General features: G+C 53.7%; 58 protein-coding genes (2 of these 58 only partly in view). 38 read left to right on the forward strand and 20 right to left on the reverse strand.

What is annotated here, in order from left to right:
* The 12 genes from holA to PMI17_RS16615 form a co-directional block, all read left to right on the forward strand.
* Positions 1 to 126: the 3' portion of a DNA polymerase III subunit delta gene (gene holA / locus PMI17_RS16560; protein ID WP_007890694.1), read on the forward strand. 906 nt of this gene lie to the left of the window's left edge; 126 of the gene's 1,032 nt are visible here — the last part of the coding sequence; its start codon lies beyond the left edge, outside the window; its stop codon occupies positions 124 to 126.
* Positions 119 to 763 carry a nicotinate-nucleotide adenylyltransferase gene (nadD, locus tag PMI17_RS16565; protein ID WP_007890695.1) on the forward strand — a complete coding sequence of 215 codons (645 nt, stop codon included), beginning with the start codon at positions 119 to 121 and terminating at the stop codon, positions 761 to 763. The genes holA and nadD overlap by 8 nt, the downstream gene beginning before the upstream one ends.
* Positions 764 to 854: 91 nt before the next feature.
* Positions 855 to 1,172, forward strand: coding sequence for a ribosome silencing factor (rsfS, locus tag PMI17_RS16570; RefSeq protein WP_007890696.1), 318 nt, complete (start codon positions 855 to 857; stop codon positions 1,170 to 1,172).
* A 3-nt stretch (positions 1,173 to 1,175) separates the two neighbouring features.
* Positions 1,176 to 1,646 carry a 23S rRNA (pseudouridine(1915)-N(3))-methyltransferase RlmH gene (gene rlmH / locus PMI17_RS16575; RefSeq protein ID WP_007890697.1) on the forward strand — a complete coding sequence of 157 codons (471 nt, stop codon included), beginning with the start codon at positions 1,176 to 1,178 and terminating at the stop codon, positions 1,644 to 1,646.
* A gap of 34 nt (positions 1,647 to 1,680) precedes the next feature.
* Positions 1,681 to 3,585, forward strand: a complete 1,905-nt coding sequence (gene mrdA, locus PMI17_RS16580; RefSeq protein WP_007890698.1) for a peptidoglycan DD-transpeptidase MrdA — start codon at positions 1,681 to 1,683, stop codon at positions 3,583 to 3,585.
* Positions 3,586 to 3,593: 8 nt separating this feature from the next.
* The gene (gene mrdB / locus PMI17_RS16585) at positions 3,594 to 4,706 is read left to right on the forward strand and encodes a peptidoglycan glycosyltransferase MrdB (protein WP_036621577.1); all 1,113 of its coding nucleotides are present in this window, start codon (positions 3,594 to 3,596) and stop codon (positions 4,704 to 4,706) included.
* A 10-nt stretch (positions 4,707 to 4,716) separates the two neighbouring features.
* Entirely contained in the window at positions 4,717 to 5,811 is a 1,095-nt protein-coding gene (gene rlpA / locus PMI17_RS16590) for an endolytic peptidoglycan transglycosylase RlpA (protein WP_007890700.1), read from the forward strand.
* A 117-nt stretch (positions 5,812 to 5,928) separates the two neighbouring features.
* A complete protein-coding gene (gene dacA / locus PMI17_RS16595; RefSeq protein WP_007890701.1) occupies positions 5,929 to 7,140 on the forward strand; it encodes a D-alanyl-D-alanine carboxypeptidase DacA in 1,212 nt (403 codons plus the stop codon).
* Between the two features lie 96 nt (positions 7,141 to 7,236).
* Entirely contained in the window at positions 7,237 to 7,500 is a 264-nt protein-coding gene (gene ybeD, locus PMI17_RS16600) for a DUF493 family protein YbeD (protein ID WP_007890702.1), read from the forward strand.
* A 69-nt stretch (positions 7,501 to 7,569) separates the two neighbouring features.
* Positions 7,570 to 8,220, forward strand: a complete 651-nt coding sequence (gene lipB, locus PMI17_RS16605) for a lipoyl(octanoyl) transferase LipB (protein ID WP_007890703.1) — start codon at positions 7,570 to 7,572, stop codon at positions 8,218 to 8,220.
* 176 nt (positions 8,221 to 8,396) lie between these two features.
* Entirely contained in the window at positions 8,397 to 9,362 is a 966-nt protein-coding gene (lipA, locus tag PMI17_RS16610; protein ID WP_007890704.1) for a lipoyl synthase, read from the forward strand.
* 147 nt (positions 9,363 to 9,509) lie between these two features.
* The gene (locus PMI17_RS16615) at positions 9,510 to 10,538 is read left to right on the forward strand and encodes a hypothetical protein (RefSeq protein WP_007890705.1); all 1,029 of its coding nucleotides are present in this window, start codon (positions 9,510 to 9,512) and stop codon (positions 10,536 to 10,538) included.
* Between the two features lie 85 nt (positions 10,539 to 10,623).
* Here the strand turns inward: PMI17_RS16615 and tatE are convergent, their stop codons facing one another.
* The 6 genes from tatE to PMI17_RS16645 form a co-directional block, all read right to left on the reverse strand.
* The gene (tatE, locus tag PMI17_RS16620) at positions 10,624 to 10,827 is read right to left on the reverse strand and encodes a twin-arginine translocase subunit TatE (RefSeq protein WP_007890706.1); all 204 of its coding nucleotides are present in this window, start codon (positions 10,825 to 10,827) and stop codon (positions 10,624 to 10,626) included.
* Positions 10,828 to 10,925: 98 nt separating this feature from the next.
* Positions 10,926 to 11,696: an amino acid ABC transporter ATP-binding protein gene (locus PMI17_RS16625; RefSeq protein ID WP_007890707.1), complete on the reverse strand. Its 771-nt coding sequence runs from the start codon at positions 11,694 to 11,696 to the stop codon at positions 10,926 to 10,928.
* Positions 11,693 to 12,652, reverse strand: coding sequence for an amino acid ABC transporter permease (locus PMI17_RS16630; RefSeq protein WP_007890708.1), 960 nt, complete (start codon positions 12,650 to 12,652; stop codon positions 11,693 to 11,695). The genes PMI17_RS16625 and PMI17_RS16630 overlap by 4 nt, the downstream gene beginning before the upstream one ends.
* Positions 12,649 to 13,536, reverse strand: coding sequence for an ABC transporter substrate-binding protein (locus tag PMI17_RS16635; protein ID WP_007890709.1), 888 nt, complete (start codon positions 13,534 to 13,536; stop codon positions 12,649 to 12,651). Before PMI17_RS16635 ends, PMI17_RS16630 begins: the two co-directional genes overlap by 4 nt.
* 19 nt (positions 13,537 to 13,555) lie before the next feature.
* On the reverse strand, positions 13,556 to 14,350 hold the full coding sequence (locus tag PMI17_RS16640; protein ID WP_007890710.1) for a deaminated glutathione amidase: 795 nt from the start codon (positions 14,348 to 14,350) through the stop codon (positions 13,556 to 13,558).
* 3 nt (positions 14,351 to 14,353) lie between these two features.
* Positions 14,354 to 15,313 carry an ABC transporter substrate-binding protein gene (locus PMI17_RS16645; RefSeq protein ID WP_007890711.1) on the reverse strand — a complete coding sequence of 320 codons (960 nt, stop codon included), beginning with the start codon at positions 15,311 to 15,313 and terminating at the stop codon, positions 14,354 to 14,356.
* 137 nt (positions 15,314 to 15,450) lie between these two features.
* On the opposite strand from PMI17_RS16645, the gene PMI17_RS16650 reads away from it, so the two are divergent.
* Positions 15,451 to 16,806: a PLP-dependent aminotransferase family protein gene (locus tag PMI17_RS16650; protein ID WP_007890712.1), complete on the forward strand. Its 1,356-nt coding sequence runs from the start codon at positions 15,451 to 15,453 to the stop codon at positions 16,804 to 16,806.
* On the opposite strand, the gene PMI17_RS16655 is transcribed toward PMI17_RS16650, so the two are convergent.
* The 3 genes from PMI17_RS16655 to pagP form a co-directional block, all read right to left on the reverse strand.
* A complete protein-coding gene (locus tag PMI17_RS16655) occupies positions 16,790 to 17,215 on the reverse strand; it encodes a GNAT family N-acetyltransferase (protein WP_007890713.1) in 426 nt (141 codons plus the stop codon). The two genes, PMI17_RS16650 and PMI17_RS16655, sit on opposite strands and share 17 nt — an antisense overlap.
* A gap of 358 nt (positions 17,216 to 17,573) precedes the next feature.
* A complete protein-coding gene (gene cspE, locus PMI17_RS16660; RefSeq protein ID WP_007890714.1) occupies positions 17,574 to 17,783 on the reverse strand; it encodes a transcription antiterminator/RNA stability regulator CspE in 210 nt (69 codons plus the stop codon).
* A gap of 150 nt (positions 17,784 to 17,933) precedes the next feature.
* Positions 17,934 to 18,521, reverse strand: coding sequence for a lipid IV(A) palmitoyltransferase PagP (gene pagP, locus PMI17_RS16665; RefSeq protein WP_007890715.1), 588 nt, complete (start codon positions 18,519 to 18,521; stop codon positions 17,934 to 17,936).
* A gap of 943 nt (positions 18,522 to 19,464) precedes the next feature.
* Between pagP and PMI17_RS16675 the strand changes: the two genes are divergently transcribed.
* Positions 19,465 to 19,710, forward strand: coding sequence for a hypothetical protein (locus tag PMI17_RS16675; protein ID WP_007890717.1), 246 nt, complete (start codon positions 19,465 to 19,467; stop codon positions 19,708 to 19,710).
* Between the two features lie 107 nt (positions 19,711 to 19,817).
* Positions 19,818 to 20,900, forward strand: a complete 1,083-nt coding sequence (locus PMI17_RS16680; protein ID WP_007890718.1) for a malate/lactate/ureidoglycolate dehydrogenase — start codon at positions 19,818 to 19,820, stop codon at positions 20,898 to 20,900.
* Between the two features lie 39 nt (positions 20,901 to 20,939).
* On the opposite strand, the gene gntT is transcribed toward PMI17_RS16680, so the two are convergent.
* Positions 20,940 to 22,256: a gluconate transporter gene (gene gntT / locus PMI17_RS16685; protein WP_007890719.1), complete on the reverse strand. Its 1,317-nt coding sequence runs from the start codon at positions 22,254 to 22,256 to the stop codon at positions 20,940 to 20,942.
* Between the two features lie 125 nt (positions 22,257 to 22,381).
* Between gntT and PMI17_RS16690 the strand changes: the two genes are divergently transcribed.
* The gene (locus PMI17_RS16690) at positions 22,382 to 23,692 is read left to right on the forward strand and encodes an iron-containing alcohol dehydrogenase (protein WP_007890720.1); all 1,311 of its coding nucleotides are present in this window, start codon (positions 22,382 to 22,384) and stop codon (positions 23,690 to 23,692) included.
* Between the two features lie 42 nt (positions 23,693 to 23,734).
* Here PMI17_RS16690 and PMI17_RS16695 read toward each other — a convergent pair whose 3' ends face one another.
* The gene (locus tag PMI17_RS16695) at positions 23,735 to 24,568 is read right to left on the reverse strand and encodes a Cof-type HAD-IIB family hydrolase (protein ID WP_007890721.1); all 834 of its coding nucleotides are present in this window, start codon (positions 24,566 to 24,568) and stop codon (positions 23,735 to 23,737) included.
* A 109-nt stretch (positions 24,569 to 24,677) separates the two neighbouring features.
* Positions 24,678 to 25,169, reverse strand: a complete 492-nt coding sequence (locus PMI17_RS16700; RefSeq protein WP_007890722.1) for an RcnB family protein — start codon at positions 25,167 to 25,169, stop codon at positions 24,678 to 24,680.
* A gap of 766 nt (positions 25,170 to 25,935) precedes the next feature.
* On the opposite strand from PMI17_RS16700, the gene PMI17_RS16705 reads away from it, so the two are divergent.
* The gene (locus PMI17_RS16705) at positions 25,936 to 26,448 is read left to right on the forward strand and encodes a DUF523 domain-containing protein (RefSeq protein WP_007890723.1); all 513 of its coding nucleotides are present in this window, start codon (positions 25,936 to 25,938) and stop codon (positions 26,446 to 26,448) included.
* Here the strand turns inward: PMI17_RS16705 and PMI17_RS24930 are convergent.
* Entirely contained in the window at positions 26,400 to 26,639 is a 240-nt protein-coding gene (locus PMI17_RS24930; RefSeq protein WP_007890724.1) for a DUF1272 domain-containing protein, read from the reverse strand. The genes PMI17_RS16705 and PMI17_RS24930 overlap by 49 nt on opposite strands.
* A gap of 281 nt (positions 26,640 to 26,920) precedes the next feature.
* On the opposite strand from PMI17_RS24930, the gene PMI17_RS16710 reads away from it, so the two are divergent.
* Together PMI17_RS16710 and PMI17_RS16715 are read left to right on the forward strand one after the other, a co-directional pair.
* Complete coding sequence (locus PMI17_RS16710) at positions 26,921 to 28,045, forward strand: AI-2E family transporter (RefSeq protein WP_007890725.1); 1,125 nt, start codon at positions 26,921 to 26,923, stop codon at positions 28,043 to 28,045.
* A 111-nt stretch (positions 28,046 to 28,156) separates the two neighbouring features.
* Positions 28,157 to 28,837, forward strand: a complete 681-nt coding sequence (locus PMI17_RS16715; RefSeq protein WP_007890726.1) for an HAD family hydrolase — start codon at positions 28,157 to 28,159, stop codon at positions 28,835 to 28,837.
* An 18-nt stretch (positions 28,838 to 28,855) separates the two neighbouring features.
* Here PMI17_RS16715 and PMI17_RS16720 read toward each other — a convergent pair whose 3' ends face one another.
* The 7 genes from PMI17_RS16720 to PMI17_RS16750 all read right to left on the reverse strand — a co-directional run bounded on the left by PMI17_RS16720 (position 28,856) and on the right by PMI17_RS16750 (position 34,751).
* The gene (locus PMI17_RS16720; protein WP_007890727.1) at positions 28,856 to 30,085 is read right to left on the reverse strand and encodes a VWA domain-containing protein; all 1,230 of its coding nucleotides are present in this window, start codon (positions 30,083 to 30,085) and stop codon (positions 28,856 to 28,858) included.
* Between the two features lie 83 nt (positions 30,086 to 30,168).
* On the reverse strand, positions 30,169 to 30,744 hold the full coding sequence (locus PMI17_RS16725; protein WP_007890728.1) for a TerD family protein: 576 nt from the start codon (positions 30,742 to 30,744) through the stop codon (positions 30,169 to 30,171).
* 69 nt (positions 30,745 to 30,813) lie between these two features.
* Complete coding sequence (locus PMI17_RS16730) at positions 30,814 to 31,392, reverse strand: TerD family protein (protein WP_007890729.1); 579 nt, start codon at positions 31,390 to 31,392, stop codon at positions 30,814 to 30,816.
* A gap of 50 nt (positions 31,393 to 31,442) precedes the next feature.
* Positions 31,443 to 32,480: a TerC/Alx family metal homeostasis membrane protein gene (locus tag PMI17_RS16735; protein ID WP_007890730.1), complete on the reverse strand. Its 1,038-nt coding sequence runs from the start codon at positions 32,478 to 32,480 to the stop codon at positions 31,443 to 31,445.
* A gap of 23 nt (positions 32,481 to 32,503) precedes the next feature.
* On the reverse strand, positions 32,504 to 32,959 hold the full coding sequence (locus PMI17_RS16740; protein ID WP_007890731.1) for a tellurite resistance TerB family protein: 456 nt from the start codon (positions 32,957 to 32,959) through the stop codon (positions 32,504 to 32,506).
* A 20-nt stretch (positions 32,960 to 32,979) separates the two neighbouring features.
* On the reverse strand, positions 32,980 to 34,167 hold the full coding sequence (locus tag PMI17_RS16745; RefSeq protein ID WP_007890732.1) for a TerD family protein: 1,188 nt from the start codon (positions 34,165 to 34,167) through the stop codon (positions 32,980 to 32,982).
* Positions 34,167 to 34,751 carry a TerD family protein gene (locus tag PMI17_RS16750; RefSeq protein WP_007890733.1) on the reverse strand — a complete coding sequence of 195 codons (585 nt, stop codon included), beginning with the start codon at positions 34,749 to 34,751 and terminating at the stop codon, positions 34,167 to 34,169. The genes PMI17_RS16745 and PMI17_RS16750 overlap by 1 nt, the downstream gene beginning before the upstream one ends.
* A gap of 320 nt (positions 34,752 to 35,071) precedes the next feature.
* On the opposite strand from PMI17_RS16750, the gene PMI17_RS16755 reads away from it, so the two are divergent.
* The 19 genes from PMI17_RS16755 to PMI17_RS16845 all read left to right on the forward strand — a co-directional run.
* Positions 35,072 to 36,130 (forward strand): ATP-grasp domain-containing protein, encoded by a 1,059-nt coding sequence (locus PMI17_RS16755; protein ID WP_007890734.1) that lies wholly within the window; start codon positions 35,072 to 35,074, stop codon positions 36,128 to 36,130.
* Positions 36,131 to 36,140: 10 nt separating this feature from the next.
* The gene (locus tag PMI17_RS16760) at positions 36,141 to 37,268 is read left to right on the forward strand and encodes a phosphoribosyltransferase domain-containing protein (RefSeq protein WP_007890735.1); all 1,128 of its coding nucleotides are present in this window, start codon (positions 36,141 to 36,143) and stop codon (positions 37,266 to 37,268) included.
* Complete coding sequence (locus PMI17_RS16765; RefSeq protein ID WP_007890736.1) at positions 37,261 to 38,034, forward strand: hypothetical protein; 774 nt, start codon at positions 37,261 to 37,263, stop codon at positions 38,032 to 38,034. Before PMI17_RS16760 ends, PMI17_RS16765 begins: the two co-directional genes overlap by 8 nt.
* Before the next feature lies 1 nt (position 38,035).
* On the forward strand, positions 38,036 to 39,115 hold the full coding sequence (locus tag PMI17_RS16770) for a cysteine protease StiP family protein (RefSeq protein WP_007890737.1): 1,080 nt from the start codon (positions 38,036 to 38,038) through the stop codon (positions 39,113 to 39,115).
* On the forward strand, positions 39,115 to 40,068 hold the full coding sequence (locus PMI17_RS16775) for an HpcH/HpaI aldolase/citrate lyase family protein (RefSeq protein ID WP_007890738.1): 954 nt from the start codon (positions 39,115 to 39,117) through the stop codon (positions 40,066 to 40,068). The genes PMI17_RS16770 and PMI17_RS16775 overlap by 1 nt, the downstream gene beginning before the upstream one ends.
* 87 nt (positions 40,069 to 40,155) lie before the next feature.
* Positions 40,156 to 40,623, forward strand: a complete 468-nt coding sequence (locus PMI17_RS16780; RefSeq protein ID WP_007890739.1) for a hypothetical protein — start codon at positions 40,156 to 40,158, stop codon at positions 40,621 to 40,623.
* Positions 40,624 to 41,188: 565 nt separating this feature from the next.
* Positions 41,189 to 41,854: a type VI secretion system protein TssL, short form gene (tssL, locus tag PMI17_RS16785; RefSeq protein WP_238541554.1), complete on the forward strand. Its 666-nt coding sequence runs from the start codon at positions 41,189 to 41,191 to the stop codon at positions 41,852 to 41,854.
* 38 nt (positions 41,855 to 41,892) lie between these two features.
* Positions 41,893 to 44,277: a type VI secretion system Vgr family protein gene (locus PMI17_RS16790; RefSeq protein ID WP_007890741.1), complete on the forward strand. Its 2,385-nt coding sequence runs from the start codon at positions 41,893 to 41,895 to the stop codon at positions 44,275 to 44,277.
* Positions 44,278 to 44,279: 2 nt separating this feature from the next.
* Complete coding sequence (locus tag PMI17_RS16795; RefSeq protein WP_007890742.1) at positions 44,280 to 45,032, forward strand: DUF4123 domain-containing protein; 753 nt, start codon at positions 44,280 to 44,282, stop codon at positions 45,030 to 45,032.
* Positions 45,029 to 45,544: a DUF3304 domain-containing protein gene (locus PMI17_RS16800; RefSeq protein WP_007890743.1), complete on the forward strand. Its 516-nt coding sequence runs from the start codon at positions 45,029 to 45,031 to the stop codon at positions 45,542 to 45,544. The genes PMI17_RS16795 and PMI17_RS16800 overlap by 4 nt, the downstream gene beginning before the upstream one ends.
* On the forward strand, positions 45,532 to 47,940 hold the full coding sequence (locus PMI17_RS16805; RefSeq protein ID WP_007890744.1) for a DUF2235 domain-containing protein: 2,409 nt from the start codon (positions 45,532 to 45,534) through the stop codon (positions 47,938 to 47,940). The genes PMI17_RS16800 and PMI17_RS16805 overlap by 13 nt, the downstream gene beginning before the upstream one ends.
* Positions 47,937 to 48,200 (forward strand): PAAR domain-containing protein, encoded by a 264-nt coding sequence (locus PMI17_RS16810; protein WP_007890745.1) that lies wholly within the window; start codon positions 47,937 to 47,939, stop codon positions 48,198 to 48,200. The genes PMI17_RS16805 and PMI17_RS16810 overlap by 4 nt, the downstream gene beginning before the upstream one ends.
* A complete protein-coding gene (locus PMI17_RS16815; RefSeq protein WP_007890746.1) occupies positions 48,197 to 49,333 on the forward strand; it encodes a hypothetical protein in 1,137 nt (378 codons plus the stop codon). The genes PMI17_RS16810 and PMI17_RS16815 overlap by 4 nt, the downstream gene beginning before the upstream one ends.
* Positions 49,314 to 52,649 (forward strand): ImcF-related family protein, encoded by a 3,336-nt coding sequence (locus tag PMI17_RS16820; RefSeq protein ID WP_007890747.1) that lies wholly within the window; start codon positions 49,314 to 49,316, stop codon positions 52,647 to 52,649. Before PMI17_RS16815 ends, PMI17_RS16820 begins: the two co-directional genes overlap by 20 nt.
* Entirely contained in the window at positions 52,646 to 53,167 is a 522-nt protein-coding gene (tssJ, locus tag PMI17_RS16825; RefSeq protein WP_007890748.1) for a type VI secretion system lipoprotein TssJ, read from the forward strand. Before PMI17_RS16820 ends, tssJ begins: the two co-directional genes overlap by 4 nt.
* Positions 53,168 to 53,198: 31 nt before the next feature.
* Positions 53,199 to 53,801, forward strand: a complete 603-nt coding sequence (locus PMI17_RS16830; protein WP_007890749.1) for a CDP-alcohol phosphatidyltransferase family protein — start codon at positions 53,199 to 53,201, stop codon at positions 53,799 to 53,801.
* Positions 53,794 to 54,723 (forward strand): phosphatidate cytidylyltransferase, encoded by a 930-nt coding sequence (locus PMI17_RS16835; RefSeq protein ID WP_007890750.1) that lies wholly within the window; start codon positions 53,794 to 53,796, stop codon positions 54,721 to 54,723. Before PMI17_RS16830 ends, PMI17_RS16835 begins: the two co-directional genes overlap by 8 nt.
* A 9-nt stretch (positions 54,724 to 54,732) precedes the next feature.
* Positions 54,733 to 55,359, forward strand: coding sequence for a lysophospholipid acyltransferase family protein (locus tag PMI17_RS16840; RefSeq protein ID WP_007890751.1), 627 nt, complete (start codon positions 54,733 to 54,735; stop codon positions 55,357 to 55,359).
* A 2-nt stretch (positions 55,360 to 55,361) separates the two neighbouring features.
* On the forward strand, positions 55,362 to 56,956 hold the 5' portion of the coding sequence (locus tag PMI17_RS16845; RefSeq protein ID WP_007890752.1) for a bifunctional alpha/beta hydrolase/class I SAM-dependent methyltransferase. It continues 169 nt past the right edge of the window; only the first 1,595 of its 1,764 coding nucleotides appear in the window; the start codon lies at positions 55,362 to 55,364; the stop codon falls past the right edge of the window.

Genomic DNA, 56,956 nt, shown 5'->3' on the forward strand with positions numbered 1-56,956 from the left:
CAGCTGCTGGCAGAGCTGGAGCTCAGCATGAAGCAGGATTACGGGCAAAATCTATGGCCACAGCTGGAAACGCTGTCGCTGCTGCTGTGCCACCGCGATTTCCCCTTGAGCTTTACCGATGTCTAAACTCTATGCCCTGTTTGGCGGCACCTTCGATCCGATTCATTATGGTCATCTGCGCCCGGTAGAAGCTCTGGCACAGCAGGTCGGTTTGAAGAAGGTGACGCTTTTACCGAACAATGTGCCGCCGCATCGTCCGCAGCCTGAGGCCAGTGCGCAGCAGCGTGTTGAGATGTTGCGCTGTGCTATCGCTGACCGCCCCTTGTTTGATATCGATACACGCGAGCTGGAGCGTGAAACGCCCTCATGGACCGTCGCCACGCTGGAAGCACTGCGTGCCGAGCGCGGCGCAAAACAGCCCCTGGGGTTTATCATTGGTCAGGATTCTCTGCTAACGTTAGGCAAATGGCATCGCTGGCAGGAGTTGCTGTCGCTGTGTCATTTACTGGTTTGCCAACGTCCGGGTTACGCCACGCAAATGGACACGCCACAAATGCAGCAGTGGCTTGATGATCATCTTGCCGATGATGCGCAGCAGCTGCATCACTCACCCGCAGGAAAGATTTGGCTGGCTGATACGCCGCTCCTCAACATCTCAGCGACTGAGATTCGTCAACGTCGCCATGCGGGCGCTTCCTGCGCGGATTTACTGCCTGAGGCGGTCATCGGCTATATCAATAGCGTTGGCTTATATCGCAGCTAAAGGTGGCATGCTATACTGCGCCGCTTCATTTTCGGCTACCTTTCTCGAATCGCTAGCCCGTCCGTAATCACCTGTTTTTAAGGGGAACCTTTTGCAAGGTAAAGCACTCCAAGAGTTCGTTATTGATAAGATTGATGATCTCAAAGGCCAGAACATTATTGCTATCGATGTTCAGGGCAAATCCAGCATCACCGATTGCATGATTATTTGCACCGGTACTTCAACGCGTCACGTCGCCTCAATCGCCGATCACGTGGTACAGGAATCACGCGCTGCGGGTCTTAAGCCGCTCGGTGTTGACAGTAAAACTGCCTCTGATTGGGTGGTGGTTGACCTCGGTGACGTGATTGTACACGTGATGGAAGCAGAGAGCCGCCAGCTGTACGAGCTGGAAAAACTCTGGAGCTAAGCCTTGAAACTGCAGCTTGTGGCCGTCGGCACCAAAATGCCCGACTGGGTTCAGACCGGTTTCATGGAATATCTGCGCCGCTTCCCGAAGGATATGCCGTTTGAACTGACCGAAGTGACTGCCGGTAAGCGCGGTAAGAACGCTGACATCAAACGCATTCTGGAAAAAGAAGGTGAAGCGATGCTGGCCGCGGTGGGCAAAGGCAATCGCATTGTTACGCTGGATATTCCAGGACAGCCGTGGGAAACCCCACAGCTGGCGCAGCAGCTGGAACGCTGGAAGCAGGATGGCCGCGATGTCAGCCTGTTGATCGGTGGTCCGGAAGGACTGGCGCCGGCATGTAAAGCGGCTGCCGAGCAAAGCTGGTCACTGTCAGCATTAACGTTGCCACATCCGCTGGTGCGTGTGCTGGTAGCGGAAAGCCTGTATCGTGCCTGGAGCATCACCACGAATCATCCTTATCATCGTGAATAAACGCCTGACAACCCCCAGACAATAGATGTAGCGGATGAAATTACAGAGCAACGCCTTTCGCGATTACACTGCCGAACAGAAACTCTTTGTCCGCCGAGCGTTGGTGGCGTTTTTTGGCATTCTGCTGCTCTCCAGCGTACTGGTGGTCAATATGTACCACCTGCAAATCCTGCGTTTTGATGATTACAGCACCCGATCGAATGAAAACCGTATCAAGCTGGTGCCTGTGGCACCGAGCCGCGGCATTATCTTCGATCGCAACGGCGTGCCGCTGGCGCTGAACCGCACCATCTATCAGGCTGAGCTAATGCCGGAAAAGGTCGAAGATCTTAAGCAGACATTACAGAACCTGCGCCCGGTGTTAGATCTGACCGACGACGATATCGATGCCTTCGAAAAAGAGCGCAAACGTTCGCGACGCTTCACCTCTATTCCGGTAAAAATTGGTTTGAATGAGGTACAGGTGGCGCGTTTCGCGGTCAATCAGTACCGTTTTCCCGGCGTGGAAGTGAAAGGCTATCAGCGCCGCTACTATCCTTACGGGCAAACGCTAACGCACGTCGTTGGCTACGTATCGAAAATTAACGATCGCGACGTCACGCGCCTCGATCAGGAAGGAAAATGGCCAAACTACGCTGCAACGCATGATATCGGCAAGTTGGGCATTGAAAACTATTACGAAGATGTACTGCACGGCAAAACCGGTTATGAAGAGGTTGAGGTTAATAACCGCGGCCGTGTGATACGTCAGTTGCATGAGCAGTCACCGCAGGCCGGCCGAGATATCTACCTGACGGTTGATCTCAAACTGCAGCAGTATATCGAAACCTTACTGACCGGCAGCCGCGCGGCGGTCGTGGTCAGCGATCCGCGTACCGGTGAAATTCTCGCCCTGGTTTCCACTCCCAGCTACGACCCGAACCTGTTCGTCGACGGGATCACCAGCAAAGATTACAAAGCGCTGTTAAGCGACGAAAACCGTCCCCTGTATAACCGCGCGCTGCAAGCCTCCTATCCGCCCGCTTCCACCGTTAAACCTTACGTTGCGGTATCTGCTTTAAGCGCTGGCGTAATCAACCGCAATACCAGCCTATTCGATCCCGGCTGGTGGCAACTGCCAGGTTCAGAAAAGCGCTACCGTGACTGGAAAAAATGGGGCCACGGCCGCCTGAACGTCACGAAATCACTGGAAGAATCAGCGGATACGTTCTTTTACCAAGTCGCTTACGACATGGGCATCGATCGTCTGTCAGAATGGATGACCAAGTTCGGCTATGGGCACCGCACCGGTATCGACCTGCCGCAAGAGAGCGCGGGCAACATGCCAACGCGTGAATGGAAACTGAAGCGCTTTAAGAAACCGTGGTATCAGGGTGACACCATTCCCGTAGGGATTGGCCAGGGTTACTGGACCGCGACGCCGATACAAATGAACAAAGCGATGATGATTCTGATTAACGATGGCGTGATTAAAGTGCCGCATCTGCTGCGCGCGACCCGTGAAGGTCAGACCATGGTGCCTTATCGCCAGGTACCTGATGCGCCGATTGGCGACATTCATTCCGGCTACTGGGAAATTGCCAAAGATGGCATGTATGGCGTGGCCAACCGCGCCAACGGTACCGCGCATAAAAGCTTTGCCGATGCGCCCTACAAAATCGCGGCGAAATCGGGTACTGCGCAGGTCTTCGGCCTTAAAGAGAATGAGACCTATAACGCGCACAAGATTGCTGAGCGTCTGCGCGACCATAAATTAATGACCGCTTACGCCCCGTACGATAAGCCGCGCGTAGCAGTCACCATGATTCTGGAAAATGGCGGTGCGGGTCCGGCTGTGGGCACCGTGATGCGCCAGATTCTCGACCACATTATGTTAGGCGACAATAATACCGTGCTGCCAGAAGCGGCGCCGACGCCGCCCGGCTACGAAGGTGAATAAAGATGTCCATGAACGATAATCCGCAGAAAAGATCGATCTGGACGCGCATCCATATCGATCCGCTATTTATGCTGATCATTCTCAGCCTGCTAACGTACAGCGCTATCGTTATCTGGAGCGCCAGCGGACAGGATCCGGGCATGACCGAACGTAAATTCGGCCAGATTGCCATGGGCATTGTCATTATGCTGGTGCTGGCGCAGGTGCCGCCGCGCGTTTATGAAAGTTGGGCGCCCTACCTCTACATTGTCTGCGTGATATTGCTGATTGCGGTGGATGCCTTTGGCCATATCAGTAAAGGGGCGCAGCGCTGGCTCGACCTCGGCTTCGTGCGTTTTCAGCCCTCGGAAATCGCTAAGATTGCCGTGCCGCTGATGGTGGCGCGCTTTATCAACCGCGATGTTTGTCCGCCGACGCTAAAAAACACCGGTATCGCGTTAGTGCTGATTTTCATGCCCACGCTGTTAGTGGCGGCGCAGCCTGACCTGGGTACTTCTATTTTGATCGCCGCTTCAGGCCTGTTTGTGCTGTTCTTATCCGGCATGAGCTGGAAACTGATTGGCATTGCGGTGCTGCTGGTGGCGGCCTTTATCCCGATTCTGTGGTTCTTCCTGATGCACGATTATCAGCGCGACCGCGTCATGATGCTGCTGGACCCGGAAAGCGATCCGCTCGGTGCCGGATATCACATCATTCAATCAAAAATTGCCATCGGCTCAGGGGGCTTGCGCGGTAAGGGTTGGCTGCACGGCACCCAATCGCAGCTGGAGTTTTTGCCTGAACGTCACACCGACTTTATCTTTGCCGTACTGGCGGAAGAGCTCGGCCTGGTTGGCGTGTTGTTATTGCTGGTACTCTATTTGCTGCTGATCATGCGCGGCTTGATCATCGCCGCGCGCGCGCAAACCACCTTTGGCCGCGTGATGGCCGGCGGTTTGATGCTGATTTTATTCGTTTATGTTTTCGTTAACATTGGCATGGTAAGTGGTATCTTACCGGTGGTTGGCGTACCGCTGCCGCTGGTCAGTTACGGCGGATCGGCATTGATTGTGTTAATGGCTGGATTTGGCATCGTGATGTCGATCCATACTCATCGAAAAATGTTATCTAAAAGCGTTTAAGAGGCTGCACATGCGTAAGGACTGGCTTGGGGTTGCACTGGCATCATTGGTACTGGCTGCCTGTTCCACACCGGAACCGCAAAATAATACTGCGCCCCCGCAACCGGCCTACAACGGCCCGGTAGTGGAAATTCCTGGCGTGGAACCGCGTTATGAACCGATCAATCCCTCTACCAGCCAGGATTACAGCGTCAACGGTAAAAATTACCGCGTGATTAAAGATCCGTCGAACTACAGCGAAGTCGGCTTGGCTACCTGGTATGGCGATGAAGCGCAAGGTAACCGTACCGCTATCGGAGAAACCTACGATCCGGAAGCCATGACGGCTGCGCACCCTACTTTGCCGCTGCCAAGCTATGTGCGCGTCACTAACCTCGCTAATGGCCGCCAAATTGTGGTGCGCGTCAACGATCGCGGTCCTTACACGCCGGGCCGCATTATTGATCTGTCGCGCGCAGCGGGCGACCGCCTGAATATCTCCAACAATACCCGCGTACGAGTGGATTACATTAAAGTCGCGCCGGATGGTTCCGTTTCGGGTCCTGGCTCCATCGGTACTACCGTCGCTAAGCAGAGCTACGCCTTGCCCGCGCGTCCAGACCTCGGCGGTGGCATGGTGATGATGGGCGGTAGCGCCAATACTACGCCAGCGCCTGCCCCGCAAGATGTGCGCGCCGTTGATAACAGCACGCTGCAGAATAATGGCGACATGGGTGCGCCAGTCCAGAGCAGTGGTTTTCTCGGTGCGCCGCAGCCGTTAGCAAATGGCGTGCTGGAAGGCAACGAGCCTGCAGCGTCGCCGGCATCGACAACGCCTGTCGCCCCAACCGCGAGCGCCGCGCCGGCTACCCGCCAGAATGCTCATGCGGGCAGCGGTTATGTGGTACAGGTGGGTGCGATTAACGATCCGGTCCGCGCGCGTCAACTGGCGGAAAGCCTTGGTAAGCGCTTTGGCGTGCCGGGTGCGGTTGAAGCGAATGGCAACGTCTATCGTATTCAGCTAGGTGGGTTTAACAGCCGCGCTGAAGCGGCGGCACTGCAGCAGCGCCTGAACACCGAGGCGCAAATGAGTTCATTTATCACCACTGCCCGCCCGTCAATGTAACGGTCAGTGACATTTCCTGCTGAAACTGATTTGCAAAGCAAGATGTCGCCCGATCGGGCGTTTGCTATAGTTAGGCACTTTTTTCACTCTAAACCCACGGATGTTGTAGTCCTGAACATGAATACGCTGAAACCTTCTCGTTTTCTGAAACGCCTGACAGTGGGATCACTGATCGCCCTTTCTCTCAGCCATGTCGCTTTTGCGGACGATGTTAATCTTAAGACTATGATTCCGGGCGTACCGGACATTGATGCTGAAGCTTATGTGCTGATCGACTATAACTCCGGTAAAGTGCTGGCCGAAAAGAACGCCGATGCGCGTCGCGATCCGGCAAGTCTGACCAAAATGATGACCAGTTACGTGATTGGTCAGGCGGTCAAAGCCGGCAAAATCCATAACGATGATATCGTTACCGTCGGCAAAGATGCCTGGGCAACCGGTAATCCCGTATTTAAAGGTTCATCACTGATGTTCCTGAAGCCAGGCGATCGTGTACCGGTTTCACAGCTGACGCGCGGAATCGTGCTGCAATCGGGCAATGATGCCTGCGTTGCCATGGCTGACTATGTTGCGGGTAGCCAGGACGCGTTCGTTAACCTGATGAACAACTACGTTGGCGCGCTGGGCCTGAAAAATACCCACTTCCAAACCGTGCACGGTTTAGATGCTGAAGGCCAATATAGCTCCCCGCGCGATATGGCGTTGATCGGCCAGGCGCTGATCCGTGATGTGCCGGATGAGTACGCGGTTTACCGCGAAAAAGACTTCACCTTCAACAATATCCGCCAGACCAACCGTAACGGTTTACTGTGGGATACCAGCCTGAACGTCGACGGCATTAAAACCGGTCACACGGATGCAGCAGGCTACAACCTGGTGGCTTCTGCGACGGAAGGTCAGATGCGTTTGATCTCGGCGGTAATGGGTGGGCGTACCTATAAAGGCCGCGAAACCGAGAGTAAAAAGCTGCTGACGTGGGGCTTCCGCTTCTTTGAAACCGTAGCGCCACTGAAAGCGGGTAAAGAGTTTGCCTCTGAGCCGGTGTGGTTCGGTAACAGCGATCGCGTGCAGCTGGGCGTGGAGAAAGATGCCTATCTGACCATCCCGCGTGGCCGCATGAAAGATCTGAAAGCCAGCTATGTGCTGAACAACACTGAACTGCACGCGCCGCTGCAGAAAAATCAGGTAGTTGGCAGCATCAACTTCCAGCTTGATGGCAAAACGGTTGAACAGCGTCCGCTGGTGGTGCTGAACGAAGTACAGGAAGGCGGTTTCTTCGGTCGCATTATTGATTACATCAAACTGATGTTCCACCACTGGTTCGGCTAAGGCGCGCTTGAAAAAACGCCAATTTGCCCCCAAATAAGCTACTATCTTTGCTCCCGCCTCGGCGGGAGCCTGTTTTTTAAGCACCGGAGTCATTGTATGAAAACCAAATTGAATGAACTGCTCGAATTCCCTACACCATTTACTTACAAAGTGATGGGTTTGGCGCAACCGGAGCTGGTTGATCAAGTGGTTGAAGTGGTGCAGCGCCACGCGCCAGGCGACTACAAGCCAGATATTAAGCCAAGCAGCAAAGGCAACTATCACTCAGTTTCAATTACCATCATCGCGACGCATATTGAGCAAGTTGAAACGCTCTATGAAGAGTTAGGCAACATCGAAATTGTACGTATGGTGCTGTAATTCTGGCGCTGGCAAAGTCCGCTTTGCCAGCGTTATACTCTGCGTTCCACTCTTTACCGGATCTTCGCTTTGTCAGCTAATACGCTTCTTGTTCGTCAACTCGGCCAGCGCGATTGGCAACCCATCTCCGATGCGATGCATCAATTCACCGATCAGCGTGACAGCCACTCTGCCGATGAAATCTGGTTGGTTGAACACCATCCGGTATTTACTCAAGGTCAGGCAGGCAAAGCCGAGCATTTGCTGATGCCGGGCGATATTCCGGTAGTGCAAAGCGATCGTGGCGGCCAGGTGACATATCATGGCCCAGGCCAACAAGTAATGTATGTGCTGATCGACGTAAAGCGCCGCAAAATGGGCGTACGTGAGCTGGTAACTGCCTTAGAAGAGACGGTGATTGCCACGCTGGCCGATTACGACATCAGCGCCCGTGCACGTCCTGATGCGCCAGGCGTCTATGTTGGTGATGAGAAGATTTGCTCGCTGGGGCTGCGCATCCGTAAAGGCTGTTCGTTTCACGGTCTGGCGCTTAATGTGTCGATGGATTTAGCCCCTTTTCTGCGTATCAATCCCTGCGGTTATGCCGGGATGAAGATGACGCAGTTAAGCCAGTTTCAGCCGGGCGTTACCCCCGCAGATGTACAACCACGTCTGGTACAACATTTCGCGCGCTTGACCGGATTTACCCAACTGGCATGGAAAAATGATGCCGCCGTCTGACCTTGTCTGTACGTGCGTATTTACAAAATTGTAACTTTTGCCTCGGCTTATCGGCTGCTTATGGGCCGATGAGATGATATAATTTTTGCCATATTTTCAAAAAAAGTTGAAAGCCTGGTTCTCAGTTTGAGTGAGGAAGCTTTCAAATCGCAATCCCGACCGGAACCTGCAGATTTATGAGTAAACCAATTCAGATGGAACGTGGCGTCAAATATCGCGATGCCGACAAGATGGCGCTAATCCCGGTGAAAACCGTGGTGGTAGAGCGTGAACAAATTCTGCGTAAGCCGGAATGGATGAAGATCAAACTGCCTGCGGATTCAAGCCGCATTCAGGGCATCAAAGCCGCGATGCGTAAAAATGGTCTGCACTCGGTGTGCGAAGAAGCCTCCTGCCCTAACCTCGCGGAATGTTTCAACCACGGCACGGCAACCTTTATGATCCTCGGTGCAATCTGTACTCGTCGCTGCCCATTCTGCGATGTGGCACACGGTCGTCCGAACATGCCCGATGCTAACGAGCCGCTGAAGCTGGCGCAAACCATCGCCGATATGGCGTTGCGTTATGTGGTCATCACCTCAGTGGATCGTGACGATCTGCGTGACGGCGGCGCTCAGCACTTTGCCGACTGCATCAGCGCGATTCGCGAAAAAAGCCCAACAATCAAAATTGAAACGCTGGTGCCAGACTTCCGTGGTCGTATGGATCGTGCGCTGGAAATCCTCAATGCCACGCCGCCGGATGTGTTTAACCACAACCTGGAGAACGTGCCGCGCGTTTACCGTCAGGTGCGTCCGGGCGCGAACTACGATTGGTCACTGAAACTACTGGAGCGGTTTAAAGAAGCGCATCCGGAAATACCCACCAAATCGGGTTTGATGGTTGGCCTGGGTGAAACCAATGCCGAAATCATTGAAGTGATGCGCGATCTGCGTCGTCATGGCGTCACCATGCTGACACTGGGCCAATATCTGCAGCCGAGTCGTCACCACTTGCCCGTACAGCGCTACGTAAGCCCGGCAGAGTTTGATGAAATGAAAGAAGAAGCGATGGCGATGGGCTTCACCCATGCAGCCTGCGGCCCGTTCGTGCGCTCTTCTTATCATGCCGACATGCAAGCTAAAGGTATGGAAGTTAAGTAATTTCCTTTCACGATTGCGCCCTGCCTGGGCGCAATCGCTAAAAATCACCGCCACGCTATTAATCCTCGTCTTAACTCTGTCGCTTTAACCGCTGAGGCCATAAGAGCCTATTCTTTTTCTCAGTGTGATTTTTTTGAAGGTCAGATAATGCAAACATCCTTTCATACAGAGGGGCTCGATTTTTCCCGAGCACCGGATGTGTCAGGTCCACCCTCAGATGTGCGGCGTTACAGCGCATCAGGTGAGAGCCTGGAAGCGCTAAAAGCGCGAACTACGCCGATAGACAACACTAATCCCTATACTTCTTCTCACGCCTCTTGTGCCAATGCGTTTATCGCTACCGCTATCAGCATTGAACATCGCTACGATGAGATGCAGCTGCCATTGAGGGTTAAAACAGCCGATGCCGCTCCTGCCGAAACACTTCATCAGACGGCAGCGATGGTGGCAGAAATGACCCATCCTGACGTTCTGCCCGCTACGCTGGCGTTGTTACCTTATGAGGCTGACTATCGCTGGAACGATAATCCAGAGGAAGGCGAGTTTAGCCTCCCTCTGCTGACGCTTTCGCCGCTGTATGTCAACCCGCCGATTGTCAGCGTAGAAGCCATCGATCTGATTGAGCCCAGCGTGCGTGAGCCTGAACAGCAGTCGAGAGTTGACGCAACGACCAGCGAGGTAAGTGAAGTCATCCTGAATAGCGAGTATCAACAGGACGATGAGATCACATTCAGCGGTGTCGCGCCTGCTGGCACATTACTCAACTTTTACATTGATGATGTGCTGGTAGGCAGCACGGAGATCGATAACGAAGGCCAGTGGCAATTTGCCGTGCCGGCCGAACTTCCTGCCGCTCAGCATATCTTCAGTGCAGTACCCATTGGTCCGCAAGGCATCCCTGGTGACAAAATCGATGTGCCATTTGTCATTCGCTCAAAAATCGGGGCGATTCTCATGCCGATCGATGAGAGTGAGCTGGAGATGATCGATAACGCCTTAATCGAGTTGGTGACACAACAAGATGAAATGCCGGTGACCTTAGCGCCGCTGGTATTAACTGAAGGGTTGCTCGACAACTGGCAAATGCAGAATGGATTAGATCTGTTTGAACCGTTGCATCATGCGGATATCTTCGATTTAGATGCATTGGGGAATGCCAGCGTCATCTGGCATTAAGCCGTAAAAACAAAAACCAGACTGATAGCAGTCTGGTTTTTTTAACGTAATAAATATTTACATTTATTGACGTTCGGCGCAGAGATTACTCTTTGTGACTGACGCGTTCAGCAGGCACTTCTTCAACGCTGCTTTTAGGTGCGCCGGATTCATCATCTTTCATGGCTTTCTTGAAGCCTTTGATTGCGGAACCCAGATCGCCACCCAGTGAACGTAACTTATTGGTGCCAAAAAGCAGTACGATGAGAGCACCGATGATCAGCAGTTTGGCAATACTGATACCTTCCATAATTTACCTTTCAACCATTGTGAAAAACGGACCCGACTATTAACGCGCAGTTTATAGCCGGCCTCAACTGCAATCTGTAACAGAGTGAGACCGTTGGCTCAGATAAAGCGGCTAAGAAACGCCTGCGTACGAGGATGCTGCGGGTTACCAATCACCTGTTCCGGACTGCCCTGCTCCACCACCACGCCACCATCCATAAACACCACCCGATCGGCCGCTTCGCGCGCAAAACCAATTTCATGTGTCACCACAATCATCGTCAATCCCTGGTCGGCCAGCGTGCGCATAGTGGCCAGCACTTCGCCAACTAATTCAGGGTCGAGCGCCGAAGTCGGTTCATCAAACAACATCAGGGCGGGTTTTATCGCCAGCGCACGCGCAATGGCCACACGCTGCTGCTGGCCACCCGAAAGGTGACGCGGCCAGGCATCGGCTTTATCACTGAGTCCGACGGTCGCCAGCAGTTCATGCGCATGCCTGAGCGCATCCTGACGCGGAAACTTGTGTACGCCAATCGGCGCTTCGATGATGTTTTGCAACACCGTCATGTGCGGATAGAGGTTGAACTGTTGGAACACCATGCCGATTTTCTGGCGCTGATGCGCAATTTTACGCGCCGACAGACGATGTAAAATTCCGCGTTTAAGTTCGTAACCGATCTGATCCTCGCCGACCATTATCGAACCGGCATTCATATCTTCCAGATGATTGATGCAGCGCAGGAAGGTCGATTTTCCTGAACCGGAGGGTCCCAAAATCACCACCACTTCACCGGGAAACACATCGAGATCGATACCTTTTAGTACTTCATTGTCGCCGTAGCTCTTCTGCACATTGCGCGCGCGTACCAGCGGCTGAACCTCACTCATACATCCTCCTTCAGACGGTGCGCAACGGCAGGTGCTTGATCGTTGGCAGCTACGCGACGTTTATTCACCACCGTGCGCGTCGTACCGCGCGCGTAGTAGCGCTCAATCGCGGACTGGCCAACGTTGAGGATCGAGGTGATAAACAGATACCAAATCACCGCGACCATCAGCATCGGGATAATTTCAAAGGTACGGTTATAGACCGCCTGCACTGAGTACAACAGATCGCCCATGGCAATCACGCTCACCAGTGAAGTGGCCTTGATCATGCTGATCAACTGATTGCCGGTTGGCGGGATGATCGAACGCATCGCCTGCGGAATAATCACCCGACGCAGCGCGCGGCTGCGGCTCATGCCAAACGCCTGGGTGGTTTCCACCTGGCCGTTATCCACTGACAGCAATCCAGCACGAATAATCTCTGCCATATAGGCGGCTTCATTGAGCGCTAATCCGGCAATTGCAGCGGTGAGCGGTGTAATCAGATCGTTGGTATTCCAGCTGGCAAAGGTGATATCCGTCCACGGAAGGGTGATCGACAGCGTTGGAAACAGCGTCGAGAGGTTGTACCAAAAGATCAGCTGCACCAGCAGCGGTGTGCCACGGAAAAACCAGATGTAGAGCGACGATAAACCGCTCAACAATCTGTTTTCAGACAGCCGCCACACGCCAAGCAGAAGCCCCAACAGCGTACCGAGGATCATCGATACCACCGTCAAGCCGAGCGTGACCTGCAGGCCCTTCATCACCGAACCTTCAGTGAACCACTGCAGCACCACATGCCACTCAAAATTGGGATTGGTCGCCACCAACCAAAGAAAGTTAGCGGCGATAACCAGCACCACAATCCATGAGATCCAGCGTCCATAAGTGGGCGCACTGCGGGCAAAAGCCACATCGCGCTGCTGCACGTCGGCCTTATCCCTGGCTCGCGAATTGTTGGTGACTGAACTCATTTTGCTGCCCCTTGCGCCAGGTTACGTCCCGGTTGCTGCAGTACGTTGCCGTCCAGTTTCCACTTCTTCATGATCGCCGTATAAGTGCCGTTGCTGAACAGCTCTTTATAGGCATCAAGCACCACATTGCCCAGTTCGGATCCTTTCGGCACCACGGTGCCCTGGAAAATATCACCAAAGCCGTTTTTCTTGCCTTTGCCCGACAGCTCCAGTTGTCCATTGGCCTGTTCGATAAAGTACGTCAGCGGCGCCTGTGAGGAGAAGAAGGCATCGGACCGTTTAGAGCGCACGGCTAAAATCGATGACGGCTGATCGGTAAAAGATTGCACTACCACCGCCGGTTTGCCCGCGGCGACACAGACATCCGACTGCTTGCGAATCACCTGTTCGGCCGATCCCGCCGCCATCACCGCAATACGCTTGCCGCAGGTATCTTCCAGCCCGTTGATCTTTGACGGATTGCCTTTTTGCACGCCAAACACCACGAACTCCTGCACGAAATCAATAAAATCGACCTTCTGCTGACGATCCGGGTAATCACCAATCGGCCCAATCGCCATCTGATAACGGCCAGAATTGATACCAGTCAACACGCCCGATAGGCCGCTGACGGTGGCATGTTCAATCTTCACGCCCAGCAGCTGAGCCAGCGCTTCGGTCAGATCGGCAGAGGCGCCATCCATGGAATGCGGTCCATTGACGATCTCATATGGCGGAAAGGATCCATTGTTTACCGAGATCATCTTTCCACTACTCTTGATCTCCGCAGGCAGACGATCGTGCAGAGCCTGGTCTACTTTCTGCGTGCGAATCGCATCAGCTGCCTGAGCGAAACAGGCCGTCAGGCCCAATGACAGCGCGATGGCGGTAGCAATAGTTTTCATCAGTTAGATTCCCCAGCAATCAACGTGTTTTAAGTTCAGGACGAGAAAAACAGCGATTTTCCAGCACCGGCAGCACGCTGCGCGCATAGGCAATGCGCTGCGGATCGAGATCGGCAAACACCAGCGCGGCCGATTCAGGCGCTTTGGCAATCGCTACGCCCAGCGGATCGATCACCAAGCTGTTACCAATATTGCGTGGGCCGCACTCGCCAACCGCCACCATATAGCAGGTGTTTTCCAGCGCGCGCGCCGTGGTCAGCAGCTCCCAATGCATCTCTTTTAGCGGGCCTTTCACCCACGCCGCGGGCAGCACCAGCACATCCGCGCCATCCAGCACTAAACGACGCGCCAGCTCCGGGAAGCGCACGTCATAGCAGGTCATCAGGCCCACTTTCATGCCTGCCACCTCGACCAGCGGCGGAATCTCATGCCCGGGATTGACGCGCTGCGACTCTTGCATGGCGAAGGCATCGTAAAGGTGCAGTTTCACGTACTCCGCGATGATTTCACCGTTGCGAATGGCGATCAGTACATTGAGCGCTTTCTCGCCTGCAGTTGGCACGTGCACGCTCATCATGGTGGTCAGGTTGTTACCTTTGCTGACGGCCAGCAGCTGCGTGACGAACGGGCCGTCAAGCGGCTGCGCGGCTTTCAGTACTAAATCGGGATCGGCGATATCACGCGCCAGCACGCCTTCCGGCAAAACCAGCAGATCTGCGCCGCCCAACAGCGCCTGCTGCATCAGTCCGATGCAAATATCGGTGTTTTCCTGCCATTCACGGCTGACGGCAAATTGCCCCATTGCTACTTTCATCTTTTACTCTCCTTGCGCCGCTGCCGGGAAAATTGCTTCCGGCGTCAGCAATGTTTGGGTTAAACCTTGCTGGAACAGCTCATTAGCAAAGTCGGCAATCATCTTTTTGTTAGCGGTAAAGCCGTTATGATTCCAGTTGGCGGGTAATTCCTGCGCGGTGCGTCGCAAATCATCCAGCAGCCACGGCGTCGTGTCGGCATATTTCTCGCGCTTCTTCATCCACATCTGGTAGGAACGGTCGATGATTTCGCTTAGCGCCTGCGGCAGCCACGGATGCGCTTCTGCCAGCGCAGGCTTGATCGCCAGGATATGAATGCCCGGCACATAACCGACGCGATTGAAGTAGTCGCGTTCAGCGCCAGCGAAATCGACCTGCAGCTGGCGCAATCCAGAATCGGCGAGGAAAAAGCCTTCCGGCATAAATGGCGTAAACACCGCATCCAGCTCACCGGCTTTCAGCAGTTCGATCAGTGGACGTTCACCTGGCGCCGGTTCAATACGGCCCGGACGACCAAAACCGGCCAAACGATCAACAATCGGATGATCCGCGGTTAAACGACCGGCAAACCAGTACGCATCATCGATCTCCACGCCCGCTTCACGTAACACGGTGCGCGTCCAGGTATTGCCCGAATCCTGCCAGCCGGTCACGCCAATCTTTTTGCCTTTCAGCTGTGCCGGTGAAGTGATTGGGCTATCGGCGCGGGTGATGATGCAGCGCTGACGGAAACCGCGCATCAGAAAGTGTGACAAGCCCAACAACGAGGTGTCACCTTTCGCCCGCGCCTGAGCAAATCGACTAAACGATACTTCGCCCGCATCGTATTGCTCGCTCGTCGCCAGGTTATCCACCAGAGTGCCGACGCGATCGATCTCCAGCGCAAAACCTTCCGGCTTGATATCGCCAAGCGCCAGCGGGGTGAAGTAATCCCAGTCACGCACCGCCAGTCTGATGGTAATCATAGTTATGCCTTCCTCGTCTGTTCTGCCAGCCCTGTGGCTGTGATTATTTATGCAGCAAATAGTGCTTGAATTTGAGTCTAAAACGCGAATACTAATCTGAACAATCTATTATTTGTTACTGAACAAAGGATTTTCTTATGACGCAAAGTGTGGATTTGGACTGGCTCAGTCAGCAAATTACTGACGCTTCGGTGAAAGGCATCACGCATGCGGCATCAACCCTGATTCGCGACGGACAGATTGCTGTTGGCATGCAAATGCCCGCGGTGCGCGAGCTGGCGGAGCGATTAGGTGTGAGTCCGGCCACCGTTTCCGCCGCCTGGTCACAGCTGAAAAAGCAGAAAGTGCTGGCGGGAAAAGGTCGCAGCGGCGTATGGGTTAGCGGTAACAGCGTGATGCCGCGACCGATTCGTTTCGAGAAAATTGGGAATTACGGTGAGAATGTTCAGGCATCACTAGCGATGGCCTCGCCCGATCCGTCATTGCTACCCGATTTGCGCCAGGCGATGCTGGCAGGCATTGCTTCTCCACAATTGAATAGCTATCAGCGCGAGGCCATTTCACCTCAATTGCAGGATGCGGTGACACCGCGTTGGCCCTATCCTGCCGAAGCCTGGCTAGCCACCGACGGCGGGTTTGATGCGATGAATCTCATCGTGCAAACCCTGCTTTCGCCAGGCGATCGTGTCGTCATCGAAGATCCGACGGCCACGCGTCTGCTGGATATTCTGGACAATATTGGTGCCGAGATTTTGCCACTTCCGTGCGATGAGCAAGGCCCGATCCCCTCCGCACTGGCCACGCTGATGCAGAAATCACCGGCGATGTTTATCTATCAGCCGCGTACGCATTCAGCCACCGGCCACAGCGTTAGCCAACGACGCAGCGCGGAATTAGCCCGCGTGCTGGCCAACAGCAACACCATTATCGTCGAGGATGATGGCATTGGCGATTTGTCGCGCTGGCCAGTATGGAGCCTTGGCTTCCACTATCCGCAACGTGTGCTGCATGTGCATTCGTTCTCCAAAGCCTATGGCCCGGATTTGCGCCTGGCAGTGTTATCCGCCACCTCAGAAATGGTGCAACGCCTGCAAGCCTGGCGTAACTTCGGCGTGAGCTGGACCAGCCGTATTTTGCAGGATGCCGTGGCGTGGATGCTTAACGATGAAGATACTCAGCAACGTATTCAGCACGCCAAAGCGACTTATGCGCAGCGTCGCCAGCTGTTGCTGGCCGCCCTGGCGAAACGCGGTCTGCAGTTAGATGAGCGTGATGGATTGAGCGTGTGGATTCCAGTGGAATCCGAGCAATACGCCATGATCACGCTAGCTGCGCGCGGTATCGCCGTGCTGCCAGGAGAACGCTGTAGCATTAACAGCCGGCAATTCATTCGCGTCAGCGCGGCGCTGCTGCCTTTTGCCCAGCTCGACAGCATCGCCGATGCCATTGTGATTGCTAGCGGACGTGAGCTTAACCTTAGCTCAGAGCTTTGATGTGATAGCGCGGTGACTCCACATAGCCTTCCCGCGCATAAAACTGGTTGGCTTTAAGACGCGATGAGTGGCAGTGCACTTCCATACGATCACACCCGCGTGAACGCGCCAGCTGTTCAGCATGATTCAACAATTGCTGCCCACTGCCCTTGCTGCGCTCACCTTCGGCTATGCAGAAATAGCTGATACGGGCAAAATCGCCCGCCAATGCCAGTTGCGGAATAAAGTGTAATGACAGAAAACCCAGCACCTGGCTGCCGTGTTCCGCCACCAGCAGTATTTCATCTGGATGGTTACAAAGCTGAGCCAAACGCGTATCGATAAATCCTTCCGTTGCGCTGTATCCCAATTCGGTTAACAGCGCACTCAAGGCAAAACTGTCTTTTGCCTGTGCCTGACGTATATTCATCCTGCCTCCTCACTTTTCCCTGAGCAGTTATATAGCGTTGCCGGACAAAAATCTGCAAGTAAGGATTGTTGTAGGGATGTTACGCAAGCTATCTGTGAGATGCGCCGCAGAATCTGCCTTGTCACGAAAATGTCATGGCGGCTTAAGGCGGGCTTAATCTGTCGTTGTCATGCTGGGGAAAATGAACTTATGAGGCCGATAAAATGAAAGATTTGATACCGCGTTCATTCGATGAGTTGATGGCGATGAGTTTAACCACGTTTGCTGTTATCGCCTGGATACTTGTTTGGTGGCATGCTTAAAAAAAGAATAAAAAAAACCCGCCAGAAGGCGGGTTTTCAGAATTCGAACTGTTAAATTACAGTGCGATAACGTTAGCAGCTGATGGGCCTTTAGCGCCGTCAGTGATTTCGAACTCAACGCGTTGACCTTCAGCCAGAGTTTTGAAACCGTTGCTGTTGATTGCAGAGAAATGTACGAATACATCTTTGCTGCCATCTTCTGGAGTAATGAAACCGAAGCCTTTCGACTCATTAAACCACTTTACGTTACCTTTGATCTTAGACATCTATATTACCTTTACATGAAAAAAGGACACTAAACTGTGTCGACGTCTAGTACAGCAATTGCGGTGACATTTGTCCAGTGCGATTTGATGAAAAAGTGATAAATATTGATTTTTTGCATACTGATCACACTTTCTGCACGGCGCTAACGCTTAAAACTCAAATCTCAACCAGGCAAAATAGACATTACCGTTATTGTAAGTACCGGGAATGTAAGTCATTTGGAAAGTAGCTGGACCATATCCAATTGATGCTAAAGGTAAAATCAAGGGAACAGGAATATATCGCCAGTTGTCCCTTGCCGTCACGCCCGCCGTATAACCTGCACCTACGTGAAAATTCTGATCGTTTAACGGTCGCCAGGTCGCTTCCCAGCCGTAACCGCCTATCGGCTCCCATTTGTTAAATGAGTCCTTAAACGCCATCAGATACAGGCCGTTCCAGTTACCTTTCTCGTCCCAGCGCGATACGCCTGCACCAACACCCCACGGCCGCTCGTTGTACTTGTCGATGTGCTCATCGTCATAAGTCCAGCGGTTATGCCAGGTTATGGCGGGCAGATAAAAATCGTAGTTCTGTGGTTGCGACCAGGTTTTAGAAACGTTGTCGCTAAAGGTATTCCAGCCAGATTTGATGGCTTGTGATGCTGTTACCGCTGATGCTGAAAAGGTGACCGAAGAGGTCAAAATGCAGCTCAATAACGCTGCAGAAAAGTGCCGATTCACAACAATATTTCCCATTAAGTCATGCAGAAAACGACAGTGAGCAATAAGCAATCATTACACGCTTATCAACTCCCGCGTTTTAAGGTTATTAGCGAAAAGTGTATTAAAAAAACGGCGCAATCACTCCAGGCCGATTCTTGGTTGTTTACTGATTGAGTGGTCAATTTTACCTCAATCAGCAGACAGGATTCGAAATGGCGGGTAAACAGGTAGGTCACGCAGGGATATATACAAAAAATGCAAACATGCAGTGATGATAACTTTTGGCAATAAGATAGCATTCAGTGACTTAGCGCTAATCATTCACTCAGGGAATAAGTTAATAAAATTTATCAATTGAACTCACCGCACGAATAAGATAAATCTCGCTACTCCAGGACGGAGAGGAAGGAATTGAGATGACTATTTGCTGTAGCCGCTGCGGTTGCGCTAAATTTTTCTACACGTTGTCTGCTAACGAAAAGGTCGATTTACCACACCATCATGGTGCCTGCTGCGCGAAGTGTTATAAGCCGCTTGATCTGCGCGATATTGTCCGTAAAAAGACAATTCCTGAGGAGGCGGTCAAATCCTATGCCGAATAAAAAATTCAGGCACCCGCAGGTGCCTGTACTTGTCAGAAAATCAGTTTAAACACACCCGTAAGCGTCAGTAACCCAACGATGAAGATGATGGCGATAACCCACAGAATTATTTTCATTGTTCGCTCCTTCAAGTATGAAAAATAACGTGTCTGCAAACCAGTATAGATGATTATTCTGCTTTCGCCGCCCACTGCGAACATGGTCACGTGCATTTGCTGCGTTTCGCTTGCCACAAATTAATTTCTGCGAGACGGGTCGCAGCCTTCGATTTTCTTCCCCTGTGTTAACGCACTCAGCGGCTGTACGCAGTCTAAACTTACAGCGCCTGAAGAGGCCTCAATTGTTATCAATGCCTACGTAACAAGGAGATTCTTATGAGTACGATTAATACCAGCATGGGGCGTTATAGCCTTAAGGCAAAGGATTACGGCAACCACATCAGTGGCAGCATTGCCATCAACGATGAAGGTGGTACGCAACTCACCATGCAGGAGTTTGAAGAGCACTATCTTGACGATGTCGTCAACAATGTCATTTATCCCATCACGGGCGGGAACCGTGAAATCACGCGTGCGTTGCGCGATCAGATGGTTAAAGCGGGCTTCGAACAGCCGCACTGAGTTTTTGGGCCACAGCTTGTGGCCCTTTGCTTATGCATTGCTGACTTGCGGTTATCACTGTTTTCGTCGCAGGATGCGCTATTGACCATGATAAGGAGATTGACCGCGTGAGTAGCCAGCATCGTATTCCCCCTTCCCACCTTCATCAGTTTGTCCGGGCCATTTGGCTCCATGCAGGCAGCAGCGCGGAAGAAGCGCAATTGGTTGCTGATCACTTAGTTGCCGCAAACCTGGCTGGCCATGATTCACACGGCGTCGGCATGATTCCCAGCTATATGAATTCTCTGGCACAAGGTTTTCTGCAGCTTAATCAACATGCCACCCTCGAAAAAGATGCCGGCGCCGTATTAACGCTGCACGGTCATAACGGTTTTGGCCAGGTTGCGGCCTTTGAGGCGATGCAGCTCGGCATCGAACGTGCCGCTAAGTTAGGTATTGCAGCGGTAGGTTTACACCATTCACACCATATTGGCCGCATCGGTCATTGGGCGGAACAGTGTGCTGCAGCCGGTTTTGTCTCTTTTCACTTCGTCAACGTTATGGGCGATCCGATGGTGGCACCGTTTAACGGCAGCGATCGCCGTTTTGGTACCAATCCTTTCTGTGCCATTTTCCCACGTCGTAATGCCACACCGCTGCTGCTGGATTTCGCCACCAGCGGTATCGCCTTCGGTAAAACGCGGGTGGCGTGGAATAAACAGCAGCAGGTTGCGCCAGGTTATCTCATCGATCATCAGGGCCAACCCACTACCGAACCCGGCGTGATGCATCAGGAACCATACGGTTCGCTGATGCCATTTGGGCTGCATAAAGGCTATGCGCTGGCAACACTATGCGAAATTCTTGGCGGAGCGCTGTCCGGCGGCCGCACCACGCACGATGCAACGCTGGTTACCAGCCACGATGCCATTTTTAACTGCATGACCACCATCATTGTTAATCCGGATGCTTTTGACGCGCCGGCGATGCAGGAAGAAGCGGAATCATTCCTTGATTGGGTGAAACAGTCACCGCAAAGCGGCGATGCTCCCATTCAGGTACCGGGCGAGTGGGAAGAGCAAAACAGAGTGACGCGCGGCCGCGACGGCATTCCACTGGATAGCAACAGCTGGGAGCAAATTTGCCAGGCAGCGCGGCAAGCAGGCATGCCGCCCGAAGAACTTGCGGCGTTCCGCGCACTAACGCAGTAAACCGCAAACGGCTGAGGCAGAGCGCCTCAGCCTTAAGATTTAGATAACACTGGCGAGCAGCAAACACCCCACCAGCCCGCACACTGAAATGATGGTTTCCAGTGCGGACCATGAGCGGAAGGTTTCGCCGATAGTCAGGTTGAAGTACTCCTTAAACAACCAGAAGCCCGGGTCGTTAACGTGAGAGAAAATCACGCTGCCGGAACCCACCGCAATCACCATCAACTCGGGGCTGGCACCGCTGGTAACGATCAGCGGCGCGACAATCCCGCCTGCGGTGATCGCTGCCACGGTGGCCGAACCCAACGCAATACGCAGCACGGCAGCAATCGACCACGCCATGAAGATCGGTGACAGGTTGGTTTCATGCATCATATTAGCGATATATTTGTCGACGCCGCTGTCCACCAGCACCTGCTTAAACGCCCCGCCGCCGCCAATGATCAGCAGCATCATCGCGATGATTTTAATCGAATCGCTAATGGTGCCCATCACCTCATCCATGCTGCGTCCACGGTTCAACCCGAACGTGAAGATAGCAATCAGCACCGCAATCAGGGTGGCCATGATCGGATCACCAAAGAACTCCGCGTACGGCAGCAGCACGTGACCTTTCGGCAGCAGCATCTCTGCCACTGCGCGTAACGCCATCAGCACTACCGGCACCAATGCGGTCCAGACGCTAACGCCAAAGCCCGGCATCTCTGCTTCAGTAAAGGTTTTTGGATTCCACAAGCCTTCCGGGATCGGCTTATCGATGCTCTTCAGGAAACGCGCATAAACCGGACCAGCGAGAATAACCGTGGGAATGCCCAGCAGCGTACCGTACAGCAGCGTTTTACCCATATCAGCGTTGAACAAGGTGGCAATCGCCGTTGGGCCCGGATGCGGTGGCAGAAAACCGTGCGTTACCGAAAGCGCGGCGGCCATGGGCACACCAACGTACAGCAGTGGCACCCGTGCGGAAGCGGCGATACTGAATACCAGCGGCAGCATCAGGACAAAGCCCACTTCATAGAACAGCGCAAAGCCCACGGTGAAACCGGTCAATACCAGCGCCCACTGAATATGCTTCTCGCCAAATTTCGCGATCAGCGTGGTAGCAATACGCTGCGCCCCGCCACAATCCGCCAGCAATTTACCCAGCATCGCGCCGAAACCCATGATCAGCGCGAGGCTGCCCAGCGTGCCGCCAACACCGGTTTTAATCGAGATGATAACTTTATTGACCGGCATGCCCTGCATCACGCCCACGGCCAGCGCTACCAGAATCAGCGCAATAAATCCGTTCAGTTTGAAACGGATCATCAGCAGCAGCAGTAACGCTACGCCAATCGCCACATAGAGTAATGGCATAATTTTTCTCCACTTTTGCGCGCGGTGAGATACCGGCAGCGGTTTGTTATGGTTATCCCAGAGGACATAAGATTAAGCAGCATGCGGAACAGGAACCTCCCCTTTCCGACGATGTTACGGGTATCATGTTAAGGGTAACATTGGGCATAAAGCACCTGGCGCAGCGGCGGAATTTCTGTTTTGCGAAGGTGATCAACTTTTTTCCTGCGGGTTATCAGAATGTTTGCAGAAGGAGTGTCACGGCTTTTGGTTACACTAAAGTCTTTACGCCAAACAAGAAGGATGTGCAGGTGAGTGAGAATCTGATCGAGTTGTACAGTAATCAACAAACCCTGTTTGGTCGCGGCAGTATTGACCAGTTAATTCCGCTGCTGGCGGCCAATACCCAGCCCACGCTACTGTTTTGTGGCCGCTCATTTCTGAATGGTCCTGCCTGGGCGCGTTTAGGGAACGCGCTCAACGATCAGATCATCGGTTATGAGATCGTCAGCCATGAAGCCTCGCCGGATGAGATCGATGGCTGGGTGCGGCGCTGGCGCGGCCATGTTGATCGTGTGGTAGCGATTGGCGGCGGCAGCGTACTGGATGCCGCCAAAGCTTTCAGCGCCATGATGCAGCATCCGCTCAGCACCGCACGCTATCTGGAGAAAGTGGGCGATACGCCGGTACAAGCCGTGACCCTGCCGCTGATCGCCATCCCCACCACGGCAGGCACCGGTAGCGAAGCCACGCAAAACGCGGTGGTGACCGATCAGCAACACATTCAGGTCAAAGCTTCGCTGCGCCATCCGGTATTTGTGCCGCAGGTGGCGATTCTCGATCCCGACCTGCTGAAAGGCGCGCCGGACAGCGTGCTGGCAACCTGCGCGATCGATGCCTTCACCCACTTATTCGAAGCTTACCTGTCGCGCAAAGGCAACCTGTTCACTCAGCAAACCGCGCTCAACGGTCTGCAGCTGTTCTTCAAAGCGTGGCCGGATTTGAATTGTGAAGATGGGCGTGGTGATGCCGCGCGCGAAGCGATGATGATGGCATCCTGGTTAGGCGGCGTATGTCTAAGCAGCGCCGGATTAGGCGTGATCCACGGAATTGCCGGCGAGCTGGGGGCTATCAAACCGTTCCATCACGGTGAAGTGTGTGGCCGTTTGCTGTTCCCGTTCCTCGATGTGCTGGCAGAAACCGAACATGCCGAGCAGCAACGTTTGATGGCGCAACTCGGTCAACAGCTGCTGCCGGACGATCCCGCCCCGCCGGCCTTAGCGCTGAAAGCGTGGATCCAGCAGCACGCAATTACGCCCTTCTGGCTGGACGGTCCCACGCTGTCAGCCACCGACGTTGACTGGATTGTCGCACGCGCCAACAGCAAAAACGGTTGGGTTAGCTACGATGCACCAACGTTAACCGAGATGATCACCGCCGCCTGGCGCATCGTCTAAGTGTGAGCGGGCAGCCTAAGCCGCCCGCTGCGCGATAAGACGCTACTCTGAGATATTAAACGGCGGTTTACCGGCCAGCATCTGCTCAATCACCTGTAACACGCCCTCTTCATTGTTGCTGGGCGCTGCAAAGCGCGCGGCGTCTTTCACCTTTTGCGGCGCGTTAGCCATGGCAAAACTAAAGCCGGACTGCTGCAGCATTTCGAGATCGTTTCCGCCGTCGCCAAACACCAGAATTTCACTGCGATCGATGCCCCAGCGTTGGCCCAGCAGGTCGAGGCCGTGACCTTTATGGTTGCCCGGCACAATCAAATCCACTGAACCGTGACCGCTGGAGGTTGCCGCTGCGGCGCCGTGATGCAGCCGTTCGATGTCCGCCATCAGCGGTTCAACATAATCATCCGACAGATTCAGCGCGAACTTAAACAGCTTATCGTCTGCCACCTCATCCAGGCTGCGGATAGCCTTCAGGCGATGGCAATAGTGACGCATCTTCACCAGCCATTTTTCATCGAGGCCTTCGAAGTAGTAGGCACTTTCGCGTCCGCACAGAATGTAGCGCAACTCGGGATAATTGCCGTTGTGTAACGTATCCAGCACCGCATCAATGTCCTGGCGAGAGAACGAACCACAGAACAACTCTTCATCGCGATCGATAATCCATGCGCCATTTTCCGCCACGAAGGCGATCTCACTGGCGATATCGGGGAAGAAGGATTTGAGTTGGTAATATTGGTTACCGCTGGCTACCACAAATTTGATGCCACGCTGTTTCATTTGCTGATAGCAGGCGTGAAAACGCGCGCGATTGAACTGTTTTTTGTCGTCGAGGAAGGTGCCGTCTTTATCCACCGCCACCATTTTTACCACGGTCATCATCACTCCTTAACGTATTGAAAGGAAAAACGGGTCGTAGAGAGGATAACCTGGTGAGCGGATAAAGCGGAGAGAAACACGGATGGCCGCTGCCATCCGTGAGGGGAAATTAGTTAAAGCCGCCGTTGAGCAGAATCGCCGTGACGATACCGGTTGCTGCGGCCACCAGCACATAATTACCGTCAATGTTGGCCCAATGCTCACCACGTGGTGGTTCATATAAACCGCGATCGCGCCAGTCATCTACGCGATAGTGCGAGCCACGAAACTCCGGCGGTGCCGGATAGCCGCGGCGGAAATCATGACCGCCCCAGGCGAAACGATCGCCGCCGTGATGACCTTCCGGCATACGGTGGTCGGCATAACGGTCGTGACGATCCGGGCCAGGTCCGCGATCGTGACGGTCGCTGCGGTCGTGATTATTGCCGCGATCCGGTCCACGGTCACCGCCATGATCCGGGCCGCGTCCATGATCCTGATGCTGATCGCCGCCGTGCGACTGCCAGCGCTGATCCCCCGGGCCATCCGCCCACGAGGTGCTTGAAAACAGTGTGCTGCATGCAATAAGTGACGCAATAAGAGTGAGCGTTGTTTTTTTCATGATGTTGCCTCCAATGATAACGGCGGTTGCGCTGCCGTTAAGCATTACTATTGATTAAATGGAGACAGAAAAGCATTTCCAAAACTCTTAAAAACCCGATACTTACAGGAAATTACGCCAAATTATCACTTTCTTAACGATTGTTTATTTTCTGACATTAACGGGATCGAAGGCACGTGACCGCGTTTATTGGTGGCAGGCCAGGAAATAAAAGAAAAGCCCGATCGCCAGGATCGGGAGGATAATTCAATTTCCATAAATAACATCAAGAGGGTAAACCCTACAACGTTGAGGGTAAAACTGAAGCACACAACGCCACATCACTAGCATTGCCGATAAACAATACCATTTAAATGTGAAAATTTCTTTGGAAAAGCGCTGTTTTTCAGAAAAATACGCAAAAATTAATCGTCAGGAAAAAATAAAATTTTTCGCAACGTTGTTTCAATATAAATAAGGTCTGTGCTCTGACCAGAACGCAACGCAGATAAAAAATCGGGCTATAAAGATGACATAGAGACCATCCCCCCAATCAATAAAAGTCATAATTATCAATAAAATGATCATAACACTCATGTTAAAAACGTTGATTTACCGATCAGAGTTCAGCGTTATTCACCATTCTCCCCGCTATTAATACGATAACATCACCTGCGCGCCCCATTAATACACGACAGTGATTAATACTGCGCTCAATATTACGTTTGTTACGTAACACTTTAATACTACGGTTTTGCCAGCGCCGTTATTTAAGGAAAACGTTTACATGGAAAAAATATTAGTTAGCGCCTGTCTTATGGGGTATGCAGTGCGCTATAACGGCAGCGATAAAGCGCTGGTCTCAGCAACGTTAGCGCGCTGGCGCAGCGAACAGCGGCTGGTAATTCACTGTCCGGAGTTGGCGGCCGGTTTACACACGCCACGTTTACCGGCCGAAATTGCCGGTGGCAGCGCGGAACAGGTGCTTACCGGCGCGGCGCGCATCATTGAATCCGATGGCCGGGATGTCACGCAGCATTACGTATTAGCCGCGTGGTTAGCGCTGCGCGCGGCGCAAGAGGCACACTGCCGGTTTGCTCTGCTCACCGATGGCAGCCCAACCTGCGGCAGTCAGCAGGTTTATAACGGCAGTTTTAGCGGCCAACGGCAATCCGGTCAAGGCGTTGCTGCCGCATTGCTCCTGCAGCACGGCATCGAAGTGTTTGCCGAATCACAGCTGACCGCGTTGATTCAACGTGTGGCGGAGGCGGATAAATGTCGCGTGGTTGATGCAGGATGACGCGCTAACGCCGCCGCCGGTCGAATCGGTCGTCGCACCAGTTCACCGCTGCAGTTCGGACAGCACTGCGCCAGCGAGCCTTCCGCACAAGTGACACAGAAGGTGCATTCGAATGAGCAAATGCGCGCATCGGGCGACTCCGGCGGCAAATCTTTGTCGCAGCATTCGCAGTTGGGACGTAGTTCCAGCATGATTTTCCTCCTGAGATTTACAGCCACCATCATTACCGTAATCGTGACGCTGCACCAGCCAATGAACAGACATCAAGCGGACAAATAGGGACAGAGTGTATTTGAGGCCATGTAAGGTAAAAAGACGGCAAGTGTATGAATCGCGAGCGTTTGACTTGCGAACCCACCCCCCTACAGATTGATTGATGACGGCTATAAGCGAACCATCTTTGCTAAAAACATTACAATCCCCGTCAGGCGTTCTATAGTTCAGTCGCGATATCTACTGACGAGACTATGTAATGCGTATTAAAGGACTTAATTTAGGCTTTTTTATCGTTATTTTGGCGATCGTTACCTTCGCCTTTTTTGATGTGCTGACACCTTATTTCTCTGCCATTTTCTGGGCCGCGATTCTGGCGGTGATCTTCCATCCCTTAAAGTCGCTGCTGCGCCGCAAAATGGGCGATCGTAACGGCCTGGCGTCGTTTGCGACGTTACTGATTATCTGCCTGATTGTGTTCACCCCGCTGGCGCTGATCACCTCTTCGATGGTGGTTGAAGTCAACACGGTGTACACCAAGTTGCAAAACAACTCCGCACAGTTCCCGGCGGTGTTTGCTGATTTGCTGCAGCATCTGCCTTCCTGGGCGCGCAATTATCTCGCCGAAAACAACCTGAACAACGCACAAGAGATTCAGCAAAAGCTTTCTGGCTTTGCGTTGAAAGGCGGCCAGTACATGGCTGGCAGCGTGTTCCTGATCGGGAAAGGCACCTTCACCTTTACCGTTGGTTTTGGCGTGATGCTTTACCTGCTGTTCTTCCTGTTGAAAGACGGCGCCTGGCTGGTCAATCTGATGCTGGAAGCGCTGCCGCTTTCAACCTACGTTAAACATCATTTGATGATGAAGTTTGCGGCGGTATCGCGTGCCACAGTAAAAGGCACGGTGGTGGTTGCAGTGGTGCAAGGGGTGCTTGGCGGCATCGCCTTCTGGATCACCGGCATTGATGGCAGCTTGTTATGGGGCACCTTGATGGCGTTCCTGTCGTTGATTCCAGCGGTGGGCTCGGCGATTGTTTGGGTGCCAGCGACCATCTTCTTCTTCGCCACCAGCGCCATCTGGAAAGCCCTGTTCCTGATTGGTTTCTTCGTGGTGGTGGTGGGTCTGGTGGATAACATCCTGCGTCCGCTGCTGGTGGGTAAAGACACCAAAATGCCTGACTATCTGATTTTGATCTCAACGCTGGGCGGTATGGAAGTGTACGGCATCAACGGTTTTGTGATTGGACCGCTCATTGCCGCGCTGTTTATTGCCTGCTGGAATCTGCTCTCCGGCCGCGATAACCGTGAGAACTCAGAAGAGATCGACGAAGAGTTTATCGAGGAAGGTAAAACCCGCGAGGAAGAGGGAAAGATTCACGAGTAAGCATTTCAAACGGCTACCGTTTATCGGTAGCCGCAATCCTGCATGAGAATATCGTCTCACCATTTGCTATCATCGTTGCATTCATTACGGCTTGCACGAAAAGAGAACAACATGTCCATGGAATCCTCCTTAGCGCGTGAAAATCAGGTGCTGTCAGTGTTTGATTTTGACGGCACGTTGACCATTCACGATAGCTTCATCCCGTTTCTGCGCTTCAGTTTTGGCAAACGCGCTTTTGCGCGCAAAATTGCCAGGCTAGCGCTGCCCACGCTGCACTGCATGCGGAAAAAGCTGACGCGTGATGAGCTGAAAGAAGTGCTGATTAAAACCTTTTTGACCGGCGTCGAGGAGAAGTGGATTCGTCAGCAGGCGCAGCTATTCTGCGCGGCAAACTGGAACAAGTTGATGCGCCCGGCAGGCCTGTTGGCGGTGGCTGCTGAGGTGAACTCCAGCGCGCAAGTGACCATCTGTTCCGCCTCGCCTGCGATGGTGTTAGAGCCGTTTGCTGAGCGTTTGGGCATCAATCTGATCGGCACCCAATTAGAGGTGGTGGACGGCATTCTCACTGGCAAGATTACCGGTCACAACTGCCGCTGCGGGCAAAAGGTCAAGCGACTGGAAAGCGTCTACGGCCCGCTGCATAACTATCACCTGCGCGCCTGGGGCGATACGCGCGGTGATTTTGAATTACTGGCCGCCGCGCAGGACCCGCACTGGCGTCATTTCCATCCAACGTGGAAAAAACGCCGCGTGCCGATGGAAAAACTGCGCATGTTGCGTCTTGATCCTTAGCAGCGCTATATCGGCTGATCAGTAAATCCGGTCAGCCTTTGCCGCATCCAGCCAGGGTTTAAACTCCTCCAACAGCAAATCATACAAACGATCCTCAGCCAGACTGGCGAAGTTATCGATGGCAAAGAAATGGGTGTTGTCGATGCGGCGATCGTTGAAGTTATCCAGATCCTGCAGAATACCGTAGTTACTGCCGCCGAGCCCGACGAACTTCCAGAAGATCGGATAATTTGCCGAGCGGCGAATCGCCTCTTTAATGGCGCGCGTTTTGCTGATTCCGCCATCGGTAATAAACACTACGTATACCGGTAAGTCACTGTGGCGGAAGGTATCAATCAACTCTTCCATTACCGGCGGCTCGTTATTGGTGCCGCCCAGTCCGGGTAAAATCTCCCACGCTGACTGCTTGCCACCACGCTGAATCATAGCGATATAGCCATCAAGATTGTCCAGCGTGACATCGGGATATTTTGCGTGTTGCTGACCAAAGCCCCAGACATCCATCGAACCGTCATCATCAAACTGCGCCGCCAGCACTGCAATACGATCCAGTACCGCCTGCACGTTGCCCTTGCTAAACTGCCCTTTCATCGATCCTGAAGCATCCAGCACAAACGCCACTCTCGCTTTTACCGTCTGCAGCTGATATTTGCTCAGGCTAACGGTGGCATTTTTTGCCAGGCTCACTAACCGCGGCGCTATCTCCTGCAGTTTTTTCTCCAGGCTAACCACCGTTGGCGCAGCGGGTTGCGCGATATCGACGCCAAAATTGCGTGCCAGAGGTTCAAGTCCACCGTTGAATCCCTGCCCTAATGCTCGCAGTTTCCAGCCGCCGTTGTGACGATAAACTTCTGCCAGGATCAGCGCTTTCTCGCTGCGCCCCTGCGTTTCCGGGCTGAAGTGAGCAATATTCTCTGCTGTCAGAGTCAACGTGTTGAGCGCGGTCAGCGTCTCATTGCCGTCAATCACTAAGGTGATGGCAATCTTGCTTACGTCTGCAGCGATTTTATTCAGATCCAACGTGAGGCTGCAGCCCTGCGGCGTGTTTTGCATCACCACGCTGCGATTGGCTGTGGCGGGCTGATTGAAGAAGATGAAGTCGTCATCACCCCGCACTTTGCCGTTGGCATTAAGCAGGAAAACGCTGCAATCCAACTCACCGCTGAAGGTGGATGTGGCGGCATAGTGCAGGCGAAGCGTCAGCTGCAGGCTTTGCAGCGGGAGATTCTGGCCCGGTTGTAACATCATACTTTTAACCTCCTGTTAAGGATGCGTCCTTTAGATAGTAAAAAGCCCCGGACCAGCCGGGGCTTTAATAACACTATTTTAAATCAGACGCTCACGCCGTGCTGCGAAGCCAGCGCTGCCAGGCCGCCTGCGAAGCCTTGACCAACGGCTTTGAATTTCCATTCTGTGCCGTTGCGATACAGCTCGCCAAACACCATCGCGGTTTCGGTCGAAGCATCTTCAGACAGGTCAAAACGGGCAATTTCGGCGCCGTTATCATTGTTGAAGATACGCATAAAGCTGTTGCTCACCATGCCGAAGTTCTGCTTACGCGCTTCTGCATCATAAATGGTGACCGCAAACACCAGCTTCTTCACATCAGCCGGCACTTTAGACAGGGTAATTTTCACCTGCTCGTCATCGCCATCGCCGGCACCGGTGCGGTTATCGCCCTGGTGCTCAACGGAACCACAAGCGCTCAGCTTATTGTTGAAGAAGATAAAGCCGCTGTCGCTCAGCACTTTACCGTCGTCGCCAACCATAAACACTGAAGCATCAAGGTCAAAGTCCTGACCATCGGTTACACGTGCATCCCAACCCAGACCCGCCATGGCAACATTCATGGTTGGTGCTTCTTTAGTCAGGGAAACGTTACCGCCTTTTACCAGAGAAACTGCCATTTTAAAGCTCCTGCTTTTAATTGGATGATGCGGGCAGCGCGCGGCTGCCCGTGAGAGTTAAGTCAGCAATTAAGACGCGTTGATACCGTACTGAGCACATACCGAGGCCAAACCACCGACATAACCCTGGCCAACCGCGCGGAATTTCCACTCGGCACCGTTACGGTACAGCTCGCCAAACAGCATAGCGGTTTCGGTTGAAGCATCTTCGGTCAAATCGTAACGCGCCACTTCACTGCGGTCGTCATCGTTAACCAGGCGGATAAACGCGCCTGAAACCTGGCCAAAGCTCTGACGACGGGTCTGTGCATCGTGGATGGTGACCACAAATACAATTTTGTCGACGTCAGCGGGGATCAGGTCCAGTTTGATTTTCAGCGATTCATCATCGCCATCGCCTTCACCGGTACGGTTGTCACCGGTGTGCGAAACGGAACCGTCAGAAGAGACCAGGTTGTTATAGAAAATGAAGTCAGCATCGCCGCGCACTTTGCCGCTGGCGGACAGCAAGAACGCTGACGCATCAAGGTCAAAGTCCTGACCATCGGTGGAACGTGCATCCCAGCCAAGGCCAACGAGGACGTTTTTCATGGTTGGTGCCGCTTTGCTTAGCGAAACGTTACCGCCTTTAGAAAGAGAAACGCTCATTGTAATTACCTCTTGGTTAATGATTTTTCAGACTCATTACTGGTTGAAGATCAGCTCTCTTCTTTTTCCTCGGGTTTTCCGGGGAACATCACGCTGAGCACAATACCGACCGCTAACACGCCGAGTACCACAAACAGGCTGGCGCTAGCAGAGATGCTGTAGCCGTGATGCCAGATATGATCGGTAGCATTCAGACCCAGTTTCACCGCGATGAAGAACAGCAGCACGATAACGGCTTTCTCCAGGTGAACCAGATACTGCTTCAATGCTTCAAGGACGAAATACAGAGTACGCAAGCCGAGGATGGCGAACATCATGGCGCTATAGACGATCAGCGGTTCACGGCTCACCGCGATAATCGCCGGCACCGAGTCAAAGGCGAACATCACGTCAGAGAGTTCAACCACCGCCACACACAGCATCAACGGCGTGGCATACAGCGCCGCTTTCTTGCCGCGACCGACCGTCACATCTTTGTTTTCTGGCTTCTGCAGCTCTTCATCGACTTCCTTCTGATTCAGCAGGAAGGCGTTGCCACGCATTTTTGGCCAGATCGGGAAGAAGCGCTTCACGCCGCGATAGGCAAGGTGCTGCGAGTAGTCTTCGATCTCGTCGCTGTCGTCGCCGCTTTTCAGCATCATCACCGCCGTCCACGCTACGATCAGCGCAAACACGATTTCGACGTACGGACCGAGGCTCAGCAAGCCGGTACCGATCGCCACGAAGATGCCCCTGAAGACGATAGCACCGATGATGCCCCAGTAGAGCACGCGGTGACGATAGCGGTCCGGAACGGCAAACCACGAGAAGATCGCCATCATCACGAACAGGTTATCGACGGAAAGAACTTTCTCCAGCGCGTAACCGGTCACGAACAGGCTGGCAACTTCAGCGCCGTGATGGATATAGAGGAAGCCGGCGAAACCCATCGCCACTGCAACCCAGAACACCGACCATAACGCCGCGCTTTTCAGCGAAATTGGCTTGTCGCCACGGTGCATGAACAGGTCGATAAAAATAGCCCCCACTGACAGCGCGATGAACACCGCGACGGTTTCAGCTGGAAAGCCAATGTGTGTAGATACCATGATTAACCCTTAAAGGACGAAACTTAAAGCCCAAATATTGCTGGATCGAAGCCCAAAGCCACGGCGATTTCGCGCACCGCTTTTTGCTCGTCAGCATCAAAATCACCATCACTTTTACCGACGGCAATACCTACACGGATCGCCAACTGCGCGGCTTCCGGCTGATCTTTTAATGCCAGGATGTACTTCATGGTTTCGCCCTTGCCGATTTCCAGATCGAAATCGAAGCTGCTTACCAGCTTGTTGAAGAACTCAATCACTTCCGTGGTATCAAAAACTTTCAATTCTTCAGACGCACGCAGAAAACCGATCATCTTCTGTTTTTCTTCTGCGCTCACGCCGCCATCTGCAACCGCAATGCGCGCGCAGACTGCGACTGTACCCTGCATAAATTTCTTATTTTTAAAGCGGCTAACCTGTTTGGTCAGCTCATCGCGGCCGGAGTTAAATGCCCCTTTGACCTTGTTGAAAAAGCTCATAGTAGATCCTCTGTCTGTAATTATTTGGAACCGGCTCGCCAGTTGAATCCCCAACCGAAAGCTTTGTCCATATCGGAATGCCCGTTAAAGAACTGATTGATACGCTCGACGCGGATACTGCCGTTCTCATTGACGAGGCGAGCAATCGCACACATGTTGCGGCGGTTCTCCCCTTCCGTCATACGCGTTTCAATCGGTGGCTGGTCTGGGATGTGCAGCGTCACTACGCCATCCGTTTTGTCCCAGCTGGCCGCGCCTTGGTAGATGAAGGCAAAAATCAGCACTTCACGAATCTGGCTCCACTCGCGACCGTTAATGTGCAGCCATTCACCATCGGTAACCTCGCCAGTGCGATCGTCGCCCTGCAAGTGTACGAAAGGTTTGGCATGCATGGCGCCAAAGTTGCCGCCGAGTGCCTGAATCACGCCGCGCGAACCGTCTTGCAGCTCAACGAAGGCGCCGAGATCGAGATCCACGCCTTTATTGCCGCCGAAGAAGGAGCGCAATCCGCCGCCACCGCTGTTCGTCTCACGATGCCAGTTGAGGTTAATGCGGATTTCACCGAAGTTATCGCGCTTGGTCAGGCTGATGGCTGGTTTCTCTTTGGTGAGAGAAACTTTGCTCAGATTGATTTTTGCCGGTGCAGGCGTTGGTGCTGGAGCTGGAGCTGGTGCTGGAGCCGCCTGCGGCGCTGGAGCAGGCGTTGGTGCCGGCTCAGCCACATCGACACCAAAATGTTCCGCCAGCGGCTGCAGGCCGCCGTTGAAACCCTGTGCAATAAAGCGGAATTTCCAGTCATTATTGCGACGGTACAGTTCGCCGAGGATCAACGCCGCTTCTTGACGTCCCACCAGCTCCACGCTGCCGTTCAGCAGCACTTCGCCGCCCTGCTCCACCTGAATGGCCAGGCGTTGCAAACCCGACACGTTGCGGCCGCCGTCACAGGTGACGGTGAAAGCAACTTTCTGTACCTCCGGACGCAAGCGGTTGAGATCGACAGCAAAGGCAGAATTATGCCCTTCGCTTTTCAGGCTGATGGTACGATCATCGTTATCCGGCTGACCGTAGAACACCATGTCGGCATCGCCATTCACTTTGCCGCTGGCGAACAGACGAAATGCCGAAGCATCAACGGCGCCGCCAGACAGCACGCGCACCGTCAGCAGATTTGCGGGAACGGGAGCATTGCTCCCCGGCGTCATATTCATTAGCGCACCACTGCGGCAACGATGTCGTTTTGCATCGCGTCGATGGTACGACCCGCGCTCGCGCGGCCATGCGCCGTGAAGTCCCACAGTCCGCCGTTGCGGTGCAGGGAAGCAATCACGATGCCGGTGTGGCTGCCTTGCTCGGTCAGTTCATAGCGCGCCAGCTCTTTGCCATTTTGATCGACGACGCGGCAGAAAGCATTTTCCACTTCGTTGAAGGTCTGGCCCTGGAAGCTGTTCACCGTAAACGCCAGATACTCAACGTTGGCCGGCAGACGTGATAATTCGACGTTGATCACTTCATCGTCGCCATCGCCTTCGCCGGTACGGTTATCGCCGCTGTGCTTAACGGCACCGCATTTCGAGGTCAATGCGCGGAACCAGATGGTATCAATGGCATTACCGGCTTGATCCAGTAATACGCAGCTGGCATCGAGATCAATTGAATCACTGCCGCCACCGAAAAGCTTGCCCATGAAGCCTTTCTTTTTAATTGGATCCCAGCCTAAGCCGAAATGGAGTTTATTCAGCGAAGCGGTTTGTTTGCTGAGTGAGACCGTCTGATTCTTGCTTAATGAAACCATGTCATAATTCCTTCAAACAGGTTTGAAAAGGGTTTTATATTTGCTTCAAATTCCATGAGGCCAAAATCATATCATGATGATATTGATGAGCGGCATTAATTTTCACAGCAATTTCATGAAACAAAATAAATCGTTTTATAAGAACAACTTAAGCAAATCACCGCAGTTCAACCCACGCACTAAACATGACAATTCTTTACATTAAAATTCATAAGGTTACGTTAGGGTAAAAAATCATATTATGATTGACTAGTTACGGCGTGATAAATACACTCGCAATCCATAACCCACCGGCAAGCCTCCTGCGGAAATAATTAGAAATGTCTCACAAAATTTGGCTAATGGAAGGTTTATCCTCCCAGCGCGATATAATTACTGGCATTACGTCTACAGCTAAAAAACATAACTACAATGTGTCGATTTATGCATCGCATCGCCAACAGCGTAATGAAATACTTTCTTTGGCGGATCATGCATTAATAGAACCCAACGATGTTAATCAGCGCCTCGAATTTATTCTTTCTACCGTAGAAAAATACGCCATTCAGGCGATTCATACTGGCCGCCATGCCCATTGGTTTGAGGCACATCGCGCTGCCATTGAAGCCAGCGGCGCACGCTTAACCACGGGCGCGCGCGATCTCGCCATGCTGGATCTGGCTGACGATAAAGTCGCGTTTGCCCAGCGCATGGAGAGCCTCAACCTGCCGGTGGTGCCTTCGCTGCGCGTCGACTCACCGGCTCAGTTACGTGAGCTGATCGCCAGCCAGCCGTTTGGCGATCTGCCGCTGTGCGTAAAACCGGTTAAAGGCATTTATGGCATGGGATTCTGGCAGTTTGATGAAAGCGTCTCGCCGATGGCGGCGTTCACTCATCCGGATGCACGCCGGGTTAATGCAAAATATTACCTCCAGGCGCTTGAAGCCGCCGACAGCATGGAACCGCTGGTATTAATGCCGTGGCTGCCGGGGCCGGAATATTCCGTCGATATGCTGGCGGAAAACGGCAAAGTGCTGGCCGCCGTGGCGCGTCGCAAAGAGGGTGCGTTGCAGTATCTCGAGCACAGCGGCGAAGCCTTTGAGCTGGCACAAGCTTGTGCTGCAGCCATGGGCGCCGATGGATTGATCAACGTGCAGACGCGCAATGATGCCAGCGGCAAACCGTTATTACTGGAGATCAATATGCGTCCTTCCGGCGGCATTGGTTACACGCGCTTCAGCGGCATAAATCTTCCCGGCTTGTTTGCGCTACGCCAGCTAGGCTTGATCAGTCAGCAGCAGGCAATCGACGAATCCCGCAGCGCCTTCGCGCCAGCCACCGTCCGCGCGCTGAGCGACGTGGTCGCTTACAACTCCGTCCTGTCCAACCAGGTTCAATGAGGAACATTCCATGACCACACTTTGGAGCAGGACGCTTTCATGCGGCACGCTGACCGTCACGCCCACCGGCGGCATTAGCGCCATCGACGACCTGTTTGAGATCGCCGAACGTCGCAATCCCAAGCGCGCTTTCCTGTTCGTCAGTAAAGTGCTCGGCCGCCATATTCCAGTTGAGCCGGAAAAAATGCGCGCTGTTTATCGCCAACTGGCCGAGCAGTTTCCGCCTTTCGCTGAGGGCCCGGTGCTGTTTATCGGCATGGCTGAAACCGCCGTTGGCTTGGGCGCAGGCGTATTCGATGAAGTGCGCCAGCGCGCAGGCGAAGCGGTGTATCTCACCTCGACGCGCCATGCGCAGCAGGCCGATTTACTGTGCGAGTTTAAAGAGAATCATAGCCACGCCACCGATCATCTGATCTATTTGCCCGATGACGCGCAGCTGCGCCATCGGGTGCTGAATGCGCGCACGCTGGTGATGATTGATGACGAAGCCACCACCGGCAACACCTTTATCAATCTGCTCGAAGCGCTGCGCAACGACGGCGGCTTAAAGCAGATCGAGCAGGTTATCGCCGTCACCCTCACCGACTGGAGCGGCGAGGCGCTAGCCGCGCGCTGTCCGGTTGCGCTGCGCAGCATATCGCTGGTGCAAGGTGACTGGCACTGGCAGCAGGACCCGGATGCCGCGCTGCCGCCGATGCCCGCCGTCGCACTCAACGATGCTGCCACCGTGCCAATTACCGGTAAACAGAGCTGGGGCCGACTCGGCATGGCAGCCCCCACCGCCGATCTCGGTACAGCCATTCAGGCGCAGCCGGGAGAGAAAATTCTCGTGCTCGGCAGCAGTGAATTTGTCTGGGAACCCTTCCTGCTGGCCGAACGGCTGGCGACGCAGGGCGCGCAGGTGAAATACAGCTCCACCACGCGTTCACCGATCGCCACCGGTTTTGCCATCGAATCGGCGATTGCCTTCGGCGATAACTACGGCCTCGGCATCGCCAACTTTGTTTATAACGTGGCGCATCAACAGTTTGACCGCATTTTGTTGTGCATCGAAACGCCCGTCGACAGCGTGGACCCGCTGTTAACCGCGGCACTGGCCAAGGTTGCGCCCCAGGTTGAGGTGATTAGCTATGAATAAGCCGGTGATTTTTTCCGACCTCGACGACACGCTATTTCAAACGCGCCGCAAAATGGTGGACGAGCTGGATCTTGAGCCGTTCCGCACCGGCGCGCTCGATCTCAGCCTGCAGCCACGCAGCTTTATGACTGAGGAGCAGTCGATGCTCGTCGACTGGATGATTGAGCAAGCCGATTTGATCCCGGTCACCGCACGCGGCACCGAAGAGATTGCCCGCGTGCAAGTCCCTTTCCGTTCCTGGGCAGTGACCACGCACGGCGCAGTGATCCTCAATCCGCAAGGTGAGGAAGATGCCGAATGGCGCGCGCACATGCTGGAACAACTCATGCCTTACGGTCCGGCGCTGCTCTCCATGCAGCAAGCGATTACCGACCTGATGGCAGAACGCGACATCAATGGCTGGGCGCGCATCAACTATGAATATGGCGTGACGCCGATCTATCTGGTGATGAAGCATCGCGACAGCACGCGGCTCGCAGAGCTTTACGCCATCGCCGATGAAATCGAGCAACGCTTCCCGACTGCCGGCTACTACATCCATCGCAATAGCAACAATGTGGCCTGGCTGCCGAACGTGGTGGAAAAAGGCTTAGCCGTCAGCTTTCTGCTGGAAAAACTGCGTAAAGAACGCGGCGTGTTCCCGGTGATTGGCCTCGGCGACAGCCTCAGCGATCACCGCTTTATGAAGCTGTGCAGCTGGTACGGCATTCCACGTCAAAGCCAGTTTGCCGAGCGCATCAACCAATCCCTATTCGGAGAACAATGAGATGGTGAATAACCTGCCTTTCTCTGGATCCTACCAACCCGGCGACGTCGAATTTTTGCTGAAACCGGTTGAAATCGACATGACGCCGGTCGAGCAAAAAGAGCAGCTGATCCAATCCGGCGCGCGTCACTATTCCGAGATGCTGAGCCAGGAACCGGAACCGACGCGCTGGCACCTCGAGCTGTTTTCCCGCGCGCTGGATCAGGGCGCGGGCCGGCTGGCGAAAGAGGTCACCATGCTGGCGCGGACGCTGGCACAGCAGTTTGGCGACACGCCGATTGTGCTGGCAAGCCTGGTGCGCGCGGGCGTGCCGCTCGGCGTGATGCTGCAACAGGCGCTGCGCGCGATGGGCCGCGAATCGTATCATTACGGCATCAGCATCATCCGCGATCGCGGCATTGATAGCGCGGCGCTGAACATCATTGAAGCGCGCCACGGCAGCGACGGCATTGTGTTCGTCGATGGCTGGACCGGCAAAGGCGCCATCACCGGCGAACTGATCCGCAGCCTGGAACAGCGTCCCGGCTATCCGGCGCAACCACGTTTAGTGGTGCTGGCCGATCCTTGTGGCCGGGCGTGGCTTTCGGCCAGCGATGATGACTGGCTGATCCCGTTTGGCATTATGGGCGCGCCGGTGTCGGGCTTGATCTCGCGCTCATTGTGGTCTGAAAAGGGCTTGCACGGCTGCGTGCAGTGCGACCACTTAGCGCAATACGATTGCAGTCAGCAGTTGGTGAACACCGTGGCAGAATACGCGCGCGCGCTGGATATCAGCACCCTGCCCGCTTGCCAGCAGGAGCCACAACATCAGCAACGGCTAGTCGCGCAAAGTGAAGCGGTGATCGCCATGCTGGCGGCACGTTATCAGGTGAACAGCATTAATCGCATCAAACCGGGCATCGCCGAAGCCACGCGCGCCGTGCTGCGTCGCGTGCCGGATCAGGTGCTGGTGCGTTCGGTGGACGATCCCGACGTGGCGCTGCTGGTCTATCTGGCCCAACAAAAAGGGCTAACCATCACAGAAGCGGGAGCCGATCTTGGGCAATACCGCGCCGTGACGATAATCAAAAAGGTGCTGTGATGAACGACCGTCTCTCTCCGTGGCGTTTGGGCGCAACGCTATATATGCCGGCGGTGCGCAGCGATATCGTCGATGCCATTCTGCACAATAAAATCAGCGGCCTGCGCTCGCTGGTGATCTGCCTGGAAGATGCGGTGAGTGATGCCGATCTGCCGCAGGCGCTGCACAATCTGCAGCAAATTTTGCAGGTGTTGAATGCCGAACAGCGCGCCAATGGCAACGCGCAGTGGCCGCTGGTTTTTGTCCGTCCACGCAACAGCGAGATGGGCGCATGGCTAGTGAAAAACCTCAACCTCAGCGCGATCGATGGTTTTGTGCTGCCGAAATTCACCGCTGATTCGTTACCGGTATGGTGGCAGATTATCGAACCGAGCCATCTGTGCATGATGCCGACGCTGGAAACCGAAGAGGTGTTTGACGTGGTGGCGATGCGCGAGCTGGCTCTCACGCTACAGAACCATCCCTGCCGCCAGCGGGTGATCGCCCTGCGCATTGGCGGTAACGACTTGATGAATGTGCTCTCTTTGCGCCGCTCGCGTCAATTCACGCTGTATGACAGTCCGATGGGTTACACCATTAAAATGTTGGTGGCGGTGTTTGCTTCGCGTGATTTTGCGCTGACCGCACCGGTGTGCGAGCACATCGACGATCAGCAGATTATGGATCAGGAACTGGCACTGGATATCGCGCACGGTTTGGTCGGCAAAACCGCCATCCATCCCAGCCAGATCGGCAAGATTCAGGAGATGCTGATGGTTTCGGCCAGCGATCAGGCTGACGCGTTCCGCATCCTCAACTCCAGCCAGGCGGTTTTCAAATCGCAGGGCGCGATGTGCGAACCGGCGACGCATCGCCGCTGGGCCGCCGCGATCCTGGCGCGCGCGCAGGAATATGGCATTGCACCGGATACCCGATCTGAGGATGCGCCGGTTTTTCGGAACCTATTTACCTGATATTTAAACACTCTCTGATACTGTCGAAAACCGTTTGCCAGGAGGGCGATACAGACCATTGAACATTAACGCAGGCCTCAATCGACCATGCAACTCAGTACCCGACAGACACGCGTATTTATGCTGGCCTCACTGCTCAGCAGCGGCAAACCGATAGCGTCCAGCCGCATTTTAGCCTCGCTCGACTGCTCCGAACCCACGCTGACGCGCGCGCTAAAAGAACTGCGTGAATCCTGGTCTGCGGAGATCAAGTACAGCCGCCTCACCCATTGCTATCAGTTGACTGACGCTGGCAAACTCGACAAAAAAAGCCTGCGTCATATTAATGAAGCACTCAAGCTCAACGCTGAACTGCAGCAGAGCGAAACCGTCAGCCGGGTATTTCTCGACAAAGAGAAAAAGAAAGCGGTGTCGCTGTCATTACGCATGTCTGTTTTAAGGAAAATCGATCAGGTGGTGCGGTTGAGTGAAACTACACGGAGCGATGCGGTGGAGATGCTGGTGGAGAGCGGGCTGGATGAGTTGATTGCGCGGTTGCGGCAGGTAAAAAAGTAAAAGTTAATAATATCTAAAAACGACCTTAAAATAGGCTGGTAAATATATGCATTAACGTTAGTTAAAAACTTCCATGAGAACATAAAACTGCAAAACTCATTAAAGCCAAAACAATATAATTTTTTTACTCTCATTATTAACGCCACCGTAACTTCATTCATTTTCGCGCATACACACTCCTCGCCGGATAAATATAGCCTTACTATCTCCATCAGGCTGTAGCGCTGCGGTTTAATGACATCGTATGCTGCAAACCAAGCCAAAAAATTAAAACCCAATTAAATCAACGATAATAACCTATTAGCACCTGTTAATAGATTACGTTAAAGTTACTTTTAACAGCATCGTTAAAATCAATTCGTAAATAGAGCCGCATTCCAAAATTTGAATTTCCAGCTTGATAAACTATCACTCAATGTAATACCTTCATCGCCACTGAAGTTTAAACATTGCGCGAAAAGCACAGCGTCCAGCTTTTTAACTGCACTCGTAATAAGCATTGGCAATGCACTCGATTAAATTTGTTATCGGGTTAAGGGATTAACATTACTCAGTAGTTACCAGGATGGTGCTCATGACCTCTACAGATCACAACATCTCAATTAATACCCTCGACACTCTGATGCAGGAAACCTGGCTGCTGTCTCTCGCCATACGAAACGGACAAACCATCACCATTGATGATGCGCTCTACCAGCGCTGTTTCACCCTGATCGAGCAGGTCCAGGATAAACTCCTCGCCGCTGGTGAGCCCCCTATTTTCTGCGAGGAGATCACGTTCGCGCATAGCGTATTTCTTGATGAACTGATCATGACGATCCCGGATACAGACATCTCTGTCTGGTGGAAACGCTCGCCGCTACAGGGATACTTTCTCGCTCATCTTAATGGGGGCGAGATCTTCTACGAACGCATCAGGAAGCTGCTGCATGAACCCGCGCCTGCGGAAACTCTTGTGGCCTGCTATTACCGCATGTTGCGCTTCGGCTATACCGGAAAATATCTTACTGAAGATAACGAAGAGCGTATTTCGCTGATGCAAAAGCTAAAAGCCTTATTACCTGAGCAGGCTGAATCACCCGACAAACCGGTTTTTATTCAGCGTTCACCCTATAAAGCATCGTTCTGGCAGCGCGCTCCCTGGCTTATTCGTAGCGGTATTATCGTTGCCATTGCCATTGCCACATTCATCATGAACGGTCATCTGCAATATCTGACTGGCAAAGGGTAAACGCCAGACCAATACACATTTCAGGAAGGAATCTGTTAATGGGCAGAAAGGATTTTGTTCTCCAGGGCGGAACTACGCCGGTTTATAACCACTATCAGCTAAACATCTCTGCGCTGAAAAACCAGCATCCGGATATTCAGTTATCGGTGCTGCGTTTTAATGGTGAGGAGGCGTTAAATACGCCCTGGCGCTACACCATTGAGATAACCAGTGCTACCCGCGATATTCCGGCTGAGATTTTAATTAACAGCGCGGCTCAGTTGCTGTTTTATCCCGACGGTCAACCCTGGCAATCGGTAGAGCCACGCATTCTGCGCGGTGTGGTTACTGCTTTTCAGCAGTGTGAGTCCTCTGCTGATGAAACGCGATATGTTGTGACGCTGGAGTCTCGCCTGGCACTGCTACGATCCAGCCTCACGTATGCCGTTTATCAACACATGAGCGTGCCGGGTGTAGTAGAAGACATTCTGAAACGTTGGGAATTCTCTTCACTCGATTATCACTTCCAGTTAAGCACGCAGTATCCGGTGCGCGATTTCTATATCTCTTACGCCGAAAGCGATCTTGCATTTATTGAGCGCCACCTCGCACGTATTGGCGTGTTTTATTACTTCAGCTGGGATGAAGAAAATCACCGTGATGTGCTGGTGCTGGGGGATAGCGCTCAGGCATACGCCTCAGAAATGCCTATTGCATTTCGTCATCCGTCAGGCCTGTTTGATGGTGGACAGGAGTCACTGTGGAATATATCCATTAACCATCAGTCGGTTGCAGCAAGCACAAAACTCAATGATGAGTATTACCGCCATGCGCAGGATGACATGCAGGCCGAGGTTGAAACAGATCCCGATAAACCGGCACTGACTGGAACGCTTTACCGCTACGGTGAGAATTATCAGGAGCGAGGTAAAGAATGTCAGGCGCTGCCGGAACAGGGCCAGTGGTTTGCCCGGCGTCGCCAGGAACGTCTGATCACCGAGCAAATCACCTTTGCAGGCAGCACCAATGCCATGGAGATTCGTCCAGGCATGGTCATCTCGCCACAAGGCAAAGCGTGGACGGATGCGCCCGATGGCCTGCTGGTCATTGCAACCTCTTCAACCCGAATTTCACGTGATACTGCCTACGTTATTCGTTTCACCGCCGTACCGGTACGCTCCTACAGTCCCTATCGCCCACCGCTGAAAACCTGGCCGCACATTGCGGGAACACTGCTGGCACGCGTAACCAGCCCGGTTGACAATGCGCAGTATGCCGAACTTGATGAACATGGACGTTATCGGGTGCGGTTCCAGTTCGATGTGAATGCGTCATGGCAATCTGGTTTTGAAAGCGTGCCGGTGCGGTTAGCGAAGCCCTATGCAGGGAATGTCTACGGCTGGCACTTCCCGCTGATAGCCGGAACGCAGGTAATGATTGCCTTCACCAACGGCGATCCCGACAGGCCGTACATCCTCTGCTCGATGCATGACTCGCGTCATGAGGACCCGGTTAATCTCTATAATTATCAACGCAATGTATTGATGACGCCGGCAAACAACAAACTCAGGTTTGAGGATCGTCGGGGCTATGAGCATGTCAAACTCTCGACGGAATTTTGCGGTAAGAGCCAGCTATCACTCGGTCATATTGTTGATAATGCCCGCACTAAGCGGGGTGAAGGTTTCGAACTGCGCACGGACAGTACGGGTACGCTGCGTGCCGGTAAAGGTCTTTTCCTTACTGCAGATGCGCAGATTACCGCAACCGGTAAGGTGCTGGAGATGGCCCCAGCGCTATGCCTTATCAAAGGTGCGCTCAGCCAGATTAGCGACTGGCAAACCATCACGCAGTCACACCACAATTTCCAGCCCGATGCCGCCCATCTCAAGGCTTATCTGACGGCAGTCGATCAGCTGAAATCCCCGGCAATGCTGCTGAGCGCACCGGAAGGTATCGGTGCGGTTAGCCCCAAAAGCATCCTGCTTAATTCAGGCACCACTCTGCACCTGCAAAGCCAGACAGAAACCAGTATTGCCAGCGACAAACGTATTCAGGTCAACGCCCATCAGGCGATTTCTTTGCTATCGCAGCAGGAGGGAATCCGCATGGTGTCAGGCAAAGGACCGCTGAGGGTGGAATCCCATGCTGACACATTGGGACTGACGGCGATGAAAGATATCAGCGTGCAGACCGTGCAGGGGGAGCTGCGGCTGACCGCGAAAAACGGCATCGTGCTGGGCTGCGGTGGCGCAACCATCCGGATCACGCCGCAAGGCGATATTCAGATCCATTCGCCGGGTAAAACCAGCATCCGTGGCGCGCATGCCTGGGATACTCCCGCCAGCGAAGAAACTCACTTGCCAGAACTGCCTAAATCGGTGTGCAAAGCGTGCCTGAAAAAAGCGCAGGAGGCGGCGCTGGCTTTTGCGCCGCGGGGCTAACGATGACAAATAAAGATAACGGCAAAGCATGGCTGAAGCAGGCTACTGCCCTTTGCACTGCAGCCGGGCAGGATTATATCGATGTGCTGGTAGATCAGGCCGGTAGCGTGCAGCCGCTGCAGCAGGCGCTGAACCAGATAACCCCGCCATTACGCTGGTTCGCGCTATTCGAAGGTACACCGGAAGCCGCAACGGCAGAGTATTCGCCGCTGGTAATGCGACTGCACTGGAGCGCCGGCAGCCACCAGCGCTGGCTGGAACAGCTGGTGGAGCATTTCACCGGCTCGCCGCGCCTGACGTTACTGCTATCACCGTTGGCGTTCGATCTACTGAGCAGCCATCTGCAGGCACTCTCTCAGGTTCACTGGGAAGAGCAAACCGGCTTACTGCGTTACTACGACAACCGCGTGTTTCCGTCGCTGCTGGAACACGTTCTGACCCCGGAGCAGCAGGCGGCGTTCACCGATATCGCGCTGTTCTGGAGCTGGCGAGATCGGGATGGCGAGCTAGTGTGGAAAACCGGCACATGGCACCCGGAGCGACAGCTTACTGATGCTCCGGCGATGAATCGCATTAGTGATGCACAGGTGGAGTTAATGGGATGTATCAGCGATGCCGAGGCGCTGATGTTGAAAATCAGCGAACCAGAGATTTCAAAAGAAGCGAAGTATGCACGCTGCCTGCAAATAGCACTGCAGGCAAGCGAGGCAGGATTTCTGGGCGATTTATTGGCATTTACGGAGCATAGCCAATGAGCAATACAATCATTTTTTTAAGAAACGTTATTTTGAGTTGCGTGGTTATTTTAGCAGGGTGCGATCAATCGGGAGCCAGTGAATCCAGTGCAGGAAATGTGGGCGCAATTAACCATGTAGCCGGACAAAGCATTAACTGGTTTTCCGTTAATGGTTATCGCGTGCCCGGAACTGGCGGGGGGTATTGCTGCGTCATGATCCCTGATAAATGGCGTCCTGACTTGATGGCACATATTGAGTGGGAAATCGATCCAAATCCTCACGAAAAAATACCACGACTGACAAAAGGAGTAGGTTTTGAGCCTAAAGCTTTAGCAAAACATGAGGCCAAGTATCGTCGGTACAGTGCCGATGTTTCTGTCCCTGAATACGATGAAAGCGCAGGGTTCACCGTTCATTTTCTGCCCTGCCGTCAGGTCAAAGTTTATGCCGGTATAGCCAGCTATGGTGCGGATACATATCCGATTAAAGAGCCCACTGATATGCAGGAGCCAGTGACATGTCCCAAGTAAAAATCAGAGCAGCGGTATGGGCTCCGCCTCTTTTTCCTGATGATGGACGTCTACCTGCTTCTCAGCAGGAGGTGATTGACAATTATCTTCTGCAGAAACGGGAAGAAGAGCAGTATTTAAATCAGTTTAATGCACAAACTGGGCTGCGCAGCGGTGCGGGCTTTACCTGTTCGCAGAGCTTGCATATCAGCTTCTTTTTCGACGGCACCGGCAATAACGAAGACAACGATACTCATCACTCCAACCCTACGCACCCAACCAATATTGCCAAGCTTTATCACGCTACCTACGAAAAGGTAGCCGAAAATGATGGGTACTATCGTTATTACATGCCTGGGGTTGGAACGGCATTTCCCGAAATCGGGGAAATGAATTACAGCGGTGCTGGTCTGGCCTATGCCACTGGAGGTGAAGCAAGAATTAACTGGGCATTGCTGATGTTAGCGGATGCCACAATACACGCCTTAACTAAAGGCCAAAAACGTATTTCCGCTTCAGAAGCAAAGAGCAAAATTTCACGGATGGCAGCCGACTGGCCTTTTGATAATCCCGAAAGCCGTAAAGCTGCATTCTATTCATTTCTGAATAGTGAAATCCGCTCTAAGGTTGCTACGGCCAAACCGAAGTTACTTAAGATTAAACTCTTTATATACGGCTTCTCCCGAGGTGCTGCAGAAGCACGCACCTTTGTTAACTGGCTTACCGGATTGTTTGAAACGCCAAAAGGAGCTGATAAGCCTGAACAAGCCATACTTGGTATCCCGTTAAGCATTGAGTTTTTGGGGCTGTTGGATACCGTGCCTTCAGTGGGTATTGCCCACGTTGCGCCATTAGTTGATGGGCATATGGGATGGGCAAATAACACCCAGTTGCTGCCCAATGAAAAACGTTTCTCCAACCTGATCAAATGCTGCCGTCATTTTGTTGCGGCGCATGAGCAGCGACTTTGCTTCCCTCTTGATTCCGTGTGCCGTCCGGGAGGTGGGTACCCGCCAGCAACGCAGGAAGTTATTTATGCAGGTATGCACTCCGATATTGGCGGCGGTTATCCGCAGGGCGATCAGGGTAAAGGCCTTGCGGGCAAAGATAGCGCTGATCCCAACTATCCAGGGAATCTGTTATCACAGATTATTCTGCACGATCTTTATGCAGCGGCTTTTGCTGCCGGAGCACCTTTGACCGTTCCTGAAGAATCAATTTCTGACGATTTACTTCAAAAAAAACCGTCACGTGTAATGTCTTCAAATACTTATAAGGAATATGCAGTCAGCATCTCATTGATACAGCGCTTCAATGCCTGGCGGCAAACTATCTTGTCTGAAAAAGATTTAAGTAGTGAAACTGACATCGGCCAGCAATGTCTAGTGTCAGACGGATATATACCACATCTTTTGTCCCAATCACTCGATCAAGCCGTTGCCGATCAGATTGGCCTAATCACTGCCTGGCGCATTGGCCGTTATGCGAATAGTAGCTATGCCAGCCAGCCCTTTTATATGGGAGCCAAACAGCATTCGAAAGAAATGCAGGGGCAGGTTAAGAAAGCCCACGATGAAAAAGTTGAAAAAAATGAGTATTTACGCCGAGCGGCCAAACTGAATCCTGCTTTGAAAGGGGCTGATGGCATGCTGAATCAGGCTGGTCCGCCAGACTTCGAACCGCTGATTGATAAACAGCAGTTGCAGGAAGCCGCAGACGAATTCAAAAGCGACTATCTGGGTAAAATGCGGCCACAGAGCTGGAGCGAATTTACTCTCAATCAAATCCCGAAAGGCATTGTCTGGATGCTGAATACCGATGATGAAGCACTTGAATACCGCGAGATTAAACAGGATGGTGAAGCGCTCTATCACCGCTTGTTCTCATTCAAACAGGGCACGGTGACAAATGATGCCACCATGGCGCTGGTGGTCGCACTGTTCGACGATCAAATTCACGATTCACGCGCCTGGTTTATGCACTACGCGCTGGGCACGCGAGAGCCATGGGGCAGCTATTTCTTCTACCGTTCCATTTACTACGGTAGCGAGAGCAATAAACATCAATATCTGTTCTCAATTAATCAACAGCTCATTGGCGTCCCTTTAACGCAGATTCGAGCGCCATATCGCGTTAAAAATAATGCGCTGTATGCTCCTAATAATTCGAACATAAACATGCAGAATCTCCTCCCAGATAACCGGGTGGAAAAACCCGTTCCATTCTGGACGATTATTGACAATACAACCGGCAAGGCTATTCCCCTTCAGGATGGCACTGATGCACTGTTACAACCCACTCGTGAACCAGCCGCATTAGTCACCCTAGCGAGTCAACAGATGGTAGCTGCGCAACACCAAGCCATGATGACCTCTGCCATCGACATGCTTAAATCATCAGGAGCGAAAGTGGTATGACGCTCAAAAAATTGGTGCGCGTTGGCGATACGCTCAAACCCTACGGCGGCGAAGTGCTCAGCGGCAGTTTCGAGGCTTTCGGCAAGCCAGTGGCCTGCGTTAACGATAAAGCGAAATGCAACGAGCACGGAATGACCACCATCATGCAGGGAGCGCCTAACAGCAGCGTAAACGGTAAGCCCGTGGCGCTGGATGGCCACCGGTGCGCCTGCGGTTGCACGCTGGTCAGCTCACTGCCGGATATGGATATCTGCGGATGAATCAACCTCCGGTCTATGCTGACTATACCGCCGTTCAACCTGTCCGCTGGCGGCGCTGGTGGGTGACGCTGCCCGTGCTGTTGTTTATCACAGCAATCACTACCATCCTGCTGTGGCCAGAAGGGAAACCAACCCGCTCGCCGCTATTCTGGTTCTGGACGCTAGTGCTGCCATTGCTGTGCTGGTTGCTGGCGGTGGCATTGCGCTGGCTTATATGGCTGCAAAACACCGATAACAGCCGGACGCACCATGCCGAAACGTCGCTGGCGCTGGATGCCTGGTGGAGCAAGCGTAGCCAGGCATTACCGGTTGAAACCGTACTGCTGGTGACGCCCATCGGGGATGACATTGCCGAACATCTGGCGCTGTTGTCGCAACCGCCGGACTTACCGCAGCCGGGTATCAATGCTGAAGGTTACGCCGTGCTGCGCTGCCCGTTAGTGCTGAACGGCACACGCGATCGCTCTGCGTTGCTGGCGGCTTATCTCGCTAACCGCTTAGCAGCCCATTTTCGTCAGGCAGCTCAAACACGCCTTATCACGCACTTCTGCTGGCTCGGTGGTGATGAAAGCCTGGCCACCTTTAGAGAAACGCTGCTGGCCGAGGGCATGTTTTTGCCCGAAGAAATTCTCCGGCTTACGTCACGCACTGGCACTGACACCGTTATCGATCTTATCGCTGAAACTCACCCTGCCCTGCTGCTGTGCGCCGGGAGTGGCGAAGGCGTGCCTGCTGACAAGCAAATCACCGGAGAAGCCGCCTTTGCGTGGCTCTGCTCACCGCGAGGCTCGGCGCTGCTGCACCGTTCAGAGTGTTGGCAGCCAGTGCCAGGTGAAACGGCTGCGCAGACCGTGTCGCAGCTATCCCGCTACGCCGGGCTGGCTGATGTGCCGGATCGGGTCCTTGCGGCGGATGTCCCAGAGATGGAAGCGCTGATAGATGGCGGCTGGTCTGCTCTGGAGCATGTGCTTGCTCCGTGGCTTGGCAACGCCGGGCAAATCACACCTTTTACCTTACGGTCGCTGGCGCTGCTCTCTGCGCTCAACGGTCAGTCCTGCGGCTGGACCGCCGCAGATAGGGAATCTCGATACATTACAGGAGTTTGTGTTCCCCGTGGAAACCTTACGCACTAACCCGCGATATTCGCTGTTCAGGCTGGTTTGTGGCTATCTGATCGCCATTACCCTGCTGGTACTGATCGGCGCCGGACTGTATTACTTTGCTGGCAGTAGCCTTGATCTGCCTGAAGCTCTGCCGCGTCAGATTGCCTTCTGGTCGCTGATCGTCTGGCTGACGCTGGTGTGGTTCTGCCCGCTGTTTATTCTCGCCTGGCGTTGGCTGGTGCGGCTGCAGGCATGTGAGGTAACAGGTGCAACGGGAACGCAGAAGCCGCGGCCAGCAGACAATCAGAGGGTGCAGGATATTATCAGCCAGATGCGTTTCCAGTATCGATGGCGCTGGCGCAGTCGGGTGCGCATTCTGCTGGTAGTCGGGGATGAGCATCTGGTCGAACAGAGTATCCCGGGGCTGACAACCCAGCACTGGCTGGAGGGACACAATACCTTGCTGCTGTGGCACGGTAGCGCACAGGCGGATCCGCAGCCCGCGCAGCTTCGGGCGCTGCGTAAAATTCGCCGCCAGCTGGCTGATGCGGTGGTCTGGGTGGTCAATGCAGAAGCAGAAATGACGCAGGATCTGCTGGATACCACGGCCCGCCAGATGCAAAAACGCTACAGCCTGTTGGGCCAGGATATCCCGCTGTGGCTGTGGGAACGCCATGCGCCGTCGCTATCAGCATCTCCCGAGCAAGGCATAGGATTTATTATTGCCCCCGATGAGAGTGCAGACGATTATCGCCAGTCGCTTGATGAGCTTGAGCACCAGCTGGTCCAGCGTGGTATGCAACAAACCGATCTTAATCGCCAGCACAGTTTTCTGCTGGAGCTGGCGCGCACATTGCGCAACGGCGGCATCGCGCGCCTGACAAAGACACTGTCGCAACTCTCTGAAGGCGCACGGGCGCTGCCGCTGGCGGGCCTGGTGCTCAGCCCATCGCTCACATCCGGCAGTGCTTCCCTGCTTCATGCCTGGCAGCCGGGAAAAGCATGGCGGGATTTGCTGGCGCTGCGCTGGCGTAAACCATTGACTAACGGCGCTTCATGGCAAAAAACATTGCTGATGCTCTGCTCCTGCCTGCTGGCAGTGTGGATGGCATGCCTGGTGTTTTCATATATTGCTAACCTTCGTTTGCTGCAGGCGGATCAGCATCTTGCAGCTGCGGCAACGGATACCCGCCAGCCGTTGCATCAGCAGCTGTTCGCGCTGCGGGAATTGCAGAAAGAGATCGAGCGTTTGCAGCACCTTCAGCTGTACGGTGCGCCCTGGTACCTGCGTTTTGGCCTTAGCCAGAACGATGCGTTGCTGCATTTCCTGTGGCAACCGTGGCAGCAGTCAGCCATGCCGCTGTTGCGTGACGCCTCCGCTCAGCGCCTTACCACGCTAATGAGCGACTGGCGCAACCTGCCGCCGGACAGTCCGCGGCGGGCAGATGATGCCAAACAGATGTATGACCTGCTGAAGGCTTACCTGATGCTGGCGCATCCCGACCAAGCCGATCCGGCATTTTTCAGTACCACGTTGATGACAATCTGGCAGCAGCGCGATGGCATTATGGACGCCAGCTGGCAAAACAGTGGCGGCGACATGCTGGCCTTTATGATGACCAATCTGCCTGCGCATCCAGAGTGGCGGCTTGAGCCAGATATGCGACTGGTCGGCAGTATGCGTTCGGCCCTGCTGCGCCAGATGGGTGCCAGCAATGCCGAAGCCAATCGCTACCAGAAGCTGCTTGAACACGTGGCCCGCGACTATGCCGACATGACGCTCAGCGAGATGGTCAGCGGCACCGACGGCCGCATGCTGTTCAGCACCAATGAAACCGTGCCCGGCATCTTCACCCGTAAAGCGTGGGAGGAGGATATTCAGCCCGCAATTGAGAAAGCGGCGAAGGTGCGCCGGGACGAGATCGATTGGGTACTGAGCGACGGTAAACCGGCCAGCAATAATGATGTCTCTGCGGAAACGCTTAAGACGCGACTGACCGAGCGCTACTTCTCCGATTTCGCCAGCGCCTGGCTGAAATTCCTTAACAGCCTGCAATGGCAGCGGGCAGAGAGCCTATCCGAATCGATTGACCAGCTCACCCTGCTGGCGGATATACGTCAATCACCGTTGATTGCGCTGATGAACACGCTAAATATTCAGGGCCGCACCGGACAAACCGGCGGCGATCTCACCGATTCGCTGGTGAGCTCAGCAAAGCACCTACTCAGTAGCGATAAAGCAAAAGGGATTGCTCAACCACAGGGCGCGCGTGGTCCGCTGGATGCCACTTTTGGACCGCTACTGTCGCTAACCGAGAGTGGCGAGGCGGCGTTAGAGAGCCTCAGTCTGCAAACGTTTCTGACCCGCATCACCCGCGTGCGTCTGCGTCTGCAGCAGGTGACCAACGCCCCGGATCCGCAGGCCATGATGCAGTCGCTGGCGCTAACGGTTTTTCAGGGCAAAGCGGTCGATCTTACCGATACCCGCGATTACGGCAGCCTGATTGCTGCCAGTCTCGGCCAGGAGTGGAGCGGATTGGGTCAGGCGGTGTTTGTGGAGCCGATGGTACAGGCCTGGGAGCAGGTGCTTAGCCCAACCGCAGAGAGCATTAACCATCAGTGGCAGAACGACATTGTTACTCCCTGGGATGAAGCGTTCGCCGACCGCTATCCATTTGCTAATCGAGAAAGCGACGTCTCCTTGCCACATCTGGCGCAGTTTTTGCGCACCGATACCGGACGCATTGCGCAGTTTGTTAACCGCCGTTTAGGTGGCCTGCTGCGTCTGGAGGGTGATCGCTGGGTGCCGGATGCCATGCACAGTCAGGGACTGACATTTGATCCCGCGTTTCTCAACGCGCTAAACATGCTGACGCGCATCGCCAACGTCGTCTTTGTCCGGGGAGACGTGGCGCTGCATTTCCAGATGATGGCAAAACCTTCCCGTGAGGTGGTGGAGTCTGCGCTGACGGTGGATCGCCAGAAGCTGGAATATTTTAACCAGCAAGAGAGCTGGCAAACGCTGAACTGGCCTGACAACCGCTGGCAGCCACAAACGACGCTCACCTGGCGCAGCGCCAAAGCGGGAACCCGCATTTATGCCGATCATCCGGGAAGCTGGGGACTGATCCGCCTGCTGGATAAAGCACGGATTACCAGGTTGGGCGGCAATATTTACCGGGTGGTGTGGCCAACGCCGGATGGACTGGCACTTAACTATCAAATTCGCACGGAGCTGGGTAACGGCCCGCTAGCGCTGCTCGATCTGCGCGGATTCAGGTTGCCGACACGCATCTTTGTTTCTGCCACGCCAGATGACGCCGCTTATCAGGGAGATGAACCATGACCCGCCGTTTCTTAATCATGCTGCCGCTCTGCTTTGCGACCATCCTGCTGAGCAGTTGCGGTGCCTGGCAAAAAACTAAACAGGGAACGGCGAGTGTGGCAAAAGCGGTGTTTTATCGTCAGGTGGACAGGTTGCATCTGACTTTCAACGCCCGCGCCGCGATCAATCAGGATGATGCTCACCACGCCATGCCACTGCGTTTAGGTATTTTCCAGCTCAGCGAACGTCAGACTTTCGATAACACCGAATACCACGATCTGCTCACGCAGCCAGACATTGTGCTGAAAGAGAGCCTGGTCGCGCAGCGACAACTCAGCGTCATGCCAAGGCAAAGCATCACTCTGGCTATGCCGATGGAGCAACAGGCGCAGTTCGTGGCGATAGTTGGCCTGTTCCGCCAGCCTGACAGAGAGCGTGGTACATGGAAGCGGGTACTAAGCCGCGATGATCTTGATGCAGATACACCGCGCACGATTGAAGTAAGGGATAACACCCTGAATTTGGATTCATTGAAGTAACTCTTCAATTTCACAAGGCAGGAGCCATAACGTGACGCTATACGATATAAAACCTAAATTTCAGAATCTGTTAAGACCCACAGTGGTGAAGTTACATGCCCGGGGCATCACTGCCAACCAGGTGACGCTATTTGCCATGCTGACCTCGGTGACGTTAGGCGCATTACTGATCTGTTTCCCCGATCCGCGCTGGTTTATCACTCTGCCGATCTTCCTGTTGGTCCGCATGGCGTTAAACGCCATTGATGGCATGTTAGCCAGGGAGTTCCACCAGCAATCTACTGCAGGCGCAATCCTCAATGAAGTGGGTGACGTTATCTCTGACGCCGCACTCTATCTGGCATTTGCCTTTATTCCCGGCATCTCACCCGGGTTAGTGGTGCTGGTGGTACTGCTCGCCTGGCTCACAGAATTCTGTGGAGTGATTGGCCAGACGCTGAACGGCACCCGCAGCTACCGGGGACCGCTGGGCAAAAGCGACCGTGCGTTTATCTTCGGTGCAGTTGCCTTGGTTATTGCGCTGTGGCCGCAGTATCTCGAATGGGTAAACGCGGTCTTTGCCCTCTCAGCCCTGCTGCTATGCTGGACTTGCCTCAATCGCTGCCGCAGTGCGACGGAGGCAAAAAATGTCTGAATCTACACGCCTTCTCTACTACTGCCTGGGCGGCATTTTCGCCGTGCTCATGCTGGCAACATGCGTGACTTATGTGCTGAAAAAATGCCGTCCACAACGCAACTGGCTGGAATTGCAGCAGCGCGTCCACAGCTGGTGGGTGATTATTTGCCTGTTTGCATTGGCGATGCTGTCACCAAAATGGCTGGCGCTGGTTTTCTTTGGCTTTATCAGCTTCCTCGCGTTGAAAGAGTATCTGACGCTGACGCCAACGCGGCGTTCGGACAGCATGCCCCTGCTCTGGATGTACGCTGCCATACCGCTGCAATATCTCTGGGTCGACATGGCCTGGTACGGCATGTTCATTATCTTTATTCCGGTCTACGTCTTTCTGTTCCTGCCGGCGCGTATGGTGATCGCCGGAGATACAAAAGGTTTTCTGCACTCCGCATCGGTAATGCACTGGGGCATGATGACCACGGTGTTTGCTCTGAGCCACGTCGCCTACCTGATGACCTTACCCGGCGCGGATGCCAGCGCCGGTGCGCTGCTGGTTATTTTCCTCGTGGCCCTGACTGAGCTGAATGATATTGCGCAGTACCTGTGTGGGAAATCGCTCGGCAGGATCAAGGTGACACCCAACGTCAGCCCGAACAAAACCCTCGCCGGACTGCTCGGTGGCCTATTCACCACCACGTTACTGGCTGTCATTTTCGGTCCGCTCATGACGCAGATGGATCACCTGCATTCCCTGGCGGCTGGGCTGATTTTGGCTATGAGCGGATTCTGCGGTGATGTAGTGATGTCGGCCATCAAGCGCGATTTTGGGGTCAAAGACTCCGGTAAGTTATTGCCCGGACACGGCGGCATTCTGGATCGGCTGGATTCCCTCATCTACACCGCGCCGCTGTTCTTCCACTTCTATTACTACTTCTACCTGTAAGGGGCGCGCATGAACCCTATGTTGCGCTGGATTTTTACACTTTGCATCGCCTATCCGCTGGTGTGGATTTGGCTGGGTGTGGCGGTGGCCAATCGCAGAAAATTACCCAAAACAGGCCCGGCGATCATCGTGGCAAACCACAATAGCCACCTCGATGTGCTGACGCTATTCACCCTTTTTCCCCTCTCAACGTTGGTGAACGTGCAGCCCGTGGCAGCGGCCGATTACTTCTTGAAAAACAAAGTGATTGGCTGGTTTGCCCTTAAGGTGATTGGCATCATCCCGGTTTATCGCGGGGCGCATCAGGCCAATCCGCTGCAGGCCTGCATTGATGCCCTGGCTGAAAAGAAAATTGTCATTATTTTCCCGGAAGGCACGCGCGGAGAGCCGGGCAAATTCTCTGAAATCAAATCCGGTATCTGGCATCTCAGCCAGCAATGTCCGGATGTACCGATTATTCCGGTCTATATGCACGGGCTCGATCGCTCAATGAGTAAAGGCCAAAAAATTCCGGTGCCGTTCTTTATCGATATCTATATCGACGATCCGCTTCGTTTTCAGGACAACAAAGCTGCGTTTAAAGCCGCGTTATTAAACCGTTTCGTCGAATTACAACTGCAAGCAACAAGGAAATGATCATGAGCCAGGAAGCACGCTTATTTGTAGAGAGTTCGTTTTTAACCAGCGATGGTGCATCACTCTTTTTTCGACACTGGCCTGCGCAAGATAGCCAGAGCAAAAAAGTAATAGTGCTATTTCATCGCGGACACGAGCACTCAGGGCGCTTACAGCATGTTGTCGATGAGTTAGACATGCCTGACACCCATTTTTACGCCTGGGATGCGCGCGGTCACGGCCAGTCGCCAGGCGCGCGCGGTTATAGTCCAAGCCTTGCCCGTTCAGTGCAGGATGTCGATGAATTCGTGCGCTTTGTGGCGGAGTCAGCGCAGGTCAGCATGGAGGACATCGTCGTCATCGCGCAAAGCGTCGGTGCCGTGCTGGTCGCTACCTGGGTACATGATTACGCGCCGAAAATTCGCGGCATGGTGCTGGCTTCACCCGCGTTTAAGGTGAAGCTGTACGTTCCTTTTGCCCGCCCTGGTTTACGTCTGCAGCAACGCATGCGCGGCCTGTTCTACGTTAACTCCTACGTCAAAGGTAAATTCCTCAGTCACGATGCTGAACGCATCGCCAGCTTTGAGCAGGATAAGCTTATTACCCGTCAGATCGCGGTGAATTTCCTGCTGGATCTGTATAGAACGGCTGAGCGTATCGTGTCTGACTCTGCCGCGATCACCGTACCCACGCAGTTGCTGATCTCCGGCGATGACTTTGTAGTGCATGCCGAGCCGCAGAAAAAATTCTTCCGGGGTTTGCGCAGCGCGGTTAAAGAGCAACATATTTTGCCGGGCTTTTATCACGACACGCTGGGTGAAAAAGATCGCCAACTTGCCTTCGATAAAATGAAGTCGTTTATCGAAACGCTCTACAGCACCGCACCTTACGCGTTCGATTACAGCCATGAAGACCAATGGAGTCCGGGCGCTGATGCCTATCGTGAACTACAGGCACCGCCTCATCGCCGCTCGCTGCAAGGCCTGTTTTACGCCTCGTTGAGCTCCGGCATGAAAACCTTCGGCAGGTTATCTAAAGGCATGCGGCTGGGATATGAAACCGGCTTTGATTCCGGCAGCACGCTTGACTATGTCTACCGTAATTCCGCCGAAGGAACGGGTGTGCTCGGTCGCATCATCGATCGCCATTATCTCAACAGCATCGGCTGGCGTGGCATTCGAGCGCGTAAGGAAAATATCCAGCAGGTAATTGCCCTGGCGGTGGCGAAACTGCATGAGAGCAACATGCCGGTTCACGTGGTAGATATTGCCGCCGGGCATGGCCGCTACGTGCTTGATGCGCTGGAGAAGCAGCCTGATATTGAAAGCATTTTGCTGCGCGACTACAGCGAACTGAACGTGGAAAAAGGGCAGGCGCTGATCGATGAGCGCAACTTAGGCCATCTCGCACAGTTCAAAAAAGGCAATGCTTTTGATTACGACTCGCTCGCCACTCTCGCCCCGGCTCCAACGCTGGGTATTGTTTCCGGGCTTTATGAACTGTTCCCGAGCAATGCGTTAATCAAAACGTCGTTAGCGGGGCTTGCGGCAGCCATTCCTCCTGGCGGCGTGCTGGTTTATACCGGGCAGCCGTGGCACCCGCAGCTCAAAACGATTGC

It is taken from the genome of Pantoea sp. GM01 (assembly GCF_000282675.1).
GTDB lineage: Bacteria > Pseudomonadota > Gammaproteobacteria > Enterobacterales > Enterobacteriaceae > Pantoea > Pantoea nemavictus.

Excerpts from the sequence above, each read along its gene's own strand:
- nadD (WP_007890695.1), top strand. The coding sequence starts at position 119 with ATGTCTAAACTCTATGCCCTGTTTGGCGGCACCTTCGATCCGATTCAT.
- mrdA (WP_007890698.1), top strand. The coding sequence starts at position 1,681 with ATGAAATTACAGAGCAACGCCTTTCGCGATTACACTGCCGAACAGAAA.
- mrdB (WP_036621577.1), top strand. The coding sequence starts at position 3,594 with ATGAACGATAATCCGCAGAAAAGATCGATCTGGACGCGCATCCATATC.
- rlpA (WP_007890700.1), top strand. The coding sequence starts at position 4,717 with ATGCGTAAGGACTGGCTTGGGGTTGCACTGGCATCATTGGTACTGGCT.
- dacA (WP_007890701.1), top strand. The coding sequence starts at position 5,929 with ATGAATACGCTGAAACCTTCTCGTTTTCTGAAACGCCTGACAGTGGGA.
- ybeD (WP_007890702.1), top strand. The coding sequence starts at position 7,237 with ATGAAAACCAAATTGAATGAACTGCTCGAATTCCCTACACCATTTACT.
- lipA (WP_007890704.1), top strand. The coding sequence starts at position 8,397 with ATGAGTAAACCAATTCAGATGGAACGTGGCGTCAAATATCGCGATGCC.
- PMI17_RS16615 (WP_007890705.1), top strand. The coding sequence starts at position 9,510 with ATGCAAACATCCTTTCATACAGAGGGGCTCGATTTTTCCCGAGCACCG.
- tatE (WP_007890706.1), bottom strand. The coding sequence starts at position 10,827 with ATGGAAGGTATCAGTATTGCCAAACTGCTGATCATCGGTGCTCTCATC.
- PMI17_RS16625 (WP_007890707.1), bottom strand. The coding sequence starts at position 11,696 with ATGAGTGAGGTTCAGCCGCTGGTACGCGCGCGCAATGTGCAGAAGAGC.
- PMI17_RS16630 (WP_007890708.1), bottom strand. The coding sequence starts at position 12,652 with ATGAGTTCAGTCACCAACAATTCGCGAGCCAGGGATAAGGCCGACGTG.
- PMI17_RS16635 (WP_007890709.1), bottom strand. The coding sequence starts at position 13,536 with ATGAAAACTATTGCTACCGCCATCGCGCTGTCATTGGGCCTGACGGCC.
- PMI17_RS16640 (WP_007890710.1), bottom strand. The coding sequence starts at position 14,350 with ATGAAAGTAGCAATGGGGCAATTTGCCGTCAGCCGTGAATGGCAGGAA.
- PMI17_RS16645 (WP_007890711.1), bottom strand. The coding sequence starts at position 15,313 with ATGATTACCATCAGACTGGCGGTGCGTGACTGGGATTACTTCACCCCG.
- PMI17_RS16650 (WP_007890712.1), top strand. The coding sequence starts at position 15,451 with ATGACGCAAAGTGTGGATTTGGACTGGCTCAGTCAGCAAATTACTGAC.
- PMI17_RS16655 (WP_007890713.1), bottom strand. The coding sequence starts at position 17,215 with ATGAATATACGTCAGGCACAGGCAAAAGACAGTTTTGCCTTGAGTGCG.
- cspE (WP_007890714.1), bottom strand. The coding sequence starts at position 17,783 with ATGTCTAAGATCAAAGGTAACGTAAAGTGGTTTAATGAGTCGAAAGGC.
- pagP (WP_007890715.1), bottom strand. The coding sequence starts at position 18,521 with ATGGGAAATATTGTTGTGAATCGGCACTTTTCTGCAGCGTTATTGAGC.
- PMI17_RS16675 (WP_007890717.1), top strand. The coding sequence starts at position 19,465 with ATGAGTACGATTAATACCAGCATGGGGCGTTATAGCCTTAAGGCAAAG.
- gntT (WP_007890719.1), bottom strand. The coding sequence starts at position 22,256 with ATGCCATTACTCTATGTGGCGATTGGCGTAGCGTTACTGCTGCTGCTG.
- PMI17_RS16690 (WP_007890720.1), top strand. The coding sequence starts at position 22,382 with ATGTTAAGGGTAACATTGGGCATAAAGCACCTGGCGCAGCGGCGGAAT.
- PMI17_RS16695 (WP_007890721.1), bottom strand. The coding sequence starts at position 24,568 with ATGACCGTGGTAAAAATGGTGGCGGTGGATAAAGACGGCACCTTCCTC.
- PMI17_RS16700 (WP_007890722.1), bottom strand. The coding sequence starts at position 25,169 with ATGAAAAAAACAACGCTCACTCTTATTGCGTCACTTATTGCATGCAGC.
- PMI17_RS16705 (WP_007890723.1), top strand. The coding sequence starts at position 25,936 with ATGGAAAAAATATTAGTTAGCGCCTGTCTTATGGGGTATGCAGTGCGC.
- PMI17_RS24930 (WP_007890724.1), bottom strand. The coding sequence starts at position 26,639 with ATGCTGGAACTACGTCCCAACTGCGAATGCTGCGACAAAGATTTGCCG.
- PMI17_RS16710 (WP_007890725.1), top strand. The coding sequence starts at position 26,921 with ATGCGTATTAAAGGACTTAATTTAGGCTTTTTTATCGTTATTTTGGCG.
- PMI17_RS16715 (WP_007890726.1), top strand. The coding sequence starts at position 28,157 with ATGTCCATGGAATCCTCCTTAGCGCGTGAAAATCAGGTGCTGTCAGTG.
- PMI17_RS16720 (WP_007890727.1), bottom strand. The coding sequence starts at position 30,085 with ATGATGTTACAACCGGGCCAGAATCTCCCGCTGCAAAGCCTGCAGCTG.
- PMI17_RS16725 (WP_007890728.1), bottom strand. The coding sequence starts at position 30,744 with ATGGCAGTTTCTCTGGTAAAAGGCGGTAACGTTTCCCTGACTAAAGAA.
- PMI17_RS16730 (WP_007890729.1), bottom strand. The coding sequence starts at position 31,392 with ATGAGCGTTTCTCTTTCTAAAGGCGGTAACGTTTCGCTAAGCAAAGCG.
- PMI17_RS16735 (WP_007890730.1), bottom strand. The coding sequence starts at position 32,480 with ATGGTATCTACACACATTGGCTTTCCAGCTGAAACCGTCGCGGTGTTC.
- PMI17_RS16740 (WP_007890731.1), bottom strand. The coding sequence starts at position 32,959 with ATGAGCTTTTTCAACAAGGTCAAAGGGGCATTTAACTCCGGCCGCGAT.
- PMI17_RS16745 (WP_007890732.1), bottom strand. The coding sequence starts at position 34,167 with ATGAATATGACGCCGGGGAGCAATGCTCCCGTTCCCGCAAATCTGCTG.
- PMI17_RS16750 (WP_007890733.1), bottom strand. The coding sequence starts at position 34,751 with ATGGTTTCATTAAGCAAGAATCAGACGGTCTCACTCAGCAAACAAACC.
- PMI17_RS16755 (WP_007890734.1), top strand. The coding sequence starts at position 35,072 with ATGTCTCACAAAATTTGGCTAATGGAAGGTTTATCCTCCCAGCGCGAT.
- PMI17_RS16760 (WP_007890735.1), top strand. The coding sequence starts at position 36,141 with ATGACCACACTTTGGAGCAGGACGCTTTCATGCGGCACGCTGACCGTC.
- PMI17_RS16765 (WP_007890736.1), top strand. The coding sequence starts at position 37,261 with ATGAATAAGCCGGTGATTTTTTCCGACCTCGACGACACGCTATTTCAA.
- PMI17_RS16770 (WP_007890737.1), top strand. The coding sequence starts at position 38,036 with ATGGTGAATAACCTGCCTTTCTCTGGATCCTACCAACCCGGCGACGTC.
- PMI17_RS16775 (WP_007890738.1), top strand. The coding sequence starts at position 39,115 with ATGAACGACCGTCTCTCTCCGTGGCGTTTGGGCGCAACGCTATATATG.
- PMI17_RS16780 (WP_007890739.1), top strand. The coding sequence starts at position 40,156 with ATGCAACTCAGTACCCGACAGACACGCGTATTTATGCTGGCCTCACTG.
- tssL (WP_238541554.1), top strand. The coding sequence starts at position 41,189 with ATGGTGCTCATGACCTCTACAGATCACAACATCTCAATTAATACCCTC.
- PMI17_RS16790 (WP_007890741.1), top strand. The coding sequence starts at position 41,893 with ATGGGCAGAAAGGATTTTGTTCTCCAGGGCGGAACTACGCCGGTTTAT.
- PMI17_RS16795 (WP_007890742.1), top strand. The coding sequence starts at position 44,280 with ATGACAAATAAAGATAACGGCAAAGCATGGCTGAAGCAGGCTACTGCC.
- PMI17_RS16800 (WP_007890743.1), top strand. The coding sequence starts at position 45,029 with ATGAGCAATACAATCATTTTTTTAAGAAACGTTATTTTGAGTTGCGTG.
- PMI17_RS16805 (WP_007890744.1), top strand. The coding sequence starts at position 45,532 with ATGTCCCAAGTAAAAATCAGAGCAGCGGTATGGGCTCCGCCTCTTTTT.
- PMI17_RS16810 (WP_007890745.1), top strand. The coding sequence starts at position 47,937 with ATGACGCTCAAAAAATTGGTGCGCGTTGGCGATACGCTCAAACCCTAC.
- PMI17_RS16815 (WP_007890746.1), top strand. The coding sequence starts at position 48,197 with ATGAATCAACCTCCGGTCTATGCTGACTATACCGCCGTTCAACCTGTC.
- tssJ (WP_007890748.1), top strand. The coding sequence starts at position 52,646 with ATGACCCGCCGTTTCTTAATCATGCTGCCGCTCTGCTTTGCGACCATC.
- PMI17_RS16835 (WP_007890750.1), top strand. The coding sequence starts at position 53,794 with ATGTCTGAATCTACACGCCTTCTCTACTACTGCCTGGGCGGCATTTTC.
- PMI17_RS16840 (WP_007890751.1), top strand. The coding sequence starts at position 54,733 with ATGAACCCTATGTTGCGCTGGATTTTTACACTTTGCATCGCCTATCCG.